Source organism: Paraburkholderia bannensis NBRC 103871 (assembly GCF_000685015.1).
Taxonomy (GTDB): domain Bacteria; phylum Pseudomonadota; class Gammaproteobacteria; order Burkholderiales; family Burkholderiaceae; genus Paraburkholderia; species Paraburkholderia bannensis.
In genome coordinates, this window is the sequence record NZ_BAYA01000002.1 from 1 (window position 1) to 57671 (window position 57671).

The 57671-nt window shown below is 65.8% G+C and carries 50 protein-coding genes (1 of these 50 running past the window's edge); 29 read left to right on the forward strand and 21 right to left on the reverse strand.

Annotated features, from left to right (window positions below):
• A partial coding sequence (locus tag BBA01S_RS02740; RefSeq protein WP_027815085.1) for an electron transfer flavoprotein-ubiquinone oxidoreductase occupies positions 1–1021 on the forward strand: 1021 nt, incomplete at its 5' end.
• Positions 1022–1083: 62 nt separating this feature from the next.
• On the opposite strand, the gene BBA01S_RS39820 is transcribed toward BBA01S_RS02740, so the two are convergent.
• From BBA01S_RS39820 to BBA01S_RS02760, 4 genes are all read right to left on the reverse strand, one after another.
• On the reverse strand, positions 1084–2811 hold the full coding sequence (locus tag BBA01S_RS39820) for a tetratricopeptide repeat protein (RefSeq protein WP_042295794.1): 1728 nt from the start codon (positions 2809–2811) through the stop codon (positions 1084–1086).
• 146 nt (positions 2812–2957) lie between these two features.
• Positions 2958–4058: a chorismate synthase gene (gene aroC / locus BBA01S_RS02750; protein WP_027815086.1), complete on the reverse strand. Its 1101-nt coding sequence runs from the start codon at positions 4056–4058 to the stop codon at positions 2958–2960.
• Positions 4059–4216: 158 nt separating this feature from the next.
• On the reverse strand, positions 4217–6190 hold the full coding sequence (locus BBA01S_RS02755) for an MFS transporter (protein ID WP_027815087.1): 1974 nt from the start codon (positions 6188–6190) through the stop codon (positions 4217–4219).
• 128 nt (positions 6191–6318) lie between these two features.
• Positions 6319–6774 carry a CBS domain-containing protein gene (locus BBA01S_RS02760; protein WP_027815088.1) on the reverse strand — a complete coding sequence of 152 codons (456 nt, stop codon included), beginning with the start codon at positions 6772–6774 and terminating at the stop codon, positions 6319–6321.
• Positions 6775–7148: 374 nt separating this feature from the next.
• Here BBA01S_RS02760 and BBA01S_RS02765 point away from each other — a divergent pair, with 374 nt between their 5' ends.
• From BBA01S_RS02765 to BBA01S_RS02775, 3 genes are all read left to right on the forward strand, one after another.
• Positions 7149–8483: an O-acetylhomoserine aminocarboxypropyltransferase gene (locus tag BBA01S_RS02765; protein ID WP_027815089.1), complete on the forward strand. Its 1335-nt coding sequence runs from the start codon at positions 7149–7151 to the stop codon at positions 8481–8483.
• The gene (locus BBA01S_RS02770; RefSeq protein ID WP_027815090.1) at positions 8480–9316 is read left to right on the forward strand and encodes an alpha/beta fold hydrolase; all 837 of its coding nucleotides are present in this window, start codon (positions 8480–8482) and stop codon (positions 9314–9316) included. The genes BBA01S_RS02765 and BBA01S_RS02770 overlap by 4 nt, the downstream gene beginning before the upstream one ends.
• A gap of 163 nt (positions 9317–9479) precedes the next feature.
• Positions 9480–9806: a DUF962 domain-containing protein gene (locus tag BBA01S_RS02775; protein WP_027815091.1), complete on the forward strand. Its 327-nt coding sequence runs from the start codon at positions 9480–9482 to the stop codon at positions 9804–9806.
• Positions 9807–9845: 39 nt separating this feature from the next.
• Here BBA01S_RS02775 and BBA01S_RS02780 read toward each other — a convergent pair whose 3' ends face one another.
• On the reverse strand, positions 9846–11153 hold the full coding sequence (locus BBA01S_RS02780) for a YihY family inner membrane protein (RefSeq protein WP_174479155.1): 1308 nt from the start codon (positions 11151–11153) through the stop codon (positions 9846–9848).
• 133 nt (positions 11154–11286) lie between these two features.
• Here BBA01S_RS02780 and wrbA point away from each other — a divergent pair, with 133 nt between their 5' ends.
• The 4 genes from wrbA to BBA01S_RS02800 all read left to right on the forward strand — a co-directional run bounded on the left by wrbA (position 11287) and on the right by BBA01S_RS02800 (position 14827).
• Positions 11287–11895 carry an NAD(P)H:quinone oxidoreductase gene (gene wrbA / locus BBA01S_RS02785; RefSeq protein WP_027815093.1) on the forward strand — a complete coding sequence of 203 codons (609 nt, stop codon included), beginning with the start codon at positions 11287–11289 and terminating at the stop codon, positions 11893–11895.
• 110 nt (positions 11896–12005) lie between these two features.
• Complete coding sequence (locus BBA01S_RS02790) at positions 12006–12398, forward strand: DUF2069 domain-containing protein (protein WP_027815094.1); 393 nt, start codon at positions 12006–12008, stop codon at positions 12396–12398.
• Positions 12399–12559: 161 nt separating this feature from the next.
• On the forward strand, positions 12560–13987 hold the full coding sequence (locus tag BBA01S_RS02795; RefSeq protein WP_027815095.1) for an FAD-binding oxidoreductase: 1428 nt from the start codon (positions 12560–12562) through the stop codon (positions 13985–13987).
• Positions 13988–14020: 33 nt separating this feature from the next.
• Positions 14021–14827, forward strand: coding sequence for a metallophosphoesterase (locus tag BBA01S_RS02800; protein ID WP_027815096.1), 807 nt, complete (start codon positions 14021–14023; stop codon positions 14825–14827).
• 53 nt (positions 14828–14880) lie between these two features.
• Here BBA01S_RS02800 and BBA01S_RS47475 read toward each other — a convergent pair whose 3' ends face one another.
• Both BBA01S_RS47475 and BBA01S_RS02810 read right to left on the reverse strand, forming a co-directional pair.
• Positions 14881–15033 carry a hypothetical protein gene (locus BBA01S_RS47475; protein ID WP_167335995.1) on the reverse strand — a complete coding sequence of 51 codons (153 nt, stop codon included), beginning with the start codon at positions 15031–15033 and terminating at the stop codon, positions 14881–14883.
• 144 nt (positions 15034–15177) lie between these two features.
• Positions 15178–16116, reverse strand: a complete 939-nt coding sequence (locus BBA01S_RS02810) for a LysR family transcriptional regulator (protein ID WP_027815097.1) — start codon at positions 16114–16116, stop codon at positions 15178–15180.
• A gap of 155 nt (positions 16117–16271) precedes the next feature.
• Between BBA01S_RS02810 and BBA01S_RS02815 the strand changes: the two genes are divergently transcribed.
• The 6 genes from BBA01S_RS02815 to BBA01S_RS02840 all read left to right on the forward strand — a co-directional run bounded on the left by BBA01S_RS02815 (position 16272) and on the right by BBA01S_RS02840 (position 24262).
• The gene (locus BBA01S_RS02815; protein ID WP_027815098.1) at positions 16272–17879 is read left to right on the forward strand and encodes an efflux transporter outer membrane subunit; all 1608 of its coding nucleotides are present in this window, start codon (positions 16272–16274) and stop codon (positions 17877–17879) included.
• 11 nt (positions 17880–17890) lie between these two features.
• Complete coding sequence (locus BBA01S_RS39825; RefSeq protein WP_042295797.1) at positions 17891–20224, forward strand: FUSC family protein; 2334 nt, start codon at positions 17891–17893, stop codon at positions 20222–20224.
• On the forward strand, positions 20214–20414 hold the full coding sequence (locus tag BBA01S_RS02825; RefSeq protein WP_027815099.1) for a DUF1656 domain-containing protein: 201 nt from the start codon (positions 20214–20216) through the stop codon (positions 20412–20414). Before BBA01S_RS39825 ends, BBA01S_RS02825 begins: the two co-directional genes overlap by 11 nt.
• Positions 20415–20454: 40 nt before the next feature.
• A complete protein-coding gene (locus tag BBA01S_RS02830; RefSeq protein WP_027815100.1) occupies positions 20455–21318 on the forward strand; it encodes an efflux RND transporter periplasmic adaptor subunit in 864 nt (287 codons plus the stop codon).
• 291 nt (positions 21319–21609) lie between these two features.
• A complete protein-coding gene (locus BBA01S_RS39830; protein ID WP_052391657.1) occupies positions 21610–22212 on the forward strand; it encodes a hydrogenase maturation protease in 603 nt (200 codons plus the stop codon).
• A 106-nt stretch (positions 22213–22318) separates the two neighbouring features.
• On the forward strand, positions 22319–24262 hold the full coding sequence (locus BBA01S_RS02840) for a propionate--CoA ligase (RefSeq protein ID WP_281176929.1): 1944 nt from the start codon (positions 22319–22321) through the stop codon (positions 24260–24262).
• Positions 24263–24292: 30 nt separating this feature from the next.
• On the opposite strand, the gene BBA01S_RS02845 is transcribed toward BBA01S_RS02840, so the two are convergent.
• Both BBA01S_RS02845 and BBA01S_RS02850 read right to left on the reverse strand, forming a co-directional pair.
• The gene (locus BBA01S_RS02845; protein ID WP_042295799.1) at positions 24293–25087 is read right to left on the reverse strand and encodes a 5'-methylthioadenosine/adenosylhomocysteine nucleosidase; all 795 of its coding nucleotides are present in this window, start codon (positions 25085–25087) and stop codon (positions 24293–24295) included.
• Positions 25088–25129: 42 nt separating this feature from the next.
• Positions 25130–27526, reverse strand: coding sequence for a UvrD-helicase domain-containing protein (locus tag BBA01S_RS02850; protein ID WP_027815103.1), 2397 nt, complete (start codon positions 27524–27526; stop codon positions 25130–25132).
• A 217-nt stretch (positions 27527–27743) separates the two neighbouring features.
• On the opposite strand from BBA01S_RS02850, the gene BBA01S_RS02855 reads away from it, so the two are divergent.
• Both BBA01S_RS02855 and galU read left to right on the forward strand, forming a co-directional pair.
• Positions 27744–30611 (forward strand): valine--tRNA ligase, encoded by a 2868-nt coding sequence (locus BBA01S_RS02855; RefSeq protein WP_027815104.1) that lies wholly within the window; start codon positions 27744–27746, stop codon positions 30609–30611.
• A 62-nt stretch (positions 30612–30673) separates the two neighbouring features.
• Positions 30674–31555, forward strand: a complete 882-nt coding sequence (galU, locus tag BBA01S_RS02860; protein ID WP_027815105.1) for a UTP--glucose-1-phosphate uridylyltransferase GalU — start codon at positions 30674–30676, stop codon at positions 31553–31555.
• Positions 31556–31639: 84 nt separating this feature from the next.
• Here the strand turns inward: galU and BBA01S_RS02865 are convergent, their stop codons facing one another.
• The 4 genes from BBA01S_RS02865 to BBA01S_RS02880 form a co-directional block, all read right to left on the reverse strand.
• The gene (locus BBA01S_RS02865) at positions 31640–31867 is read right to left on the reverse strand and encodes a sulfurtransferase TusA family protein (protein WP_027815106.1); all 228 of its coding nucleotides are present in this window, start codon (positions 31865–31867) and stop codon (positions 31640–31642) included.
• A 160-nt stretch (positions 31868–32027) separates the two neighbouring features.
• A complete protein-coding gene (locus BBA01S_RS02870) occupies positions 32028–33083 on the reverse strand; it encodes a Gfo/Idh/MocA family oxidoreductase (RefSeq protein ID WP_027815107.1) in 1056 nt (351 codons plus the stop codon).
• A gap of 93 nt (positions 33084–33176) precedes the next feature.
• Entirely contained in the window at positions 33177–34184 is a 1008-nt protein-coding gene (iolG, locus tag BBA01S_RS02875; protein WP_027815108.1) for an inositol 2-dehydrogenase, read from the reverse strand.
• Positions 34177–35067, reverse strand: a complete 891-nt coding sequence (locus tag BBA01S_RS02880) for a MurR/RpiR family transcriptional regulator (protein WP_027815109.1) — start codon at positions 35065–35067, stop codon at positions 34177–34179. The genes iolG and BBA01S_RS02880 overlap by 8 nt, the downstream gene beginning before the upstream one ends.
• A 267-nt stretch (positions 35068–35334) precedes the next feature.
• On the opposite strand from BBA01S_RS02880, the gene BBA01S_RS02885 reads away from it, so the two are divergent.
• The 8 genes from BBA01S_RS02885 to BBA01S_RS02920 all read left to right on the forward strand — a co-directional run bounded on the left by BBA01S_RS02885 (position 35335) and on the right by BBA01S_RS02920 (position 45086).
• A complete protein-coding gene (locus BBA01S_RS02885) occupies positions 35335–36396 on the forward strand; it encodes a sugar ABC transporter substrate-binding protein (protein ID WP_027815110.1) in 1062 nt (353 codons plus the stop codon).
• 137 nt (positions 36397–36533) lie between these two features.
• Complete coding sequence (locus BBA01S_RS02890; protein WP_027815111.1) at positions 36534–37703, forward strand: ABC transporter permease; 1170 nt, start codon at positions 36534–36536, stop codon at positions 37701–37703.
• 16 nt (positions 37704–37719) lie between these two features.
• The gene (locus tag BBA01S_RS02895) at positions 37720–38550 is read left to right on the forward strand and encodes an ATP-binding cassette domain-containing protein (protein ID WP_042295802.1); all 831 of its coding nucleotides are present in this window, start codon (positions 37720–37722) and stop codon (positions 38548–38550) included.
• 23 nt (positions 38551–38573) lie between these two features.
• On the forward strand, positions 38574–40589 hold the full coding sequence (locus BBA01S_RS02900) for a bifunctional 5-dehydro-2-deoxygluconokinase/5-dehydro-2-deoxyphosphogluconate aldolase (RefSeq protein ID WP_245641405.1): 2016 nt from the start codon (positions 38574–38576) through the stop codon (positions 40587–40589).
• Entirely contained in the window at positions 40586–42577 is a 1992-nt protein-coding gene (gene iolD, locus BBA01S_RS02905) for a 3D-(3,5/4)-trihydroxycyclohexane-1,2-dione acylhydrolase (decyclizing) (RefSeq protein ID WP_027815114.1), read from the forward strand. Before BBA01S_RS02900 ends, iolD begins: the two co-directional genes overlap by 4 nt.
• A 33-nt stretch (positions 42578–42610) precedes the next feature.
• Complete coding sequence (gene iolE, locus BBA01S_RS02910) at positions 42611–43525, forward strand: myo-inosose-2 dehydratase (protein ID WP_027815115.1); 915 nt, start codon at positions 42611–42613, stop codon at positions 43523–43525.
• A complete protein-coding gene (gene iolB, locus BBA01S_RS02915) occupies positions 43522–44325 on the forward strand; it encodes a 5-deoxy-glucuronate isomerase (protein WP_027815116.1) in 804 nt (267 codons plus the stop codon). The genes iolE and iolB overlap by 4 nt, the downstream gene beginning before the upstream one ends.
• A 176-nt stretch (positions 44326–44501) precedes the next feature.
• On the forward strand, positions 44502–45086 hold the full coding sequence (locus BBA01S_RS02920; protein ID WP_027815117.1) for a hypothetical protein: 585 nt from the start codon (positions 44502–44504) through the stop codon (positions 45084–45086).
• A gap of 217 nt (positions 45087–45303) precedes the next feature.
• Here the strand turns inward: BBA01S_RS02920 and BBA01S_RS02925 are convergent, their stop codons facing one another.
• Positions 45304–46848 (reverse strand): methyl-accepting chemotaxis protein, encoded by a 1545-nt coding sequence (locus BBA01S_RS02925; RefSeq protein WP_407668284.1) that lies wholly within the window; start codon positions 46846–46848, stop codon positions 45304–45306.
• Between the two features lie 707 nt (positions 46849–47555).
• Here BBA01S_RS02925 and BBA01S_RS02930 point away from each other — a divergent pair.
• The 3 genes from BBA01S_RS02930 to BBA01S_RS02940 all read left to right on the forward strand — a co-directional run bounded on the left by BBA01S_RS02930 (position 47556) and on the right by BBA01S_RS02940 (position 50330).
• Positions 47556–48809, forward strand: a complete 1254-nt coding sequence (locus BBA01S_RS02930) for an MFS transporter (RefSeq protein ID WP_027815119.1) — start codon at positions 47556–47558, stop codon at positions 48807–48809.
• A gap of 126 nt (positions 48810–48935) precedes the next feature.
• Positions 48936–49421, forward strand: a complete 486-nt coding sequence (locus BBA01S_RS02935) for an adenosine-specific kinase (protein ID WP_027815120.1) — start codon at positions 48936–48938, stop codon at positions 49419–49421.
• A gap of 6 nt (positions 49422–49427) precedes the next feature.
• Complete coding sequence (locus tag BBA01S_RS02940) at positions 49428–50330, forward strand: ATP adenylyltransferase family protein (protein WP_027815121.1); 903 nt, start codon at positions 49428–49430, stop codon at positions 50328–50330.
• Positions 50331–50335: 5 nt separating this feature from the next.
• On the opposite strand, the gene BBA01S_RS02945 is transcribed toward BBA01S_RS02940, so the two are convergent.
• The 6 genes from BBA01S_RS02945 to BBA01S_RS02970 all read right to left on the reverse strand — a co-directional run bounded on the left by BBA01S_RS02945 (position 50336) and on the right by BBA01S_RS02970 (position 55122).
• Positions 50336–51055: an ABC transporter ATP-binding protein gene (locus tag BBA01S_RS02945; RefSeq protein WP_027815122.1), complete on the reverse strand. Its 720-nt coding sequence runs from the start codon at positions 51053–51055 to the stop codon at positions 50336–50338.
• 10 nt (positions 51056–51065) lie between these two features.
• The gene (locus tag BBA01S_RS02950; RefSeq protein ID WP_027815123.1) at positions 51066–51818 is read right to left on the reverse strand and encodes an ABC transporter ATP-binding protein; all 753 of its coding nucleotides are present in this window, start codon (positions 51816–51818) and stop codon (positions 51066–51068) included.
• On the reverse strand, positions 51815–53065 hold the full coding sequence (locus BBA01S_RS39835) for a branched-chain amino acid ABC transporter permease (protein ID WP_042295805.1): 1251 nt from the start codon (positions 53063–53065) through the stop codon (positions 51815–51817). Before BBA01S_RS39835 ends, BBA01S_RS02950 begins: the two co-directional genes overlap by 4 nt.
• A 2-nt stretch (positions 53066–53067) precedes the next feature.
• On the reverse strand, positions 53068–54006 hold the full coding sequence (locus BBA01S_RS02960; protein ID WP_027815124.1) for a branched-chain amino acid ABC transporter permease: 939 nt from the start codon (positions 54004–54006) through the stop codon (positions 53068–53070).
• Positions 54007–54028: 22 nt separating this feature from the next.
• Complete coding sequence (locus BBA01S_RS02965) at positions 54029–54511, reverse strand: acyl-CoA thioesterase (RefSeq protein WP_027815125.1); 483 nt, start codon at positions 54509–54511, stop codon at positions 54029–54031.
• An 80-nt stretch (positions 54512–54591) separates the two neighbouring features.
• A complete protein-coding gene (locus BBA01S_RS02970) occupies positions 54592–55122 on the reverse strand; it encodes an NUDIX domain-containing protein (RefSeq protein ID WP_027815126.1) in 531 nt (176 codons plus the stop codon).
• A gap of 237 nt (positions 55123–55359) precedes the next feature.
• Between BBA01S_RS02970 and BBA01S_RS02975 the strand changes: the two genes are divergently transcribed.
• Positions 55360–55926 (forward strand): porin family protein, encoded by a 567-nt coding sequence (locus BBA01S_RS02975; protein ID WP_245641406.1) that lies wholly within the window; start codon positions 55360–55362, stop codon positions 55924–55926.
• A 55-nt stretch (positions 55927–55981) separates the two neighbouring features.
• Here BBA01S_RS02975 and BBA01S_RS39840 read toward each other — a convergent pair whose 3' ends face one another.
• The gene (locus tag BBA01S_RS39840; protein ID WP_042295808.1) at positions 55982–57235 is read right to left on the reverse strand and encodes a YbfB/YjiJ family MFS transporter; all 1254 of its coding nucleotides are present in this window, start codon (positions 57233–57235) and stop codon (positions 55982–55984) included.
• Between the two features lie 133 nt (positions 57236–57368).
• On the opposite strand from BBA01S_RS39840, the gene BBA01S_RS02985 reads away from it, so the two are divergent.
• Positions 57369–57671, forward strand: partial view of a LysR substrate-binding domain-containing protein gene (locus BBA01S_RS02985; protein ID WP_027815128.1) — the beginning only. 606 nt of this gene lie beyond the right edge of the window; the window shows 303 of its 909 coding nt (coding positions 1–303); it begins with the start codon at positions 57369–57371; the stop codon falls past the right edge of the window.

Below are 57671 nucleotides of genomic sequence, written 5' to 3' on the forward strand. Positions count from 1 at the left end.
GCAGGTCTACGGCATCGGCATCAAGGAACTCTGGGAGATCGATCCGGCCAGGCACAAGCCGGGCCTCGTGATCCACACCGCAGGCTGGCCGCTGGAGAACGATACGTACGGCGGCTCGTTCCTGTACCACATCGACAACAACCAGGTGATGGTGGGGTTTGTCGTCGGTCTCGCGTACACGAATCCGTATCTCTCGCCGTTCGAGGAATTCCAGCGCTACAAGACGCACCCGGAAATCCGCAAGTACCTGGAAGGCGGCAAGCGCGTCTCGTATGGCGCACGCGCGATCACGGCAGGCGGCCTGATGTCGCTGCCCAAGCTCGTGTTCCCGGGCGGCGCGCTGGTCGGCGACGATGCGGGCTTCCTGAACGCCTCGCGCATCAAGGGCAGCCACGCGGCGATCAAGACCGGCATGCTGGCTGCAGACGCGGCATTCGAGGCCGTGCAGGCGGGCCGTCAGGGCGACGAACTCGCGGCGTATCCGGAAGGCTTCAAGCAGTCGTGGCTGCACGAAGAACTGTACAAGGCGCGCAACTTCAAGCAGTGGATGAGCAAGGGCCTGTACCTGGGCACGCTGATGGTCGGCATCGAGCAGAAGCTGCTGGGCGGCAACGTGCCGTGGACGCTGCACCACCAGCATCGCGACAACGAGATGCTCAAGCCCGCGTCGCAGTGCAAGCCGATTGAGTATCCGAAACCTGACGGCAAGCTCACGTTCGACCGGCTGTCTTCGGTGTTCATCTCGAACACGAATCACGAAGAGAACCAGCCCGCGCATTTGACGCTGAAAGACGCCAGCGTGCCCGTCGACGTGAACCTGCGCACCTATGCAGGCCCGGAAGCGCGCTTCTGCCCTGCCGCGGTGTACGAGTTCGTGAAGAACGACGACGGCAGCGACCGCCTGCAGATCAACGCGCAGAACTGCGTGCACTGCAAGACCTGCGACATCAAGGATCCGACGCAAAACATCGTCTGGGTCACGCCGGAAGGTGGTGGCGGCCCGAACTATCCGAACATGTAAAGCAGCAATCAGTCACCGAAAGGGCCGCTCGCGCGGCCCTTTTTGCATTTCTGGCGTCGCCGTCACACGGCAGCGCGCAACGCGGCCAGCTCCACCAGCGCCTGTTGCACGCGCCGCAGCACATCGTCCCACGCATCGGGCCGCGTCTGGCGAAACACGCGCGCGCCGGGATACCACGGCGAATCTTCGCGATCCTTGAACCAGCGCCAGCACGCGCCGTAACGCGACAGCACCCACACCGGCCTGCCGAGCGCCCCGGCCAGGTGCGCCATCGACGTATCGACGGTAATCACCAGGTCGAGATTCGCGACGATCGCGGCCGTATCGGCGAAATCGCGCACGTCGCTCATCGGATCGAACGGCCGCAGCGCGGCCGGAAGATTCGCGATCTGCGGGCGCGTCGCGTCGCCCATCTGCAAGCTGACGAACGTCACGCCAGGCGTGCCCAGCAAAGGCACGAACGACTGCGCATCCAGCGAACGGCGCTGGTCGATCGCGTTCGAGCTCGCCTGATCCGCGCGCGGATTGCCCGCCCACACAAGCCCGACCTTCAGCGCCCCCTTCGGCAACCGTGCTTGCCATTGCTCGACTTCTCCCGGTTGCGCATGCAGGTACGGCACGCGGGCGGGAATCGTCGCGACCGTCGTGCCGAAGCGCAACGGCAGGCTCATCATCAGGCACCAGTAGTCATGCCGCTCGATCCGCCCCTGGCCGTTCAGCGCAATCACCCGATCGGCGCCCGCCAGCGTTTCGAACAGTCGCTGCTGCGTCGGCGCGCACGCCACGCTCACCTGCGCCGCCCCCAGGGCCTTGAGCATCGGCACGTAGCGGCAGAATTGCAGGCTGTCGCCCAGACCTTGCTCCGGCCACACCAGGATCGATTTGCCGGCGAGCGACTCGCCCTGCCATTGCGGATACGGCACCGGCGCTCGCGCGACTCCCCCCACGCCCATCGACGGATCGTGCCGCGACTCGTATAGCGGCCATCCTTCTTCGTAGTTGCCGAGCCGCAGCAGCGGCAACGCCAGGTTCGTGCGGGCGGCCGTGTAGTCCGGACGCAGCGCGAGCGCGTGTCGATAGGCGTCGATCGACTCCTCGACGCGGCCCAGTTGCCACAGTGCGTTGCCGAGGTTGTTGTGCACCTCGGCGAGATTGGCATCGAGCGCCAGCGCGCGCCGACACGCCGCTTCGGATTCGTGCAGCCGGTTCATGTCCTTGAGCAGCAAGCCGAGATTGTTCCAGGCGAGCACGTTGCTCGCATCGCGCTCAAGCGCCGCGCGATACGCGGCCTCCGATTCGGCGAGTCGGCCGAGCCGCCACATCAACAGTCCCTGATGAAGCAAGGCGACGACGTGGTTCGGATCGATCTTCAGCGCGCGCGACAGCGTGGTTTCCGCTTCGTCCATGCGCGCTTCGTGCATCAGCACGACGCCGACGTTCGCGAGCGCATCGGCGTCATCCGGGCGCAGCGACAACACGCGCGCGTACGCGGCTGCGGCAGCAGCCATACGGCCACGCCGATACAGCCACGCGCCTAACGCGAAGTGGGCATCGGCACGCGCACGGCGCGTAGCCGGCGGCTGGGCCACGCCTGGCCGGCCAAGGCCAGCCAGCGCGCACGCCGCCAGTTCGAGTGCTTCGGGATCAGCCGGATGGGCTTCCAGCACGCGTGCGAGCGCCTCAAGCGCGGCGTCGTTTGCGCCCGCAGCAAGCAGCGACCGTGCGCTCTGGCGGATATCGGAGGGAGATGCAGGAGGAACAGGAGGAACAGGAGGAAGTGCAGCGTTCATGAAAACAACCTGGTGACGGCGCGAACCACGCCAATCCAGGCAATTTATGAGACTGCACTGCGCCAGTACATTGGCGAAGTCTTAAAAAGATGCGTGCAGGGCCCGCAATGCGACACCCTGCCGCGCACCTTCCTGATGACTGACGTTCAGACGTCGCTGGCCGCGATCTTCGGCGTCGATACAACCACATCGCCGTTCTGCGCGCGATGGCGCATCGCATGGTCGATCAGCACGAGCGCGAGCATGGCTTCGGCGATCGGCGTGGCGCGAATGCCCACGCACGGATCGTGGCGGCCAAAGGTCTCGACCACGGCAGGCTCGCCCGCCTTGTCGATCGAGCGGCGCGGCGTGCGGATGCTCGATGTGGGCTTGATCGCGACGGACACAGTGATGTCCTGCCCCGTCGAAATGCCGCCCAGGATGCCGCCCGCGTGATTGCCGTGGAAGCCATTGGGCGTGAGCTCGTCGCCGTGCGTCGAGCCGCGTTGCGCCACGCTCGCGAAGCCCGCGCCGATTTCCACGCCCTTGACCGCGTTGATGCCCATCATGGCGTGCGCGATATCGGCGTCGAGGCGGTCGAACAGCGGCTCGCCCCAGCCCACCGGCACGCCGCTCGCGACCACGTTGATGCGCGCGCCGATCGAGTCGCCGTCCTTGCGCAGGGCGTCCATGTAGTCTTCGAGCTGCGGCACCACATCGGCGTTAGGCGCGAAGAACGGGTTTTCATGCACGTGTTCCCACGCGACGAACGGCACGTCGATCTCGCCAAGCGCGCTCATGTAGCCGCGCACTTCCACGCCGAAACGCTCGCGCAACCACTTCTTCGCGACCGCGCCCGCCGCCACCGTGGGCGCCGTCAGGCGCGCCGACGAACGGCCACCGCCGCGATAGTCGCGGATACCGTACTTCTGCCAGTAGGTGTAGTCGGCGTGGCCGGGGCGGAAGGTCTCGACGATGTTGCCGTAGTCCTTGCTGCGCTGGTCGGTGTTGCGGATCAGGAGCGCGATGGGCGTGCCGGTCGTGACGCCCTCGAACACGCCCGAGAGGATTTCGACCTGGTCGGCTTCCTGGCGCTGCGTGACGTGGCGCGACGTGCCGGGACGGCGGCGATCGAGGTCGATCTGGATGTCGGCTTCGGTGAGCGCCATGCCGGGCGGGCAGCCGTCGATGACACAGCCGATAGCCGGGCCATGGGATTCGCCGAAGGTGGTGACGGTGAAAAGCGTACCGAGCGTGTTGCCGGACATGGCAGTCGTCCAAAGTGATTCGGGGAATCCAGCATTATGCCAGCCCGTGCGGCAGCGCGCCCGGGTGGCCTGTCAGCGGGCGCCGCGGCGTCTGTCATTCCTCGTCACTCTTCCTCGCGCTTTGTCGCCATTTGTCGCTACCTGTCGCTACGTTTCGCCTAGCGCCGCACGCCGCGCAGATCCGACACCGCACGCTGAAGTCCCTCGACCGTGACGTCAGCAGGCGCCACCGGCTCTCCCACCGCCAGCGTGAGCCGGCTCGTCAGGCCGCGCCGTGTGGGCCGCTCCTGCCCCGACGCCGCATGGCGCGAAAACATGCTTCCCCACAGCCCACGCAGCGCCATCGGCACGACCGGCGCGGGATGGCGCTTGAGGATCTCCGTCACGCCGTGGCGGAACGGGTTCATTTCGCCGTCGCGCGTGATCTTGCCTTCGGGAAAGATGCAGACGAGTTCGCCCTCGGCGAGCGCGGCAGCGCAGGCATCGTAGGCCGCCGCCAGCAGCGCCGCATCCTGGTGTGCGGGCGCAATCGGAATCGCCTTCGCATGGCGGAACATCCAGCCGAGAAACGGCGAACGGAAAATCTGGTGATCCATCACGAAGCGGATCGGCCGCGGGCTTTCGGCCATGATGACCACTGCGTCGACAAAGCTCACGTGGTTGCAGACCAGCACCGCGGGGCCTTCGGCGGGAATACGGTCGGTGTTCACGAGGCGCACGCGATAGACCGTGTGCACCAGCACCCACGCCACGAAGCGCAGCAGGAATTCGGGCACGAGTGTGTAGATGTAGGCCGCCACGACGATGTTGAGCAGCGCGGTCGTCAGAAAAATGCCCGGCACGCCGACGCCAGCCGCCGACAGCCCCATCGCCATGAGCGCGGAGGCAATCATGAACAGCGAGTTGAGGATGTTATTGGCGGCAATGATGCGCGCGCGATGACTCGGCGCGCTACGGCTCTGGATCAGCGCATAGAGCGGCACGCTGTAAAAACCGCCGAACATCGCAAGCAGGAACAGATCGGCCAGCACGCGCCAATGCGCGAGCGTGCCCACGAACTCGCCCACCGACAGCAGATGCGGCGCGGCCGGCAGCGCGTGACTCGCGAAGAACAGGTCGATGCCGAACACGCTCATGCCGATCGAGCCGAGCGGCACGAGGCCGATCTCGATACGGCGGCGCGAGAGCTTTTCGCACATCAGCGAACCGAAGCCGATGCCCAGCGAGAACATCGCGAGCAACAGCGTCACGACATCGGGGTCGGCGGACAGGACGTCCTTCGCGAAATTAAAGAACGACGCCAGAAAGGTCGCGCCGACGAACCACAGCCACGAAATCCCCAGCAGGCTCAGGAACACAGTGCGGTTCTCGCGCGCGAGGCCCAGATTGCGCCAGGTCTCGGAAAACGGGTTCCAGTTGATGCGCAGGTTGGGCTGCAAGGACGCGCACGGCGGCACGAAACTGCTGGCCACGCGACCGATCAGCGCGATGACGATGCACAGGCCGCCGAGCCACCATGCGCCAACTGGCGTTCCCGTTGCGGCGTTCGTCGCCGCATCGCTCGCGCCGATGCCCGCCGCGATCCCGCCCATGATCGTGCCGATCAGGATGGCGACGAACGTGCCCATTTCCACGAGCCCATTGCCGCCCACGAGTTCATCGTCCGAGAGCTTTTGCGGCAGATACGCGTACTTGATCGGCCCGAACACCGTCGAATGCACGCCCATCAGGAACGTGCACAGATAGAGCAGCGGCGCGCTGTGCATCCAGAAACCCGCCGCGCCGACCAGCATCACCGCGATCTCGAAGGTCTTGACCCAGCGCGTGAGCACGGCCTTGTCGTACTTGTCCGCAACCTGCCCCGACGTCGCGGAGAGCAGCACGAACGGCACGATGAAGATGGCGGAAATCAGGAACGCCACGGTCTTAGGGTCGACGCCCGAAAAGCGCGAAGCCTGATAGGTCACAAGCGACGTAAAACCGATCTTGAACACGTTGTCGTTCATCGCGCCGAGGAACTGCGTCCAGAAGAACGGCGCAAAACGTCGCTGGCGCAGCAGCGCGAACTGCGAGCCGTGGGCGTGTTCTTCGGCGGGCGCCGACTGCGCGGCGTGCATCGGTCTATCGTTCATCGCGTTGTTTTTATGCGGTCGGAATCAGTCGTCAGACGTGAAAAAGCGCGCCTGACGCGCGCTTTTCATGCGGGTACTTCGAGGGCATGGCGAAACCCGTTCGCCCTTTTACCCGGCGATCAGGCCGATCACGTCGCCGAGTGACGCTCTTCTTCGGGCCAGTCGCGGATATAAGCCTTCAGCAGCTTGTTTTCGAAACCCTGTGCCTCGACCACGGCCTTGGCGACGTCGTAGAACGAAATCACGCCCATCAGCGAGCGGCTTTCCATCACGGGCAGGTAGCGCACGTGATGTTCGAGCATCATGCGGCGCACTTCGTCCACTTCGGTTTCGGGCGTGCAGGTGATGGGATGGTCGTCCATGACCTTGCGGATCGTCGTGGTGCCAACGCTGCCGCCGTTGGTGCGCAACGTCATGATGATCTCGCGGAACGTGAGCATGCCGACGAGATCGCCGTACTCCATGACCACGAGCGAGCCGATGTCGTGCTCGGCCATAGTGTTGACGGCGTCGTGCAGCGCCGTGTCCGGCGTGACGGTGTAGAGCGTATTGCCCTTGACCTTGAGAATATCGCTCACACGCATGATGTGTCTCCGGGGAAATGCTGGTCGATTGGGGGGAGATGCTGAAAAGATACCTACCTGTTTTCGATCCTAGCGGAAAGGCCGTCAAAAGAAAAGCCGCAGGAAAGCGGGCCGAAATGCGAATTCGGGCCCTGAAAAGCGCGGCTGGCGCGGCGCAAGGCAAACCCCTGTGCGTGTTGCGCGATCGAGCGTAGGCCATTCGGGTTATACCGTACGGTCAGGGGGCAACCTTCTGCGAGCCCCGCCCCACAAGGGTTTCAGGCGCTCCCCCGGTAGTGCGGCGGGCTTCGCGACGCGTTTGCTGACCGCACGGTCGGTGATACGATGCGAGCACCTTTCACCCGTCGCCGGTTCGCGCCGGCTGTGCTGCCAGAATGTCCGATCCCCGCTTCGACACGCTCGCGCTGCATGCTGGCGCCGCGCCCGACCCCGTCACCGGCGCCCGCGCGACGCCGATCTATCAGACCACGTCGTTCGCGTTCCGCGACACCGATCACGCCGCCGCGCTCTTCAATATGGAACGCGCGGGTCAAGTCTATTCGCGTATCTCGAACCCCACGGTGGCGGTGTTCGAGGAGCGCGTCGCCGCGCTCGAAGGCGGCGCGGGTGCGATCGGCACCGCCAGCGGCCAGGCCGCGCTGCACCTGGCGATCGCCACGCTGATGGGCGCGGGCGCGCACATTGTCGCGTCGGCGGCGCTCTATGGCGGCTCGCACAACCTGCTCGACTACACGTTGCGCCGCTTCGGCATCGAGACAACCTTCGTGAAGCCCGGCGACCTCGACGCCTGGCGCGCGGCGCTGCGACCCAATACGCGCCTGCTGTTCGGCGAAACGCTCGGCAATCCGGGGCTCGACGTGCTGGATATCGCCGCAGTTGCGCAGATCGCGCATGAGCATCGCGTGCCCCTGCTCGTCGACTCGACGTTCACGACGCCCTATCTGCTGCGCCCCTTCGAACATGGCGCGGACTTCGTCTATCACTCGGCGACCAAATTCCTCGGTGGCCACGGCACGACTATCGGCGGCGTGCTGGTCGATGGCGGCACGTTCGATTTCGAGGCTTCGGGACAATTCCCCGAATTCACGCAGCCCTACGCGGGCTTTCACGGCATGGTGTTCAGCGAGGAAAGCAGCGTCGCACCGTTCCTGTTGCGCGCGCGTCGCGAAGGCTTGCGCGACTTCGGCGCCTGCCTGCATCCGCAGGCCGCATGGCAGTTGCTGCAAGGGATCGAAACGCTGCCGCTACGCATGGAGCGCCATGTCGCGAACACGCGTCGCATCGTGCCATTTCTCGCAGCGCACGACGCCGTGGAAGCGGTCGCCTATCCGGAACTCGAAAGTCATCGCGACTACGCGCTCGCCCAGCGCCTGCTGCCGCGCGGCGCGGGCGCCGTGTTCAGCTTCGACCTCAAGGGCGGCCGCGAGGCGGGCAAGCGCTTCATCGAATCGCTCGCGCTCTTTTCGCACCTCGCCAACGTTGGCGACGCGCGTTCGCTCGTGATCCATCCCGCTTCCACCACGCATTTCCGCATGGACGAAGCGGCGCTGAAAAACGCGGGCATCGGCGCGGGCACAATCCGGCTGTCGATCGGCCTGGAAGATCCCGACGATCTGATCGACGATCTCAAACGCGCGCTCAAGGCCTCGCAGAAAAGCAGCAGCCCCGCCAAGGGCGCCTCGGGCGCTTCCGGCAAGGAGGCGTCATGATCGTCGAAGTGAGAGGTCAAAGCGTCTACGCCTACACCGGCGGCCGGACGTTCGATCCGGCGCTGCCCGTGATCGTGTTCGTGCACGGCGCACAGCACGATCACAGCGTCTGGGGCCTGCAATCGCGCTATTTCGCACATCACGGTTTCAGCGTGCTGGCCGTCGATCTACCCGGCCATATGCGCAGTGCCGGCCCCGCGCTCACCAGTATCGACGCGATCGCCGACTGGCTCGATGCGCTGCTCGCCGCGCTGAAGGTGGACAAAGCGATCGTCGCAGGCCACAGCATGGGCTCGCTCGTCGCGCTGGAGTTCGCGGCGCGCCATCCCGCGCGCGCCAGAGCCATCGCCCTGCTCGCCACAGCGTTTCCGATGGCGGTTTCTCCCGCGTTGCTCGAAGCCGCGCGCGAACGCGAACCCGAAGCTATCGCGCTCGTGAACGCCTGGTCGCATTCGACGCTCGCGGCCAAGCCGTCAAGCCCAGGCCCGGGATTCTGGCTGCGCGGCATGAATCAGCGCCTGATGGAACGCGTCTCGGCCAAAGGCGAGCCGCAGCTGTTCCATGCCGATTTCGCCGCCTGCAACGCCTATGCCGACGGCCTGACAAGCGCGGCGAAAGTGGTGTGTCCGGTGCGCCTGATCGTCGGCAAGCGCGACATGATGACCCCGCCGCGCGCGACAAATGAAATTACGAGGACGTTCAAGGATGCGGGCGTGCGCTTCGATACGGTATCGCTCGATGCGGGCCACGCGCTGATGACCGAGCAACCCGACGCCACGCTCGATGCGCTTTACGATTTTGCGGTGAATGCGCCACGCATCGGAAACGGCTGAGCGAGCGCGGCGGCAATGGGAAAACGCCTCGGAAAACGGCGATGCAGGACACGCTACAACCGAGGCTTTCCCCGACTTGCACGGTCGTTCGATTAGCAAGAAAATGTGGCACAGGCGCATCCCTTGCGCACCCGTCCGAGTCCCCCACGCGCCAGGAGGAGACATGACACACGCCACCCACAGCGAGCATCAGCACTTCGCGAACTTTGCGGAGTTTTACCCGTTCTACCTGAGCGAACACAGCAACCTCATGTCGCGGCGGCTGCATTTCATCGGCTCGCTGGGCGTGATCGGCTGCATAGCCATGGCCATCGCCACCGGCATCTGGCTCTGGTTACCCGCCGCCGTGATCTGCGGCTACGGCTTTGCCTGGATCGGCCACTTCATGTTCGAGAAGAACCGCCCCGCCACCTTCCGCCATCCGTTCTACAGCCTGATGGGCGATTGGGTCATGTTCTCGGATATCTGTCGCGGGAAGATCTCGCTTTAGCCCGTCTGCCCCAACGCCCGGACACCCCGGCGCAAGGCTTCACGCCGCCGGGTGCGGCAGTCCGGGCGGGTGACCGTTCGCTTCGGCCAGGCGCGCCAGTTCGCGGCGCGCCGCCAGCAACGAGGCCAGTGAAACCGACAGCTTGTCGTTTTCCAGCGCGCTCAGCAGCATCCCGGCATCGATATCGCTCGACTTCAGTTGATACGCCAGTTCCTTGCGATCGATGACAAAGCGCGCGTAGATGCGCTCCACCGAAATACGCGCCGGGTTGGCGATCAGCACGTAATGCGGCTGCGCGCCGTCCCGCTCCAGCTGCGCGATCAATTCGTCTTCTTCGAGGATATTCACCAGCCGCGTCACGGTGGCCAGGTCTCGGCGCAATAGCTGGGCAATCTGCTCGCTGTTCAGGCCGGGACTGCCGGCATCGCGCGTTTCGGCGAGACCGCCGAGCAATTCGAGCGCGTCCAGCAGGTCGCTGCCAGGAAAGCGCGGCCGGTTGAAACGGCCCGTACGGATCTCCGGCAACGCCGACGTAATCATCGCGCCCACCAGCGTGATGAACCAGCTCAGGTACATCCAGAGCAGGAACATCGGTGCCGCCGCGAACGCGCCATACACCGCCGTGTAAGTTGGAATCCGCCGCACGTAATAGCCGAAGCCGCGCTTGGCCAGTTCGAACGCCACGGCCGCCGCAATCCCGCCGATCACCGCATCGCGCCATGCCACGCGGCAGTTCGGCATATAGACGTAGAGCATCGTGAAAGCCAGCGCCGTAAGCGGCAGCGACGCGCCGATCAGCATCCAGTCGAACACCATCGAAACATGCTGTTCGGTGGCCAGCGCCAGCGAGCGCGTAAACAAATACGACGAAATCGACAGACTCACGCCGATCAAGATCGGCCCGAGCGTAAGAATCGCCCAGTACACCAGCACGCGCTGCGCGAAAGGCCGCGCCTTGCGCACGCGCCAGATGAGATTGAAGGCCGATTCGACCGTCATCATCGTCATGACGGACGTGACGAACAGCACGATCATGCCCATCGTCGTGAGGCCCTTGGCCTTGGACGCGAACTGGTTCAGGTAGAGGAAGATCTGGCTGTTGATCTGCGCCGGCATCAGGTGATCGGCGAGAAAACCCTGTAGCGAATTCTGGAACGACGCGAAGATGGGGAACGCCGTGAAGAGCGCGAAGGCGACCGTCGCCAGCGGCACGATGGCCAGCATGGTCGTAAACGTCAGGCTGCCCGCCACCTGCGCAATGCGATCCTCACGGCTGCGCCGCGCCGCGAAGCGCGCCAGCCGCTTCACGATATCCAGATCGATCCTTACTCTCGACAACACGTCCATTGTCCAGCCTTCTCCAGACGGTGCGGCACGCCCCTGGCCTGTTGCCCGGCACGCCGCTGGAAACCCCGTGGGCACGCTGCGAAAACCGCGCCGAACCCAGACCCTATAATATCCCGTCCACCGACGAGGCCCGATGAAACCGATTCTTGTGCTTTACTACAGCCGCCATGGCGCCACCCGCGAACTCGCGCGCGCCATCGCCCAGGGCATCGACAGCGTGCCGGGCGCCGAAGCGCGCGTGCGCACGGTGCCGCCTGTATCCACGGTCTGCGAAGCCACCGCACCCGATATTCCCGACGACGGCCCGCCCTACGCGGAGTTGCGCGACCTCGAAGAATGCGCGGGCCTCGCGCTCGGCTCGCCCACGCGCTTCGGCAATATGGCCGCGCCGCTCAAGTACTTTCTCGACGGCACTACGCCGCAGTGGCTCGCAGGCGCGCTCGCCGGCAAGCCTGGCTGTGTGTTCACGTCCACCGGCAGCCTGCACGGCGGCCAGGAAAGCACGCTGCTGTCGATGATGCTGCCGCTGCTGCACCACGGCATGCTGCTCGTCGGCATTCCGTACACCGAAAGCGCGCTGTCTTCGACGGACGGTGGCGGCACGCCTTACGGCGCGTCGCATCACGCGCGTTCGGACGGACGCGGCCACGGTCTGAGCGCCGATGAAAAAGCGCTGGCCGTGGCGCTGGGCGTGCGGCTCGCGCGCGCCTCGCTCTCGCTCGCACAAGGCGAACGGCCATGAGCGGCGGGCCGCCCGACGTCACTGAAACGACCGGCGGGCGGTCTCCTGCCGATCACGCGCAGCCGCGCACTTTACCGTCATCGCAAAACTCGCGGCGCGAGCGCGTCCCGATGACAACCTCACCCGCGCCTGTTGCCAAGCGAAGCTTCGCTGCGATGGGCGCATTCGTCGTGCTCGCCGCACTCACTGCACTATGCCTCGCCTGGGAGTGGCGCATCGCGCCGCTGCGGCCCGGAGGCAGCGCACTCGTGCTCAAGACGCTGCCGCTTGCAGCCGCGCTGCCCGGCGTATTCCGGCGCCGCCTCTACACCTTCCAGTGGGCATCGATGCTGGTGCTGCTCTACTTCGCCGAAGGCATCGTGCGCGGCATGACCGATCCGGCGCCCGGCGACATGCTCGGCTGGATCGAGGTCGGGCTGTCGCTGGCGTTCTTCGGCTGCGCGCTCGCTTACGTCTCGCCGTTCAAACGCGCGGCGCGACGCGCCAAACGCGACGCCGGATAAAAACGCGAAGGTCGATGCAAGGCTCGCGCGAGGCGTGTCACACTAGGCTTTTCGCCAGCTATTGCGTGTAGTCGCGACAAGTCCGGCCGCATTCCCATGCCAGAGCGTGGCCTACGACCACCGATACGCAACACCGACACGCGCCGACACCCCACCGAGTCATGACCCAATCCGTTCCGCAAGCCTTCCTTGACGCCTGCGCCGCCGCGGTCGGCGCGCAGCACGTGCTGACCGACGCCCACGACACCGCGCCCTACGTCGCCGACTGGCGCAAGCGCTATCAGGGCGCGACCTGCGCCGTGCTCTGCCCGTCCAGCGCCGAAGAAACCGCCGCCATCGTTAAGCTCGCGCACACGCACCGCGTCGCGCTTGTGCCGCAGGGCGGCAACACCGGCCTTGCGGGCGGCGCGACGCCCGACGCGAGCGGCCAGCAAGCCGTACTGAGCCTGCGCCGCCTGAACCGCGTGCGCGAAATCGACGCGCACAACAACACGATCACCGTCGAAGCCGGCGTGATCCTCGCCGAGGTGCAGGCGCGCGCCGCCGACGCCGGCCGCCTGTTCCCGCTTTCGCTCGCCGCCGAAGGCAGTTGCACGATCGGCGGCAATCTTTCGACCAATGCGGGCGGCACCGGCGTGCTGCGCTACGGCAACACGCGCGAGCTGTGCCTGGGGCTCGAAGTCGTGACGCCGCAAGGCGAGCTGTGGGACGGCCTGCGCGGGCTGCGCAAGGACAACACCGGCTACGATCTGCGCGATCTGTTTATCGGCGCGGAAGGCACGCTCGGCGTCATCACCGCAGCGGTCATGAAGCTGCACCCGCAGCCGGCGGCCAGCGTGACGGCGCTCGCGGCGCTTGGCTCGGCGCATGCGGCGCTCGATTTCCTCGCGCTCGCCCAGCGCTACGCGGGGCCGCTGCTCACCGGCTTCGAGCTGATGTCGGACTTCTGCATGCAACTCGTGGGCCGCCATTTCCCGCAACTGCGCTATCCGTTCGCCGAGCGCCACGCGCAGGTCGTGCTGCTCGAACTGTCCGACAACGAAAGCGAAGAACATGGCCGCGCCCTGTTCGAGCGCCTCATGGAAGCGGCGCTCGAACAGGGTGTCGTGGAAGACGCCGTGGTCGCAGAAAGCCTCGCGCAATCGCAGGCATTCTGGAATATCCGCGAGCACATTCCGCTCGCGCAGGCGCAGGAAGGCCTGAACGTGAAGCACGATATCGGCGTGCCGATTTCACGCATCGGCCATTTCATCGAGGAAACTGGCGCCGAGATCGCACGCGCGGTGCCAGGCGCGCGCATGGTGACGTTCGGCCATCTGGGCGACGGCAATCTGCACTACAACGTGCAGGCGCCTGAAGGCGGCGACCCGAAGCAGTTCCTCGCGGAGAACGAAAAGCTGCTCAACCGCATCGTCTACGACAGCGTCGCGCGTCATCGCGGCACGATCAGCGCGGAACACGGCCTCGGCCAGTTGAAGGTCGAAGAGAACGCACACTACAAGAGCGAAGTCGAGCTTGGCATGATGCGCGCGATCAAGACGGCGCTCGATCCGCTCAACCTGATGAATCCGGGCAAGGTGATTCGCTGACGCGAATCCCGCCCACCGCGAGGAGGCGACGACGTGAAGATCCGCGTGCTGTCCGACCTGCATCTGGAGCATGACGAACCCGAGCTGATCCCGCACGCCGACGCCGACCTCGTCGTGCTCGCGGGCGACATCCACAATCACGGGCTCGGCCTGCGCTGGGCCGCCGAAACCTTCGATCCCCAGGTGCCCGTGATCTACGTGCCGGGCAATCACGAGTACTACGACGGCGAACTCGGTGCGCTGGAGACGGCGATGCGCGACGCCGCCGCCTCGCTCGACAACGTGCACTTCCTGAACAACACGACGTATCTCGATCCGGCGGGGCGCTTTCGCGTGCTGGGCACGACCTTGTGGGCCGACTTCGCGCTGTTCGGCGCCGACGACGCCGCGCGCGAAACCGCCATCGCGGCGGCGCTGCGCGTGATGCTCGACTTCAAGGGGTTGATTCAGGTTTCGTGGCCCGCGAGCCCCGAGGCGGGCGCGCGCGACTTCACGCCGGCGGATTCGCTGGCGTTGCACGCACAGGCGCGCGCATGGCTGGAGGCGGAACTGGCGAAGCCCTTCGCGGGCAAGACGATCGTGGTGACGCACCACGCGCCGCATCGGCTAAGCCTGGCGGCGCGTTATGCGAGCGATCCGGTATCGGCGGGATTCGTGAGCGACCTGGGCGCGCTGGTGGGCCCGCCCGCTGCGCTCTGGATCCATGGCCACACGCATACCTGCTTCGATTACACCGTGGCTGGCACGCGCGTCGTGTGCAATCCGCGCGGCTATCGCGACCGGCGCAGCGGTCTGCCGGAGAATCCGGCGTTTGCGTGGGACAAGGTCGTGGAGATTTGAGCGGCGCAGCAGTGCATGCGCACACGCTCAAACAGGTCGATCATTCAGGTCGATCAGCGCAGGCCGCGCGGTGCATCGACCGGGCGCTGCACGCGCAGCGTGACGGGCTGAAGCTGCGCGCGGCGCATACGCAGCAGGTCGCGCGACGCGGCAATGCCGATCAGGCCCATCATCACGGCAATGCCGATCATCAAATGCGTATCCATGGAAATCCTCGGGGTTCTGGCGAATTGGCGTTTCAGTGGCGCTACCTTATCAAGCCGCCGCGCGGCTGTGCGTAAGGAAGTGTTGCCAGAAGGCGAAGCTGTAACAGCCTGTCACAGCACGCCCTCCCCGAGTATTAACGATGCTTACGTGCGCGCGAAACGGCGCAGTTCGGTCTGGTCTTTCGCGAGCGTCGCGGGCAGCGTCTCGCGCAGCATCTCGACCCACGTGCGGATCTTCGCGTCCAGATACTGACGCGACGGATACATCGCGAACACCGTCATCTCCTGCGAGCGGTACTCGGGCAGGATCCACACAAGTTCGCCGCTGCGCAGCCCGCTGATCGCCGAATAGATCGGCAGCAGCCCCACACCCATGCCTTCGCGCACGCCCACGGCCATCGCTTCGGCGACATTCACCTGGAAGGTCGCCGGGCCAAGGTCGATCGTTTCGGCGCCCTGCGGCCCGGTGAACTGCCATTGCGACGCAGGGAAGACCGGCGTCACCAGTTGCAGGCAGCGGTGATTCGCGAGGTCGTGCGGCGTCTGCGGCACGCCGTAGCGCTCCAGATAGGCGGGCGACGCGCAGGCGATGCTGAACGCGCTCGTCAGGCGCTGCGACACGAAGCCCGAATCCGGCAGGTCGGTGGCCAGCACCAGCGCCACGTCATACCCCTCGTCGAGCAGGTCGGGCATGCGCTGGGCGAGCGTCAATTCGATATGGACGTCGGGGTATTGCGCCTGATACTGCCCCACCGCCGGCACCACATAGTGCTGGCCGAAGCTCGTCATGGCGTGAACCTTGAGCTTGCCCGACGGGCGTGCATGCGCGTCGCCGGCTTCGGCTTCCGCCTGGTCCACGTAGGCCAGGATCTGCTCGCAGCGCTGCAGATAACGCTCGCCGGCCTCGGTGAGCGCGATGCGGCGCGTCGTGCGGTTCAGAAGGCGCGTGCGCAGGTGCGCCTCCAGGTCGGAGACCGCGCGCGACGCATAAGCCGTCGTCGTATTCAGGTGCTGGGCGGCGCCGGTAAAGCTGCCCGCCTCGACCACCCGGACGAATACACGCATGTTTTGAAGCGTATCCATACCAATCCTCTTTCTGACGGACGAATTGTTGCACGTTTTGCAAAATCAATTATCTCATAACCGGTAAGAATGCCTTGCATCCTTACCGGTTATTCGCCAATCGAGCAAAAAATATAATGACGCACATCAATCTATAGCCGTTAAGGGAGTAAATCGTGCAGTCTCCGGTACCGAAAGGACTAGCCGTAGCCGCGGTTCTTACGTTCTCGTTGATAATCGCGGGATGCGCCAGTACCGGGGGGATCGCTCCTCAAGCAAAGCACGTCGAGGCGAGTGAACTGGACGTGGGCTCGGCGATCCGCGCCGCCAACACCGACGCCAAGTGGCCCGCCAGCGACTGGTGGCGCGGCTACAACGACCCGCAGCTCAATACCTGGATCGAGGATTCGATCTCGGGCAATCCGTCGCTCGCGGCTGCGCAGGCGCGCGTGCGCGAAGCGCGCTCGATGGCGGGCGTGGCCGAAGCCGGCCTGCTGCCGCAGATCAACGGCAGCATGTCCGTGCAGCGCCAGCACTGGTCGGACAACATCTATTACGGGCCGGGCTCGCTTGCGAACTCGAACTCGTGGAACAACACCGCCACGCTCGGCCTCTCGTATCACCTCGACCTCTGGGGCCAGGACAAGAACAACGCCGAGCGCGCCCTCGACGTCGCGCACGCCACGGCCGCCGACGCGCGCGCCGCGCAGCTCGAACTCGAAGTCAACGTGACGCGCGCGTACATCGATATGTCGATGAACTACGCGCTGCTCGACATCGCGAAGCAGACGCTCGCCGAACAGCAGAAGGTGCTCGCCCTCGCGCAGCGCCGCCTGAAGGGCGGCATCGGCACGCAACTCGAAGTGAGCCAGGCCGAAACGCCGCTGCCCGAATACGAACGCCAGATCGACTCGCTCGAAGAAGCGATCGCGCTGGGCAAGAACCAGCTCGCCGCGCTCGCGGGCAAGGGCCCCGGCGCGGGCGAAGCAATCCAGCGCCCGGCGCTCTCGCTTGGCGCACCGGCGGGCCTGCCTTCGGCGCTGCCCGCCGAACTCATCGGCCATCGCCCCGATATCGTGGCGGCGCGCTGGACGGTCGCCGCCCAGGCGCGCGGCATCGACGTCGCCCGTGCCGACTTCTATCCGAACATCAACCTGCTCATGTCGATGGGCGGCTATGCGGCTGCCGGCCCGATGTTCCAGTTCCTGAAGTCGATCAGCGGCAGCTATGCGGGCGGCCCCGCGCTGTCGCTGCCGATCTTCGACGGCGGCCGCCTGCGCTCGCAGCTCGGCGCGCAGTCGGCGGCTTACGACATCGCCGTCGACCAGTACAACCAGACGATCGTCACCGCGCTCAAGGAAATCGCCGATCAGGTGGTGCGCATGCGCTCGCTTGCGACCCAGGAAGACGACGCGCATCGCTCGGTCGCCGCCGCGCAGCGCAATTACGACCTGTCGCAGGAAGGCTATCGTCGCGGCCTGACCGACTACCTCAACGTGCTGATCGCGCAAACGCAGTTGCTGCGCGCGCAGGAAGGCGTCGCGCGCATCCAGGCCGAGCGCCTGACCGCGCACGCCACGCTCGTCGCAGCGCTGGGCGGCGGCGCGATCGATGCTGGAGCCGATCCCGCAGCCGCACCCGCCATCGCCAGCCCGACGGCCGCCGAGCAATTGCCCGCGCACGGCAAAAAGACCCGCGCCGTGCCGCTCGCGCCTGCCGCGCTGCTGACGCCGCGTTCGTCGGCTGACGACGCCAGCGGTAGCAACGCGGCTGCCAGCCACTGAGGCGCGCGACGATGCAAGCCTCCTCCTCCACTTCGCAAGCGGACGGCCAAGGGTTCCTGAAAGCCTTCGCCGACTGGGCGCGCACCGACGGCCTCGTCTGGCTGTATCTGTTCAAGACCATCGCGGCCGCGCTCATCGCGCTGGGCATTGCGATGAAGCTTGAGCTGCCCTCGCCGCGCACGGCCATGACGACGGTGTTCATCGTGATGCAGCCGCAAAGCGGCCCGGTGTTCGCCAAGAGCTTCTACCGTCTGTGCGGCACGCTCGTCGGTCTGGTCGTGATGCTTGCGCTGATCGGCCTGTTCGCGCAGCAACCCGAACTCTTCATCGCCACCACGGCGATCTGGGTCGGCGTCTGCACGGCGGGCGCGGCGCGCAACCGCAACTTCCGCTCGTACGGCTTCGTGCTCGCCGGTTATACGGCGGCGCTGATCGGCATTCCGGCTTCGCAGCATCCCGATGGCGCGTTCATGTCCGCGATGACCCGGGTGGCCGAAATCTCGATCGGCATCCTGGTGTCGGGCGCCGTGAGCGCGATCGTGTTTCCGCAATATACGGGCGAGCTGCTGCGCTCGACGGTGCGCCGCCGCTTTTCGTCGTTCGTCGACTATGTGTCGGCGTCGCTGGCCGGGCGCATCGACCGTTCGCAGATCGAAGCGACCAACGCGCGCTTTGTGGCCGATATCGTCGGCTTCGAGGCGAGCCGCAGCAACGCCGTGTTCGAGTCGCCCGATTCGCGCATGCGCTCGGGGCGTCTTGCGCGCCTGAACACCGAGTTCATGGCGGCGTCGACGCGCTTTCACGCGCTGCACCAGCTGATGAACCGTCTGCGCAACGAAGGCTCGACGGCCACGGTCGCGGCGCTGGAGCCGTATTTCCACGAGATCGCCCCGCTCTTCGACAAGGCCGGCGAGCGCGTGCTCACGGCCGCCGATGCGACGCATGCCTCGGCGCAGCTTTCGCAGTACCGCGCGGCGCTGCCCAAACGCGTGCGCGAAACCCGCCTGCAGCTGGAAACGGCGCTGGAAACTGAGCTGAAAACCGCGCCGCAAGCAACGCTTGCCGACGCCGATAAGGCCGCCGCCCTGCTCGACTTCGACACCGCGACCGAACTGTTCTACCGCTTCGTGCACGAGATGAACGAGTACACGGCGACCTACGCTTCGCTCGCCGTCGATACGCATTCGCGCGAAAAGTGGATCGCCCGCTACGTGCCGAAGACCAACATGGTCGCGGCCAGTGTGCATGGCGTGCGCGCCGCCATCGTCATGGGCCTGCTGGGCGCGTTCTGGATCGCCACGGCCTGGCCGAGCGGCACGAACCTCGTGCTCAACGCCGCCGCGACCTGCGCGCTCGCGTCGGCGTCGCCACAGCCTACGCGCATGGCGAGCCAGATGGCGGTCGGCACGATCATCGCGTCGATCGTCGGCATGATCCTCACGTTCGGCGTGTTTCCGCACATCGACGGCTTTCCGATGCTGTGCGTCGCGCTCGCACCGGCGCTCGCCTTCGGCACCTTCCTGACGACGCGTCCGGCCTACGCGGGCTACGGCGTGGGCTACTGCATCTTCCTGTGCTTCCTCGCGGGGCCGGACAACGTCGTGCAGTACAACCCGAGCGGCTATATCAACGATGCGTTCGCGCTGGTGATTTCGCAGATCGTCTCGGCGGCCGCGTTTGCCGTCTTGCTGCCGCCTTCGACGCCGTGGCTGCGCAACCGCCTGCTCGCCAATCTGCGCGGCCAGGCCGTGCATGCCTGCCGTGCGCGCCTGCAGGCGCTGCCGGGCATTGCCGGCGTGGCGGGCCTGCGCAACCGCTTCGAAAGCGGCGCGCGCGACCTGATGTTCCAGCTCAACGCGCTCGCGGGCAAGGATGAAGCGTTCCGCCAGGACACGCTGCGCTGGATGTTCTCGACGCTCGAAATCGGCAACGCCGCAATCGATCTGCGCGAGGAACTGGCGGCGGTAACGGCGCAACACGGCACGCATCCCCGCTTTGCGAAGGGCGCACCGTGGCGCGCGCAAACGGCCGCGGCGCTCAAGAGCGTGGCCGCGCTGTTCGAGCGCCCGCACGCGCGCCGCCATGCCGCCGCGCTCGCCGCGACCACGGCCGCCATCGGCGCGGCGCAGGCGGTGCTCGAAGACGTGCTGCGCGAGGCCGCGCCGCGCGAAGAGCGCCACCCGATGCAGCGCTGCCTGAGCCATCTGCATTTCATCCGTACCGCGCTGATCGATCCGCAGTCGCCGTTCGCGGCCTATGCCCCGGACGCATCGGCCGGTACCGATACGAACAACCCGTCGGGCAAGCGCCCCGGCGATACACAAGGAGCGAACCATGCCTCGTGACGTGGCGTTTCTGGACGCCTACATTCCGGCGATCGTGCTGCTCTTCATTCTGGGCGCGGCGCTCACCTGGGTGCTCGATTCCGTGCTGGCCCGCACCGGCCTGTATCGCATCGTGTGGCACCCGTCCCTGTTCCGCGTGAGCCTGCTCGTGGTCGTGTGCTGCGCGATCGGGCTTGCCGTCTATCGTTGAAAACCGTGTTGAACCGGCGTTGAACCGGTTTGGAACAATCATGACTATCCGAAACATCATTGGCTTTATCGCGACGGCGATCATCTTCGTCGTCGCCATCCTGGTCGGCCGCGCGCTGTGGGTGCACTACATGGACGAGCCGTGGACGCGCGATGGCCGCGTGCGCGCCGAAGTCGTCAACATCGCCCCCGACGTCTCCGGCGCCGTGGTCGAGCTGCCCGTGAAGGACAACCAGATGGTGCACAAGGGCGACCTGCTCATGCAGATCGATCCGTCGCACTACCAGATCGCCGTCGAGCAGGCCGAAGCCGCCGTCGCCGCACGCAAGGCCGAGCTGACCATGAAGCTCGACGACGCCCGCCGCCGCGCCGACATGGACAGCCTCGTGGTCTCGCAGGAAAACCGCGAAAACGCCTCGCACACCGCGAATTCGGCGCAGGCGCAATACCAGCAGGCCATCGCCGCGCTCGACGCCGCCAGGCTCAACCTCGAACGCACGCGGGTGATCTCGCCGGTCGACGGCTACATCACCAACCTGCAGGTGTTCAAGGGCGACTACGCGATTGCTGGCCAGGCGAAGCTTGCCGTCGTGGACAGCCACTCGTTCTGGGTCTACGGCTACTTCGAAGAAACCAAACTGCCGCACGTACAGGTGGGCAACAAGGCCGACATCAAGCTGATGAGCGGCGGCACGCTCGAAGGCCACGTGGAAAGCATCTCGCGCGGCATCTACGACCGCGACAATCCGCAAAGCCGCGAACTGCTCGCCGACGTGAACCCGACCTTCAACTGGGTGCGACTCGCGCAGCGCGTGCCGGTGCGCATCCACATCGACAAAGTGCCGGACGGCATGATCCTGTCGGCGGGCACGACCTGCACGGTGGTGGTCAAGCCGGGCGCTTAAAGCCGCCCGACGTCCCGTTCACCGACGACAGATGGACTACAAGGAGCGCCTGCGAGCGCTCCTTTTTTATGCGTATTGTCTGACGCGCTCCGGGGCAGGATTGCATCAGGCCTGGCATTGCCTTGACGCTTTGCGGCACATTCCAGGCATGCACCGACAGACAAATTCTCAGGCCTGCAAAATATCGTCAGCCATTCAGCTAAACGGGTCTATAGCTTGACAGGCGTCAACACAAAAACCGCTCACACCTAAGACTATTCTGACTTTACTGTCCTTCGCCAAGTGAGCCGCGTGAGTTTTCTCTACGAGCATGTTCCTCAACTCTTCGCCCGCTATGTAGGCACGCCGTCAGACACCGGCGCGCGCCTGCATGCATCGCCGCGCATCGTCGTGCTCGGTATCGGCAACGAGCAATGGGGCGACGCAGGCTTCGGCATGCGCGCGATCGAGCGCATGAAGGCCCACTGGCAATGCGCGCCGCACGTCGAGTTCGTGGCGGGCGGCATCGAGGGGCGCGCGCTGCTGCCGCTGGTGGAAGCGGCCCAGCGCATGATCGTCTTCAACGCGGCCGATTTCGGCCATGCACCAGGCACGCTGTGCGTGCGCGAAGGCGACGCCGCCATCCGCCATCTGGGCACGCGCCCGTTCAACCTGCACCAGATGGATTTCGCCGATACCTTCGCGTGCGCGCAGCTCAAGGGCCGCTATCCGCGCGAACTGGTGCTGGTCGGCGTGCAGCCGCTCGCCCTCGACGACTATGGCCGGGGCCTGCGCCCCGCCGTGAGCGCGCAGCTCGATCCGGCCATCGCCGTTGCCTGCCGCTGGCTGCGGCGCTGGCATGCCCAGCCGCGAGCGCGCTTGAGCGCCGTGGACGGGCCGCCCGCTGCGGGCTGAGGCCGTCGCTGCGGCAATCCCGCAGCAAACCAGCGGCATTAAAAGCAGCATAGCGGCGGGACTTACGCGGGTTCGCCCGCGTTGCCCGCCGCCGTTGCGCTGCACTATCCTCGACTCTCCAGACAGCAAGCACGCGAGGATGGACGTCATGCGCTACCGCGATTTTCACCGCGAGTCGATCGAACACCCCGAGGAGTTCTGGCGCCGCGAAGCCGCGCGCATCCATTGGGAAACGCCGTTCGACAGTGTGCTCGACCGCTCGAATCCGCCGTTTGCGCGCTGGTTCACGGGCGGGCGCACCAATCTCTGCTTCAACGCCGTCGACCGCCACCTGGCCACGCGCGCGCAGCAGAACGCCCTCGTCTACGTCTCGACCGAAACCGGCATCGAGCGCCGCTACACCTACGCCGACCTGCACGCCGAAGTGAACCGCATGGCCGCCGTGATGCGCTCGCTGGGCGTCAAGCGCGGCGAGCGCGTGCTGATCTACCTGCCGATGATCCCCGAAGCCGTGTTCGCCATGCTCGCCTGCGCGCGCCTGGGGGCGATCCATTCGGTGGTGTTCGGCGGCTTCGCGGCGCCGAGCCTCGCCGCGCGCATCGACGATGCAAAGCCCGTGCTGCTCGTGAGCGCCGACGCAGGCGCGCGTGGCGGCAAGGTGATCGACTACACGCCGCTCGTCGACGAAGCGATGGCGCGCGCCGAATTCGCGCCGCCCCGCGTGCTGCTGATCGACCGCCAGCTCGCCCCAGAGCGGCTGTCCGCGCCCTATCTGGTGGACTACGAACCGTTGCGCGAGCAGTTCCACGACGCGCATGTGCCCTGCGAATGGCTCGAATCGAACGAGCCGTCCTACATCCTCTACACCTCGGGGACGACCGGCAAGCCGAAGGGCGTGCAGCGCGACGTGGGCGGTTATGCGGTGGCGCTCGCGACCTCGATGGAAACGATCTTCGAAGGCCGCGCGGGCGACACGATGTTCACGGCGTCCGATATCGGCTGGGTGGTCGGCCATAGCTACATTATTTACGCGCCGCTGCTCGCGGGCATGACGACCGTCATGTACGAAGGCACGCCGATCCGCCCCGACGGCGGCATCTGGTGGCGTCTGGTCGAGCAGCACAGGATCAACCTGATGTTTACCGCGCCCACGGCGATCCGCGTGCTCAAGAAGCAGGATCCCGCCCTGCTGCATGCCGCCGATCTGTCGAGCCTGCGCACGCTGTTCCTTGCGGGCGAGCCGCTCGACGAGCCGACCGCTACGTGGATTTCCGACGCGCTCGGCAAGCCCGTCGTCGATAACTACTGGCAGACCGAGACCGGCTGGCCGATGCTCGCCATTCAGGGCGGCGTGGAAAAGCTGCCGCAGAAGCTCGGCTCGCCGGGCGTGCCCTGCTATGGCTACGACCTCGTGCTGCGCGACGAACACACCGGCGAGCCGTGCGCGAGTGGCACGAAAGGCGTGATTACATTGAGCTATCCGCTGCCGCCAGGCTGCATGCAGACGGTCTGGGGCGACGATGCGCGCTTCGTGAAAACGTACTGGGAAAGCGTGCCGGGCCAGCAGGTCTATTCGACCTTCGACTGGGGCGTGCAGGATGAAAACGGCTACGTGACGATCCTCGGGCGTACCGACGATGTGATCAACGTGGCGGGCCATCGGCTGGGCACGCGCGAAATCGAGGAAGCGATTTCCTCGCACGCGGCGGTCGCGGAAGCGGCCGTCGTGGGCGTGAGCGATGCGGTGAAGGGCCAGGCCGCGCTGGCCTTCGTGGTGCTGCGCGACGCCGCGGCGGCCGCCGATCCGAAGCCTGCCGGCAAACTGGCCGCCGCGATTGCGGCGACGGTGGATCGGCAGCTTGGCGCAATCGGCCGTCCGGCGCACGTGCATTTCGTGCCGATGCTGCCGAAGACGCGCTCCGGCAAGCTGCTGCGCCGTGCGATTGCGGCGCTCGCCGAAGGCCGCGAGCCCGGCGAGCTGCCGACCATCGAGGACGCCAGCGCCCTGCAAGCGATCCGCGAGGCCGTGGAGGCCGCGCGCAAGGCCTAGCGCAAGAGTTGACGCAGTCTTGCGCGTCCCTTAGGCGCGCGCGCCGTAAGCGGCCAGGAACTGCCGCAGGATGCCGGTGGAATACGTCCCGGCGATGTCGGTGAGGAACGACGAGAACGACACGCTCGCGTGTTCGTCGGCGGTATCGGAGATCGTGCGCACGACGGCGCACGGCACGCCGTACTCGTAACAGACCTGGGCAATCGCCGCGCCTTCCATCTCCACGGCCAGCGCGTCGGGCAAGGCGGCGCGCAGCTCGCTGACCGCCGCCGCGCTCGCGACGAACTGGTCGCCGCTGATCACGAGACCGCGATGCACGCGCGGCAGCGCATGTTCCAGACGCGGCAACGCGCCCTTGAAGCGTGCCGCCAGCGCCACGCCCTCTTCTTCGACAAAGCGTTCGCACGCGGCCGCAAGCCCAGCCGCCAGCGCACGGTCGGCGTCGAAACGCGCGCGGCCCAGCAGCGGAATCTCATGACGCGGAAACAGCGGCTCGGCGTTCATGTCGTGCTGGAGCAGCGTCTCGCCCACCACCACGTCGCCGACGTGCACGTCCGCGCCCACGCCGCCCGCGACGCCCGTAAAGACGATCGCTTCGACGTCGAAGGCGTGAATCAGCGCACTGGCCGTCGCGGCGGCCGCGACCTTGCCGACGCGTGCGAGCGTCACGACGCAGGGCACGCCATGCACCGTGCCGAGGTGGTAGTCGCGCTGGCCGAAGGTGCGCGTCTGCACGCCCGATTCGGCCTGCATCGCGGCGATCAGGTCGCCGAGTTCCTGCGGCAGCGCCGCGAGCACGCCAAGCGGGCGCGTATTGCTAATCATCGTCTGGATTCCCCGATTTGGCGCTGGTAGAGCGCGGGTCGCTTAATCAACCGCCTGCAGCTTCGCCACCGCCAGCGCGAGCCACTTTTCGCCGTGACGCTTGAAGCGCACCTGCGCCTTGGCGTCGGTGCCGCTGCCTTCGAGCGCCGTGATCTTGCCTTCGCCGAACTTGGTGTGGAACACGTCCTGGCCGACGCGGAAACCCGCTTCGGCGGCGCGCTGCTCATTGGCGAAATTCGGCAGCGGCGTCTTGTCGGCGACATAGGCGTCGCGCTCGCGCGAACCGCCGCCGCTCTTGCCGCCGCCACTTCCACCATTGCCACCATTGCCGCCGCGCGAGAACCAGTCGCGGCCCCAACCGGCGTTGTCCGAGCGGCCGCCCCAACGCGCGCCCGCCTCGACCTTCGCCGTGAGCCACTTGAGCGACTCCTCCGGCAACTCGTCGAAGAAGCGCGAGCGCACGTTGTAGCGCGTCTGGCCGTGCAGCAGCCGACTCTGCGCGAACGAGATATAGAGCCGCTCCTTCGCGCGCGTGATCGCCACGTACATCAGGCGGCGCTCTTCTTCCAGGCCGTCGGCTTCCATCGCACTGTTCTCGTGCGGGAACAGGCCTTCTTCGAGACCGGTGATGAACACCGCCGAAAACTCCAACCCCTTCGCCGCGTGCACCGTCATCAGCTGCACGGCGTCCTGGCCCGCCTGCGCCTGGTTGTCGCCCGCTTCGAGCGACGCGTGCGAGAGGAAACCGGCGAGCGGCGTCATGACGTCGGGATTCTGCGCGGGATCGATGAGCGTGGGGGCGTCGAGCACTTCGATCTCGCCGTCCTGCGAAACGATTTCCGGCGCCTTCGACGCGCCCGGACGCAGCGGAATCGAGCGCGCCGGCGTATCCATGCCGTAGCCCTCTTCGCTCACGAACGCCGTGGCCGCGGTCACGAGTTCCTGCAAGTTCTCCAGCCGGTCCTGGCCTTCGCGCTCGCCCTGATAGAACTCGGCGAGACCGCTCATGCGCACCGTGTATTCGACGGTTTCCGGCAGGCTCATCTGCGCGGTTTCGGCGCGCATCTTCGCGACCAGATTGGCGAACGAGCCGAGCGTCGTGCCCGCCTTGCCCGTCACGTAGGGAATCGCCGCCGCCATCGAACAGTTGTAGAGGCGCGCCGCGTCTGCCAGCTGCTCGATCGAGCGCGCGCCGATGCCGCGCGCCGGGAAGTTCACCACGCGCGAGAACGCCGTATCGTCGTTCGGGTTGTCGATCAGGCGCAGATACGCGAGCGCGTGCTTGATTTCCTGACGCTCGAAGAAGCGCAGGCCGCCATACACCTTGTACGGAATGCCGCCGTTGACGAGCGTGTGCTCGATCGTGCGCGACTGCGCGTTGCTGCGATACAGAATGGCGATCTCGTGGCGCGCCAGGCCCTGCGCGATCAGCGCGCGGATTTCCTCGACGATGAAACCCGCTTCCTGCGAATCGGTCGCCGCCTCGTAGACGCGCACCGGTTCGCCGTGGCCCGCGTCGGTGCGCAGGTTCTTGCCCAGACGCCGCGAGTTATGCGAAATGAGGTGATTCGCGGTGTCCAGGATATGACCGTGCGAGCGGTAGTTCTGCTCCAGCTTGATCATGTGCTTCACGCGGAATTCGTTTTCGAAGTCGCGCATGTTGCCGACGTTCGCGCCGCGGAACGCATAGATCGACTGGTCGTCGTCGCCCACCGCGAAGATCGCGTTGCCCGGGCCCGCCAGCAGCTTGAGCCACGCGTACTGGAGCTTGTTGGTGTCCTGGAACTCGTCCACGAGGATGTCGCGAAAGCGCGCCTGGTAGTGCGCGCGCAGCGGCGCGTTGTAGGCGAGCAGCTCATAGCAGCGCAGCAGCAGTTCGGCGAAATCGACCACGCCTTCGCGGTGGCACTGCTGGTCGTAGGCGTCGTAAAGCTCGACGAACTTGCGGTTGAAGTCGTCGGTCACGTCGACGTCCTTCGGACGCAGGCCCTGTTCCTTTGCGTTGTTGATGAAGTACTGGAGGTTCTTCGGCGGATATTTTTCGTCGTCGACGTTCAGGCCCTTCATCAGACGCTTGATCGCCGAAAGCTGGTCGGCGGTATCGAGAATCTGGAAGGTCTGCGGCAGGCCCGCGTCGCGGTAATGCGCGCGCAGCATGCGGTTGCACAGCCCGTGGAAGGTGCCGATCCACATGCCGCGCGTGTCGATGGGCATCATCGCCTGAAGACGGGCGGTCATTTCGCGCGCGGCCTTGTTCGTGAAGGTCACGGCGAGAATCGTCATCGGCGAGGCGAGGCCCTGCTGGATCAGCCACGCGATGCGCGTGATCAGCACGCGCGTCTTGCCGCTGCCGGCCCCGGCCAGAATGAGTGCCGGTTCGTTGGGCAACGTGACGGCGGCGTGTTGTTCGGGGTTCAGATTGGCGAGCAGTTCTGGCATGGGGCGGCGGGATCCAGCGGAATTCGGGGGCGTACTTCGGATTAGACCGTCATTATAAATGGCGATCGCGCCCGGGCCGGCAAGCCGTCATGCGGGCCGCCCGAGCGCCTGCGCAGCGCCCCCCAGGCGCCCCTATACCGGGCCGCGCGCCGCGACAGCCCTCGCTACCCCTTATAATCGATCGTTTTACGCATCCTTTTTTCGGCAGATTCCACCCATGAGCGACAGCACGCTAGCGAAAAGCTTCGAGCCCCAGACCATCGAGGCCCACTGGGGCCCGGAATGGGAGCGTCGAGGCTACGCCGCCGCGACCTTCGAGCCCGGCCGCAAGAACTTCTCGATCCAGTTGCCGCCGCCCAACGTCACCGGCACGCTGCACATGGGGCACGCGTTCAACCAGACGATCATGGACGGCCTCACGCGCTATCACCGCATGCTCGGCGAGAACACGCTGTGGGTGCCCGGCACCGACCACGCGGGCATCGCCACGCAGATCGTCGTGGAGCGCCAGCTCGACGCGCAGAAGGTGTCGCGCCATGACCTCGGCCGCGAAAAGTTCGTCGAACGCGTGTGGGAATGGAAGCAGCAGTCGGGCTCGACCATCACGGGCCAGGTGCGCCGTCTGGGTGCGTCGATCGACTGGTCGCGCGAGTACTTCACGATGGACGACAAGATGTCGACCGCCGTGCGCGACGTGTTCGTGCGCCTTTACGAACAGGGCCTGATCTACCGCGGCAAGCGCCTCGTGAACTGGGATCCGGTGCTGGGCACCGCCGTCTCCGACCTCGAAGTCGCGAGCGAAGAAGAAGCCGGCAGCCTCTGGCACCTGCGCTACCCGCTCGCGGACGGCTCGGGCCACCTGACGGTGGCGACCACGCGTCCCGAAACCATGCTCGGCGACACGGCCGTGATGGTGCATCCGGAAGACGAGCGCTATGCGCACCTGATCGGCAAGATGGTCGCGCTGCCGCTGACCGACCGCCAGATCCCCATCATCGCCGACGAATACGTCGACCGCGAGTTCGGCACGGGCGTCGTGAAGGTCACGCCCGCGCACGACTTCAACGACTACGCGGTGGGCCAGCGCCACGGCCTGCCGATGATCGAGATCCTGACGCTCGACGCGAAGATCAACGACAACGCGCCTGAAAAGTACCGCGGCCTCGACCGTTTCGAGGCGCGCAAGCAGGTGGTCGCCGATTTCGAGGCGCTGGGTCTGCTGGATTCGGTGCAGCCGCACAAGCTGATGGTGCCGCGCGGCGACCGCACGGGCGTCGTAATCGAGCCGATGCTGACCGACCAGTGGTTCGTGGCGATGAGCAAGCCGGCGCCGGAAGGCACCTTCAATCCGGGCAAGTCGATCACCGAAACCGCGCTCGACGTGGTGCGCAACGGCCAGATCAAGTTCGTGCCGGAAAACTGGAACACCACCTACAACCAGTGGCTGGAGAACATCCAGGACTGGTGCATCTCGCGTCAGCTCTGGTGGGGCCACCAGATCCCGGCGTGGTACGGCGAAAACGGCGAAATCTTCGTCGCGAAGACCGAAGAAGAAGCGCGTGCGAAAGCCGACGCCGCGGGCTACACCGGCGCACTCAAGCGCGACGAAGACGTGCTCGACACGTGGTTCTCGTCGGCGCTCGTGCCGTTCTCGTCGCTCGGCTGGCCTGCTCAAACGCCGGAACTGGAGGCGTTCCTGCCCTCTTCCGTGCTGGTGACGGGCTTCGACATCATTTTCTTCTGGGTGGCGCGCATGGTCATGATGACCACGCACTTCACCGGCCAGGTGCCGTTCGAGACGGTCTACGTGCACGGTCTCGTGCGCGACGCCGAAGGCCAGAAGATGTCCAAGAGCAAGGGCAACACGCTCGACCCGATCGACATCGTCGACGGCATCGACCTGGAAACGCTGGTCGCCAAGCGCACCACGGGCCTCATGAACCCGAAGCAGGCCGCCACCATCGAGAAAAAGACCCGCAAGGAATTCCCGGACGGCATCCCTGCCTTCGGCACCGATGCGCTGCGCTTCACGATGGCGTCGACGGCTACGCTCGGCCGCAACGTCAACTTCGACCTCGCGCGCTGCGAAGGCTATCGCAACTTCTGCAACAAGCTCTGGAACGCCACGCGTTTCGTGCTGATGAACTGCGAAGGCCACGACTGCGGCTTCAGCAAGCCGGGTGACTGCCAGCCGGGCGATTGCGGCCCGGGCGGCTACACCGACTTCTCGCAGGCCGACCGCTGGATCGTGTCGCTGCTGCAGCGCGTGGAAGCCGACGTCGCCAAGGGTTTTGCCGACTATCGCTTCGACAATGTGGCCAATGCCATTTACAAGTTCGTCTGGGATGAATACTGTGACTGGTATCTGGAACTGGCGAAGGTACAGATCCAGACCGGCACGCCGGAGCAGCAACGCGCCACGCGCCGCACGCTGCTGCGCGTGCTGGAAACGGTTCTGCGCCTCGCGCATCCGGTGATCCCGTTCATCACCGAAGCGCTGTGGCAAAAGGTGGCGCCGCTGACCGACGCTTACCCGCAGGGCAAGACCGAGGGCGAAGCATCGATCATGGTGCAGCCGTACCCGGTCGCCGAACAGAAGAAGATCGACGAAGCCGCCGAACAGTGGGCCAACGACCTGAAGGCCGTGATCGACGCATGCCGCAACCTGCGCGGCGAGATGAACCTCTCGCCTGCAACGAAGGTGCCGCTGCTGGTCACGGGCAATGCAGAGCGCCTGGAATCGTTCGCGCCCTATGCAAAGGCGCTGGCGAAGCTCTCGGAAGTTCAGGTGATCGCCGACGAAGCGGCGCTCGACGCGGCCTCGGCAGGCGCGCCGGTTGCTATCGTAGGGACGGACAAGCTCGTGCTGAAGGTCGAAATCGACGTGGCAGCCGAGCGCGAACGCCTCTCGAAGGAAATCGCCCGACTGTCGAACGAAGTGACGAAGTGCAATGCAAAGCTGGGAAATGACAGTTTTGTAGCAAAAGCGCCGCCTGCTGTGGTTGAACAAGAGCAGAAACGACTGGCAGAATTCCAGGCAACGCTGGGCAAGCTGACTGCGCAACTCGCGCGGCTGCCTGCCTGAATCGGCTAAGGTGAGGTCTGGCGGCGCGCGCGGCGCCGGACCCCAGGACCAGGACAACAGACATGCTAAAAGTTACTAAAGCGGTATTCCCGGTGGCGGGCCTCGGCACGCGCTTCCTTCCGGCAACGAAGGCCAGCCCGAAGGAAATGCTGCCGGTCGTCGACAAGCCGCTGATCCAGTACGCGGTTGAAGAGGCCGTCGCGGCAGGCATCACGGAGATGATTTTCGTGACCGGCCGCAGCAAGCGCGCGATCGAAGACCATTTCGACAAGTCCTATGAGATCGAGGCGGAGCTCGAAGCGCGCGGCAAGGCCAAGCTGCTTGAGCTGGTGCGTAGCATCAAGCCGAACAACGTGGACTGCTTCTACGTGCGCCAGCCGGAAGCGCTCGGTCTCGGCCACGCCGTCCTGTGCGCGGAAAAGCTGGTCGGCGACAACCCGTTCGCCGTCATCCTCGCGGACGACCTGCTGTACGGCACGCCGCCCGTGATGAAGCAGATGGTCGAAGTGTTCGACCACTACCACAGCTCGGTGCTGGGCGTGGAAGAGATCCCCCCCTCGGAAACGCGCTCGTACGGCATCGTCGACGGCAAGGAGTGGGAAGACTCAATCGTCAAGCTGTCGGGCATCGTCGAAAAGCCGGCGCCCGAAGTCGCGCCGTCGAACCTGGGCGTGGTCGGCCGTTACGTGCTCAAGCCGCGTATTTTCGACCACCTGCGCGCGCTCAAGCCGGGCGCGGGCGGCGAACTGCAGCTCACGGATGCGATCCAGTCGCTGCTCGCCGACGAACAGGTGCTCGCGTACAAGTATCACGGTACGCGTTTCGACTGCGGCAGCAAGCTCGGCTACCTGAAAGCGACCGTGGAATTCGCGCTGCGTCACCCGGAAGTCGCCGCAGACTTCGAGGAATACCTGCGCACGCGCAACCCGGTGCTGGAAGGCTAAGCTTTCCTTCCTGCGCCAACAAAAAAGCCCGCGATCTTGCGATTGCGGGCTTTTTTTATGCCTGAAACACGGCATTGGAGCGCTTTAGCGGCGGCGCATCAAAAACACGAACGTCTTGTCCTGCTGCGTGCTTTCGACGATCTCGTTGCCGGTCTGCTTCGCAAACGCGGCGAAATCGCGCTGCGAGCCGGGATCGGTGGCGAGAACCTTGAGAATCTGGCCGCTTTCCATGTCGGCCAGCGCCTTCTTGGCGCGCAGGATCGGCAGCGGGCAGTTCAGCCCGCGCGCATCCACTTCCTTGTGAACCTGAATCTGCATCGGGGTTGGATCCTTCGGTGGCGCGCCGTGACGTGCGGTTGAGTTCCGTCACGTTTGGTGGCGCTGTGCGTCTGCTCGGTGCGTCAGATAACTGCGATTTTACCGCAGCCGCACCATGCCACGCTCGGCTCGCCGCCGAAACCCCGTGCAGGGCTCAAAGCGTGACCGCCTGACCAGTCTGCAGCGATTGCCGCAGCGCGTAGCCGATGCGCGTCGCCTCCAGCGCATCCTCCAGGCTCGCGCCCTGCCCCGCGTCCGCCGCCGCGCCGTTCAGGCGCGCACGCACCGCCGCCACGAATGCCTGCGCCTCGATCAGGAAGGCTTCCTCGAAACGCTCGAAGAAGGTCGGCGTGCATTCGCTGCGCGCGCCATGCGCGTCGAAGATCTCCACGCGATTCGTGCGCGGCACCCGGCCGATGGCGAGCGCGCCCGCCGTGCCGATCACCTCGCTCGACGTGTCGTTGCCGTGCGCCATGGTGCGCGAGGCGTAGAACATGGCCAGCTTGCCGCCTTCGAACTCGCAGATCGCCACGCCGTTATCGACATCGCCGAATTCGCGCAGGCCCTCGTGCAGCGCGACCGCGCCAGCCGCGAAGACGCGCGTGGCGCGCGGCTTGCCGAGCAGCCAGCGCGCAACGTCGATATCGTGCACGGTGCAGTCGAGGAAAATGCCGCCCGAGGTCGGCGCGAACCGCACAAAGAAGCCATCGGGATCATTGAGGTCGCAGTTTTGCGAGCGCACCAGGAACGGCCGGCCGATCCTGCCTTCGCGCACTTTCTCGAAGGCGTCGTGATAGCTCGGGTCGAAACGGCGCATGAAGCCGATCGTCACCTGCTGGCCCGGAAAGCGGCGCGACTCTTCGACAACGCGCTCGCACTCGGCCACGTCGAGCGAAAGCGGTTTCTCGCAGAACACGTGCTTGCCCGCCTTCAGGGCCTCGACAATCTGTTGCGCGTGCAACGATGATGGCGTCACCAGCCAGACGGCGTCGATGGAATCGTCGGCGAGCAGTTGCGCGTAGTCGTTGTACAGATGCGTTTCGGGCAGCGCCGAACGCGCCCACGCCAGGTCGTCTTCCAGCGGGCTGCACGCCGCCGCGAGCGTGGCGCCCGGCACGCGGTACGCGAGATTCTGCGCATGGCGCCGCCCCAGCCGCCCGAGTCCCGCCACACCCACGCGCAATGGCCGGGCACGATCGCTTGATTGCATGGTTCGTCTCCTTCCTGGTTCGCCAACGATCTTGATTCGGAATCCTGCCTATAAAAGCAGCGCCACTTCCCAGGAAGCGACGCTCTTCGCCTATCAACCGCCCAGCTTCACCACGCGCCCTTCGCGCCACGACAACGCCGCGGCTTCAGCCAGTTCGAGCGCCTTCAGGCCATCGGCGACGCTCGTGCGCACCGGCACGCCCTGCGTCACCGCTTCGTAAAAGTGCGCCATTTCGCGCGCATAGGCCGCGCGATAACGTTCGAGAAAGAACGCTTCCGGCACGTCCTGCGCCACCGACGTCTTCGACCACGCCACCACTTCGGTCGGCTTCATGTTGCCGGCCTGCAGCATGCCTTCGCTGCCGAGAATCTCGAAGCGCTGGTCATAGCCATACGCCGCGCGCCGCGCCGTGTTGATCTGGCAAAGACGGCCGCGCTTCGTGCGGATCGTCACAGCCGTCGAATCGATATCGCCCGCATCGGCGATCGCCGGATCGGACAGGCAACTGCCCGTCGCGTGCACGCTGTCGGCTTCGTCGTCCAGGATCCAGCGGAAGATGTCGAAGTCGTGAATCAGCATGTCCTTGAAGATGCCGCCGGAATGCTTGATGTACTCGACGGGCGGCGCGCCCGGATCGCGGCTCGTGACGATCAGCATTTCCGGCGTGCCGATTTCGCCCGCATCCAGACGCGTCTTGAGCGAGGCGAACGTCGGGTCGTAGCGGCGCTGAAAGCCGATCATCGCGACCACGCCCGCGCGCTCGACCGCTTCCGCGCATTCGCGCGCGCGTCCGATGGCGAGATCGACGGGCTTCTCGCAGAAGATATGCTTGCCCGCCGCCGCCGACTTCAAGATCAGTTCGGAATGCGTATCGGTTGACGAGCAGATCACCGTCGCGTCGATTTCCTTGTCGCCGAATGCACTGTCGATGTCGCTCACCTGCGCGCCGTGTTGCGCGGCGAGCGCGGCGGCGGCCTCGCGGTTCACGTCGATCACGTACTTCAGACGCACGCCGGGCTGGCGCGCGAGATTCGCCGCATGAATGCGGCCAATGCGGCCCGCGCCGAAAACCGCGACGTTCAGCGTCTTTCCATCAGTCATCGTATCCTCCAGGGTCGGTCGATTCTTCTACGTTGAGTTCGAGCCGGTACGCGAGCGCCACGAACAGCGCCTGGCACAGACAGAACGTGCTGGTCAGCGAGCGGAACGCAAACGCGCTCCCCTCCTTCACATAGAGTTGCGCATCGGCGTGACGCGCGAGTGGCGAAAGCTGGCTGTCGGTGATGACGAGCGTCTTCGCCTGGTGCTGCTGCGCCGCGCGCAGGCAGTACTGCGTCTCCTTGCCATAGGGCGCGAAGCTGATGGCGACCACCACGTCGCCCTTCCTCACGCTGCGGATCTGCTCGTGATACATGCCGCCCAGCCCCGAGATCAGATGCACGCGTTTGCGTGTGTGCTGCAGCGCATAGACGATGTAGCTCGCCACCGGAAACGAGCGGCGCACGCCGATCACATAGATGTTGTCGGCGTGTTCGAGCATCTGCACGGCGGCGTCGAACTGCGCGTCGTCGAGGCCCGCCTCCAGCTCGTCCAGCCCGCTGCGGCACGCGCCGATGAATTCGCGCGCCACCGTGCCGCCCAGTTCCGGGCTGGCCTCGCCGTCCTTGGCGTCGATCAACTGGCGGATGCGCTGCTGATAGCTCGTCGCCGATACGCCCTGCCCCGCATACGCCTGGCGGAACACCGCCTGCAAATCGGAGAAGCCCGAAAAGCCGAAGCGCTGCGCAAAGCGCACCACCGCCGAGGGATGCACGCCGCAACTCGCGGCGATGTCGCTGGTGCGATCCATCATCACGCTCGCGCGGTTCTGCTCGATATACGTCGCGATGCTTTTGAGCTGCCGCGGCAGCGCCTCGTACTCGTGTGCGATGCGCTGCATCAATTCGTCCACGCCTGCTACAGCGTCGCTGGTTTCGTCCGCCATGATCGTTTTCCTGCGCTTTTGCCACTTTTATCTTCGCCATTTGCCGCACTGCCGCAAACCCTTGCTGGGCGGGCGATCGGCGCCTGGCTAACGGAGCCGATTATAGGCAGCGCCCGCCCGGAATGGAACAGATTTTCCATTTTTATTTGCAATGAAATTTCTGTTGCAAGCCTTCGGACGATCGCCTAATCTTGTCGGTGAGCGCCGGAGAATTCGCTCGCGGGGCTCACCCCAAAAACGAACGACAGACCGAGAAAGGTGGAGACAATGACGCAACGCAAGGGCAAGACCATGCTCCGAAGGCTGGCTGCGGCGCTCGCGCTGGCAGCGGGTTTGACCGGCTTGAGCGTAATGGCTGCACAAACGGCGCAGGCCGCCGACGCGCACTTCGTCCTCATCAGCCACGCGCCGGATTCGGACTCGTGGTGGAACGTGATCAAGAACGCCATCAAGCAGGCCGACGAAGACTTCAACGTCGAAACCGACTACCGCAATCCGCCCAACGGCGACATCGCCGACATGGCGCGCCTGATAGAACAGGCCGCTGCGCGCAACTACGACGGCGTCATCACCACCATCGCCGACTTCGACGTGCTCAAGAGCTCGATCGGCAAGGTCACGGCCAAGAAGATCCCGCTCGTCACGATCAACTCCGGCACCGAGGAACAAAGCGAGCAACTGGGCGCGATCATGCACGTGGGCCAGCCCGAATACGTGGCAGGCCACGCTGCCGGCGAAAAGGCCAAGGCCGCAGGCGTGAAGTCGTTCCTGTGCGTGAACCACATCGCCACCAACACGGTGTCGTTCGATCGCTGCCGGGGTTTCGCCGATGCAATCGGCGTCGATTACAAGACCTCGACGATCGACTCGGGCCAGGATCCGACCGAAATCCAGTCGAAGGTCAGCGCCTATCTGCGCAACCATCCGAACACGGGCGCGATCCTCACGCTCGGCCCGGTGCCGGCGGCAGCCACGCTCAAGGCCGTCCAGCAGATGGGCCTCGCAAACAAGATCTACTTCTGCACCTTCGACTTCTCGGATGAGATCGCCAAGGCAATCCGCGCGGGCACGATCCAGTTTGCCATCGACCAGCAGCCGTACCTCCAGGGCTATATCCCGGTGGCCGTGCTGGCGATCGTGAAGAAAGACCACACCACCGATCCCGCGAAGATCCGCCAGATCCTCGAAGCAAACCCGAAGTTCAAGCAGCGCCTCGATACCTATGGCCTGCAACCGTCCTACGGCCCGAAGAATATCCGCTCGGGCCCGGGCTTTATCACGAAGGAGAATCTGGACAAGGTCGTGAAGTACGCAGGTCAGTACCGCTGATCTATCGGTTCATTTCGTCAGTCACGCGCGGCGGCGGCACGCTTGAAGCAAACCTGCCCCGCCTCACGCATGCAACGCCGCGCGTCTAATTACCGGGCTGAGTCAATCAGGCACGAGTCCGGAAGACAGGAGACATCATGGGTGTAGCCGGCAAACACTTTCCCTCGCACGCACCGGACGGCAGCGACGCCGCCACGCCGCCCGCCGCCAATGCCGCGGCCGCCAGCGACGAACGCGTGCGCCACGAATCGTGGTTCGGCCATCTGCTCGGCCGTCCCGAGTTCGCCGCGATTTCGGGAACCGTGCTCGTGTTCGCCGTATTCGCGATTGGCGCAGGCGGCTCCGGGATGTTCGACCTCGACGGCGTGATGAACTGGTCTCAAGTGGCCGCTTATTTAGGCATCCTTGCCGTTGGCGCGTGTCTCTTGATGATCGCCGGCGAGTTCGACTTGTCCATCGGCTCGATGATCGGCTTCGCGGGCATGATGGTCGCGATCCCGACGATGTATTTCCACTGGCCGATCCTGCTCTCGATCCTGTTTGCGTTCGCGGGCTGCACGGCGCTGGGCGCGCTCAACGGCTACCTCGTGGTGCGCACGCGACTGCCCTCGTTCATCGTCACGCTCGCGTTCCTGTTCATCCTGCGCGGCCTGACGCTCGCGCTCTCGATCATGTTCGCCGATCGCACCATCGTCTCGGGCGTGGGCGACGTCGCCAAAGCGGACTTTGTGACCAACCTGCTCTTCCACGGCACGGCGTTCAAGGGCCTGTTCGTGGCGCTCGCGCATGTCGGCATCGGCAAGATGCTCGATAACGGCCAGCCGCTCGTGCCCGGTATTCCGAAGGTGATTCTGTGGTGGATCGCGCTCGTCATCATCGGCGCGTTCACGCTGGCCCGCACCCGCTACGGCAACTGGATCTTCGCCGTGGGCGGCGATTCGAACGCCGCCAAGAACGTCGGCGTGCCGGTCAAGCGCGTCAAGATCTCGCTGTTCATGCTGACGGCGTTCTGCTCGTGCCTGTTCGCGGTGCTGCAGGTGTGCGATATCGGCTCGGCGGCTGCCGATCGTGGCTTGCAGAAGGAATTCGAAGCGATCATTGCCGCGGTGATCGGCGGCTCGCTGCTCACGGGCGGTTACGGCTCGGTGATTGGCGCGGCGTTCGGTGCGCTCATCTTCGGTGTGGTGCAAATCGGCATCACCTACACGAACATCGATTCGGACTGGTTCCGCGTGTTCCTCGGCGGCATGTTGCTGGTCGCCGTGCTCTTTAACCACTATGTGCGCCGCCGCGTCGCGCAATCGTAAGACGGAGGCCACAATCATGTCGGACACGAATCAAACGACTGCGAATGGCGCGAATGGCGCAAATGGCGACTACATCCTCGCGCTCGACAACGTCAGCAAGCACTTCGGCAAGGTCATCGCGCTCAACGGCGTCACGCTGCGCCTGAAGCGCGGTGAGGTGCACTGCCTGCTCGGCGACAACGGCGCGGGCAAGTCCACGCTCATCAAGACGCTCGCCGGCGTGCACGCGCCCACCACGGGCCAGTATTTCGTGGATGGCAAGCCCGTGCACTTCGAGTCGCCCAAGGATGCGCTCGATCTTGGCATCGCGACGGTGTACCAGGATCTCGCGCTGGTGCCGCTGCTGTCCGTCGCGCGCAACTTCTTCATGGGCCGCGAGCCGCAGAAGAAACTGTTTGGCTTCATCAACGTGATGGATCTCGATGCGAGCGCAACCATTGCCAAAGACCGGCTCGCAGAAATGGGCATTCACGTGCGCGACCCGCACCAGGCCATCGGCACGATGTCGGGCGGCGAGCGCCAGTGTCTCGCGATTGCGCGGGCGATTCACTTCGGCGCCCGCGTGCTGATTCTCGACGAACCGACCGCGGCGCTGGGCGTCAAGCAGAGCTTCAACGTGCTCAAGCTGATTCATGCGGCGCGCGCCAAGGGCATTTCGGTCATCTTCATTACCCACAATGTCCACCACGCCTACCCCATCGGCGATTCGTTCACGCTGCTCAATCGTGGCCGCTCGCTCGGCACCTATACGAAGGACACGATCACCAAGAACGAAGTCCTCGACATGATGGCCGGGGGCGCCGAAATGCAGAAGATGATCGCCGAACTCGACGGCGCCACGATCTGATACAGAATTCATCAGGAATGCTCATGACCAGTCATGAAAACACCGCATCGCGTTTCGCGTCCGGGCGCAGCCGCGATATCGTCTGCCTTGGCCGCCTCGGCGTCGATCTCTACGCGCAGCAAGTCGGTGCGCGGCTCGAAGATGTCTCCACGTTCTCGAAGTACCTGGGCGGCTCGTCGGCGAACATCGCATTCGGCTGCGCGCGCCTCGGCCTGAAATCGGCGATGCTCACGCGCGTGGGCGACGACCACATGGGCCGCTTTCTCACCGAGACGCTCGCGAAGGAAGGCTGCGACACGAGCCATATCCGTATCGATCCGGAACGTCTCACCGCGCTCGTGTTGCTCGGCATCAAGGATCGCGACACGTTCCCGCTGATCTTCTATCGCGAGAACTGCGCGGACATGGCCGTCGATCCCGCCGATTTCGACGAAGCATTCATCGCTTCCTCGAAGGCGCTGCTCATCACCGGCACGCACTTCTCCACCGAACAGGTCAACCGCACGAGCCTCACGGCGCTCGACTACGCGCGCCGCAACAACGTGCGCACCGTGCTCGACATCGACTATCGCCCGGTGCTCTGGGGCCTCACGGGCAAGGCCGATGGCGAGACGCGCTTCGTCGCCAGCGCCGGCGTGAGCGAGCACTTGCAAGGCATCCTGCCGCAGTTCGATCTCGTGATCGGCACGGAGGAAGAGTTCCGCATCGCGGGCGGCCAGGACGATCTCGTCGCGGCGCTCAAGCGCGTGCGCGAAGTCACGTCCGCGACGCTGCTGGTCAAGCGCGGGCCGCTGGGCTGCCAGATCGTCGAAGGCGCGGTGCCCGCCTCGCTCGACGACCTGCCGATGCAGCGCGGCGTCGAAGTCGAAGTGCTCAACGTGCTGGGCGCGGGCGATGCGTTCGCGTCGGGCTTCCTGTCGGGCTGGCTGCGTGACGCGTCGCTGGAAGACAGCGCGCGTTCGGCCAACGCGAGCGGCGCACTGGTGGTCTCGCGCCACGGTTGCGCGCCCGCCATGCCGACGCCCGCAGAACTCGACTACTTCCTGCGCGAAGCGAAGGCCGACCCGGCGCGCATGCGTCGCCCCGACCGCGACGCGACGCTCGCGCGCCTGCATCGCGTCACGCCCGCGCGCAAGCAATACGACGAGGTGCTGGGCTTCGCCTTCGATCATCGCAACCAGTTCTTCGATCTTGCGCAGCAGACGGGCGCGAGCGAGACGCGCATTTCCTACCTCAAGAACCTGTTCGTGGAAGCCGTGGCCCAAACCGAAAGCGCGCTGGGCCTGCAAGGCAGGGTCGGCGTGCTGATCGACGACCGTTACGGCCAGGATGCGCTCAATGCGGCGACCGGGCGCGACTGGTGGATCGGCCGTCCGGTCGAACTGCCGGGATCGGTGCCGCTGGTGTTCGATCATGGCCGCTCGATCGGCACGACGCTCGCTGCGTGGCCGATCCAGCACACGGTCAAGTGTCTCGTGCAATTCCATCCCGACGAGCCGATCGAGCAGCGCCTCGAACAGGAAGCGCAATTGCGCGCGCTCTACGACGCCGTGCAGGCGAGCGGCCACGAACTGCTGCTGGAAGTGATCCCGCCCAAACTCAACGGCAAGCCGAACGCGCCCGACACGATCTATCGCGCGCTCAAGCGGCTCTACAACATCGGCCTCTATCCCGAGTGGTGGAAGCTCGAACCGGTAGACGCGGCGCAGTGGCGCGACATCGATGCGCTGATCGCCGAGCGCGACCCGCATTGCCGCGGCGTGGTGCTACTGGGGCTTTCCGCGCCGATGGATCAGCTGATGGGCGGCTTCGCGGCGGCGGCGGCATCGGAGACCTGCCGGGGCTTCACCGTCGGCCGCACGATCTTCTACGAGCCGAGCTTCGCATGGCTCAAGGGCGAGATCGACGACAAGGAAGTCATCGCCCGCGTGCGGCGCGCATTCGAAACGCTGATCGCGGCCTGGCGCGCGGCGCGCAACGAAGCACAAGGCCACACGAACCCGCAGCAGCACATCGCGCATGAGGAGAAAGCGGCATGAACCAACGCATCGCTCCCATCGCCGGTGCGGCGCAGGAACAGGCGCAACAAGCACCGGGCGGCACTGTGCGTCTTACGGCGGCGCAGGCGCTGGTGCGCTATCTCGCGGCCCAGCGCGTCGCCTGCGAGGACGGCTCGGGCCGCACCGAGCCGCTGTTCGGCGGCGTGTTCGCGATCTTCGGCCACGGCAACGTGGCGGGCCTGGGCGAGGCGCTCTATCAGTATCGGCATGAGTTGCCGACGCTGCGCGCACACAACGAACAGGCCATGGCGCATAGCGCGATCGCTTATGCGAAGGCGCATTTTCGCCGCCGCATGATGGCGGTCACGACGTCGATTGGCCCCGGTGCGACCAACCTCGTCACCGCCGCTGCGCTTGCGCACGTGAACCGCCTGCCGGTGCTGCTGCTGCCCGGCGATATCTTCGTGTCGCGCGAGCCCGATCCCGTGCTCCAGCAAATCGAGGATCTTCAGGATGGCGGACTATCGGCGAACGACGCGCTCAAGCCGGTATCGCGCTACTTCGACCGCATCGTGCATCCGGCGCAGTTGCTCAACGCCCTGCCGCGCGCGCTGCGCGTGCTCACCGACGCCGCGCTGTGCGGCCCCGTCACGCTCGCGCTGCCGCAGGACGTACAGGCGATGGCGTGGGACTATCCGGCAAGCTTCTTCACGCCGCGCCTCGTCACCTTCCACGCGCCCGCGCCGGTGCAAACCGAAATCGACGCCGCCGTCGCGCAGTTGCATCGCGCGAAACGGCCGCTGATCGTCGCGGGCGGCGGCGTGCTCTACTCGCGCGCTGCGCCGCAATTGCAGGCTTTCGCGGCGGCGCACGGCATTCCCGTGGTGGAGACGCAGGCGGGCAAAGGCGCGCTTGCATGGGACGATCCGCTCAACGCGGGCGCGATCGGCGTGACGGGTTCGCCCGCCGCCAACGCGCTCGCCAGTGAAGCCGATTGCGTGCTGGCCGTGGGCACGCGCCTGCAGGACTTCACGACCGGCTCGAACTCGTTGTTCGCGAATGCGCGCGTGGTCAGCGTCAACGCCAACGGCTTCGACACGCTCAAGCTCAACAGCGTGGCCGTGCAGGCCGATGCGAAGCTCGCGCTCGCCGCGCTTGACGAAGCGCTCGTCCACTGGCGCGCCGAGGCCGACTGGAGCGCCAACGCCGTGCATTGGGCCAACGACTGGCGCGCAAGCGTAGACAAGCTCACGCACGCGCCGCAGGAACGCAACAGCCTGCCGTATGACGCCGATGTGATCGGCGCCGTGCAGCGCTCGTCGAGCCGTTCGTACACCGACGATATCGTCGTGTGCGCAGCCGGCACGCTGCCCGCCGAATTGCACAAGCTCTGGCGCGCGGGCCAGCCCGGCGCCTATCACGTCGAATACGGCTACTCGTGCATGGGCTACGAAATCGCCGGAGGATTAGGGGCGAAGCTCGCGCGGCCCGATCGCGAAGTGATCGTGATGGTCGGCGACGGCAGCTACCTGATGATGAACAGCGAGATCGCCACCTCGGTGATGCTGGGCGCGAAGCTCATTATCGTCGTGCTCGACAATCGCGGTTATGGCTGCATCAACCGTCTGCAGCAGGCCGTCGGCAGTGCGCCGTTCAACAACCTGTTCGAGGATTGCGCGCAAGGGCCGCTGGGCGCGCCGCGCATCGACTTCGCTTCGCATGCGCGCTCGCTGGGCGCACAGGCCGAACACGTCGCCAGCGTCGCGGAACTCGAAGCCGCGCTGCAACGCGCCCGCGCGGCCTCGCGCACCTACCTCATCAGCATCGATACCGACCCGGCGCGCACGACCGAGGACGGCGGCTGGTGGTGGGAAGTCGCGGTGCCCGAAGTCTCGCCGCGCGCAGCGGTGCGCGAAGCGCGCGAGCGTTACGACGACAAGCTCGCGCAGCGCGGCGGACGCGCGACGCATGCCGAGGCGAAGCCCGCGCAGGACGCCGCCGACGGCGACACCCCTTCCAACGCATGACGAGATTCACGATCTCCAGATCGAGGCACGCACATGAGCGCATTTGAAGTACGCATCGGCATCAATCCGCTGTCGTGGATGAACGACGACTTGCCCTCGCTCGGCGGCGAAACGCCGCTGTCGACGGCGCTCACCGAAGGACGCGAGATCGGCTACGAAGGCTTCGAACTCGGCAACAAGTTTCCGCGCGAACCGCAGGCGCTCAAGGCGCTGCTCGCGCAATACGATCTTTCGCTGGTGTCGGGCTGGTATTCGGGCATGCTCGCGAAGCGCAGCGTCGAGGAGGAAATCGCCGCCGTCGACAGGCATCTCGACCTGCTCGCGCAGAACGGCGCGACCGTGATGGTCTATGGCGAAGTCGCGGATTCGATCCAGGGCTCGCCGCGTCCGCTCTACCAGCGCCCGCGCTTTTTCAGCGAGCAGCAGTGGGACGAGTACGCGGCGCGCGTCGACCGGTTCGCGCAGCACACGCTCTCGCGCGGCGTGCGGCTTGCGTATCACCATCACATGGGCGCCTATGTCGAAACGCCCGCCGACGTCGACAAGCTGATGGCGCGCACGAGCGACGCCGTGGGCCTGCTGTTCGACGCGGGGCATATCACCTTCGCGGGCGGCGATCCCGTGAAGGAACTCGACAAGCACATTGCGCGCGTCTGCCACGTTCATTGCAAGGACGTGCGTCCTGCCGTGGTGAAGCTCGCGCGCAATCGCAACTGGAGTTTTCTCGACGCGGTGCTCGCGGGCGCGTTTTCCGTGCCGGGCGACGGCACGGTGGATTTTCCGGCCATCATCGCGCGGCTCAAGCGGCACGGTTATCGCGGCTGGCTGGTCGTCGAAGCCGAGCAGGATCCCGTGATCGCGCCTTCGTATGAATACGCGCAGAAGGGTTATCGCACGCTGCGCACGCTCGTCGATGCTCCGGACACCGAATCGAAGGAGGCAGCATGAGCTTGCTGGTCAAGGCCGATCGCGAAGGCCAGACAATCGCGCGCGTCACGCCCGCTACGGCGGGCTGGCGCTATGTCGGCTTCGCGGCGTACCGTCTGGGCGCGGAAGAAGTCGTGCACATCTATGAGACGAACCGCGAAAGCTGCATCGTCGTGCTCGCGGGCGCGGTGGATATCGAGGTGAACGGGCAGCGATATTCGGGCCTGGGCTCGCGCGACAGCGTATTCGAGGATGCCGCGCCGACCGCGCTCTATATACCGCCCGGCGTGAAGGCGACCGTGCGTGCGTTGCGCGATGCCGAAGTGGGCGTAGCAAGTGCGCCCGCGCAAGGCACGCTGCCGGTGCGATTGATCGAGCCTTCGCAGATGAAGCGCTCCACGCGCGGCAAGGGCGCGAATACGCGTTACGTCTGCGATATTCTTCCGCAAACCGAGGCGGCTGAATCGCTGCTCGTGGTGGAGGTGCGCACGCCTTCGGGCCATTCGTCGAGCTATCCGCCGCACAAGCACGACGCCGACCGTCTGCCGCAGGAAAGTGCGCTGGAAGAGACGTACTACCATCGGCTCAATCCGAAGCAGGGTTTTGCGTTTCAGCGCGTGTATACCGATGCGCGCGATCTCGACGAAACCATGGCGGTGGAAGATCACGATGTCGTGATGGTGCCGCGCGGCTATCATCCGGTTGTCGTGCCGTATGGCTATGACTCGTACTATCTGAACGTGATGGCCGGCCCCACGCGCGAATGGCATTTTCATAACGATCCCGCGCACGAGTGGATCATCGAGCGGGATGCGAAGTGAGGTGCTTGCTTCAGGCGCTGCAATGGGAAACGCCGCTTGGGAGAGCGGCGTTTTTTTATGTATGCAAGGTCGGCTAAAAATATTAGAGGAGTACGAGCCAAGTCAAATCCATCGGCGATTAGTGCAGCGAGGTCACCCTAGAATGCGTGATCCCATTCTGCAACTAGCCTCTCGAAATGTCGCAGCTCGCCATAGAAGTCGAAGAAGGTCTACCGGAAGCGACTTGCTGCTTTGGGTCCGTCACCTATCACGGCGTTCAGTGGGACTTAAGCCATCTTGATCCGTTTGCGTTCAGAATCGATCCGGGTCTCGGCACTATGCTTACGGTGGTAGTCGTGTTCTCCTGCCACTGCTTTTCTCACAGCATTCGACACGATACGCGTGCGCTTTCAGAAATACCGGGCAACGAGTTCTACGACGATGGCCGGGAGCGACGCGTACTCGACCAGCGCTTCGCATTGTCGCGCCGCTTTCTTCGCGCCATCGTAAAGAGCCTTCACGCGCGCCGCATCACCATCGCCGATAGAAGGCAGCCGAACTTCGTGACGCTCGATACGGTGAACGCCGACGGGACAATTTCCCAATACGCTGTTTTCTTCGAAATCGAAAGGGATAGACAGCGCAAACGCCGCTTGTTTCTGCGCATTCAGTCTGCCTATCTGCTGCACGGCGGCTTGACCAGGCGGCAGGCGTCGGCTGGAAAAGTGAGATTCGATACGCTTTTACGCAATGCGTACCAAGGCAAGAAGTTTGGCGGATAAGGGCCAGAAAGACCAACGGCCACCTATTGGTGGCCGTCGTTTGCGGGGCTCTCTATCCGCCTTTCAGCAGACTTCCCACTCCAGGTGGGACCCGGTTGCCCGGGCGGCGCTACGTTTTTCACACCCGCTCGTACGTAGTTTTGAAGCCTGATAGTACTGTTTCTTACCCGGCAGGGTCAAGCTCACGCGCGGAGCCAGTTTGACTTCGCGCAGTCACTCAAGCCAACTGAAACTTCCCCACCAGCCGCTTCAGCACCTTCGCCTGATCGTCGAGCGACTGCGCCGCCGCCGTCGCTTCCTCGACCAGCGCCGCATTCTGCTGCGTGCCCGAATCCATCTGCGAGACCGCGCGGCTGATTTCCTCGATGCCCGCGCGCTGCTCGCTCGACGCCGCCGAAATCTCGCCGATGATGTCGTTCACGCGCCGCACGGCCTTCACCACTTCTTCCATCGTGTGGCCCGCGTCCGTCGCGAGTGTCGAGCCGTTCTCCACGCGCTCGACCGACGCCGTAATCAGCGTCTTGATCTCCTTGGCCGCCGCCGCGCTGCGCTGCGCGAGGTTGCGCACTTCGCCCGCGACCACCGAGAACCCGCGCCCCTCTTCGCCCGCGCGCGCCGCTTCGACAGCCGCGTTGAGCGCCAGAATATTGGTCTGGAACGCGATGCCCTCGATCACGCCGATGATGTCGGCGATGCTCTTCGCGCTTTCGTTGATCTGGTTCATCGTCGCGACCACGCGGCCCACCACGGCGCCGCCCTTCTCGGCGATCTGCGAGGCGTTACCCGCCAGCGTGCTCGCCTGCTGCGCGTTTTCCGCGTTCAGGCGCACCGTGGACGTCAGTTGCTCCATGCTGCTCGCCGTGCGTTCGAGTGCGACGGCCTGCTCTTCGGTGCGATGCGAAAGATCGAGATTGCCGGTCGAGATTTCGCTCGATGCGGAGGCGATGGCCTCGGCGCTCGCGGCGATTTCGGAGACCGTGACCGAGAGGCCGTTCTGCATGTCGCGCAGCGCGCCAAGCATGCTGGAGGCGTCGCGCGCATGCACGTTCACCGGCTGCGCGAGGTCGCCCGAGGCAATGCGCGCGGCGATGGCCTTGGCATGCGCCGGCTCGCCGCCAAGCTGGTGCGCAAGACGCCGCACGACCCACTCGCTCACCACGAACGCGAGCACGAGAAGGCCGAGCGTCGCCACGGCGATCATCACGAACGACGACTTGAAGATGAACGCCGATGCCGCGATGGTCGCCTTGGCCGCCGCGCCGCGCTGGGCAACGATCTGGTCGACGAGGGTTTCGAGCTTGCCGGTCTCCACCAGCAGCGACACGTCCTGGGTGCCGACCTGCCAGCTCATCTGCGACAGGTCGAGCGGCTGCGCCTTCACGAGCGTGACGAAGTCGCGCAGGTGGCCGCTCCACGTTTGCGCGGCCGCAGCGAACTGCTTCTGCTGCGCGATGGCGTCCGCACCCGATTGCGCCGCGTACTGTCCAAGCGCCTGAATCTCCGTGCCCAGCGTGCCGAGATCCTTTTCAATGTCCGCGCCGAGTTCGTCGCGCTCCTTGGCCGTCGTGGCCGTGAGCAGCATCTTTTGCGCGCGGCTCGCCCGCAGCACGTGGCCGCGCGCTTCCTCGGCGGCGCGGCTCGCGACGTGGCCCTGTTCGTAGATCGACTGCGTGGAATCGTTCAGGCGGCTGATCTGCGTAAGCGAAAATCCGCCGATCGCGAGCGTCCCGACCAGCACCACCGCAAACGCGGTGCGCAGCATCGCCTTGACCGACAGCTTGCTGTTTTGCGCCGGTGGCCGACGCTTAGGCTGCTTTCCCCGTGGCGCGCCGCCAGGCGCCGCACCCGCCCCACTCTCCACTTCCGGCACGAAACCCGCGTGCAGGCCCGCTTCCTTGATTGCTCTCATCGTCCTTCGGTCTCCATGCCAAGGCAGCCGGAGTTGGCGCTTGTGGCGCGTCGTCCGGTTCACTGCAAAGCGCTGTTTGTTGTCGGCGCCAGCCCGCATCGTTCCGATGACTAACGATGCGCATCGCTTGACGCCTCAACTCCGGTCAACGGCATCGCGCTGCGCAATCTTTAGTCGCGCGACGTCGCTCTGCGTATTCCGGCCCCGTAGCTTCTGCGCGTGCCGGGCGGTTGCCTTTCACGCGCATGGGCCGGGTTATAACCGGCCAAAATCCGCGATCAAAATAGCTCGGCATATTCGCGACACCGGGCGAGATATTCCTCGACAGCACGCTGCGACAGGGCGTCGCGGCAAAGGGTGCCCATCCGATGCTCATCCGGCGTTGATCGGGCCACCCGACGATGTCCGATTCGCGACAAAGGTTGTCCGGACGATTCGAGCGAGACACATTACACTGCGCTTCATAACTCCTATACATGACAACGTCACGCCATCGCCCTGTGCGCTCAAGCTGTTGCGCGACAAGGCGCCCGCGTGCGGCTCCTCTGCCTATCGACACCATGGAAACCAGCCTCGACAAGCGCGCCGTGTCCGGCGTCGCTCCCGCTTCTGCTCAAGGCGCTGCCGCCTCCGGCGCGCAGCGCACCGTCTACTCCGTGCTCGGCGCGATCAGCTTTTCGCACCTGCTCAACGACATGATCCAGTCGCTGATCCTGGCCATCTATCCGATGCTCAAGGACAACTTCGCGCTGTCGTTCACGCAGATCGGCCTGATCACGCTCACGTACCAGATCACGGCGTCGATGCTCCAGCCGCTGGTCGGCGTCTACACCGACAAGAAGCCGATGCCGTATTCGCTGCCCGTCGGCATGGGCTTCACGCTCTGCGGCCTGCTGCTGATGTCGGTCGCGCCGAGCTTCGGCGTGCTGCTGGTGGCCGCCGCGCTGGTCGGCTGCGGCTCGTCGGTGTTCCACCCGGAATCGTCGCGCGTCGCGCGCATGGCGTCGGGCGGCAAGCACGGTCTCGCGCAGTCGCTCTTCCAGGTGGGCGGCAATGCCGGTTCGTCGCTCGGGCCGCTGCTGGCTGCCGCGATCATCATTCCGCACGGCCAGCGCAGCATTGCGTGGTTCTCGGCGGCGGCGCTCGTGGCGATCGTCGTGCTCACGCAGATCGGCCGCTGGTACAAGGCGCATCCGAATCTCAAGAAAAAGCGTGCCGAAGCGCCGCACGTCGCGCTCTCGCGCGGCCGCGTGGCCATGGCGATGAGCGTGCTCGTGCTGCTGGTGTTCTCGAAGTACTTCTACCTCGCCAGCATCAACAGCTACTTCACGTTCTATCTGATCGACCGCTTCCACCTGCCCGTGCAGGCCGCGCAGATCCACCTGTTCGTGTTCCTTGCCGCCGTCGCCGCGGGCACGATCATCGGCGGCCCGGTGGGCGACCGCATCGGCCGCAAGTACGTGATCTGGGGTTCGATCCTGGGCGTCGCACCGTTCACGCTGCTGCTGCCCTACGCCAACCTGTTCTGGACGAGCGTGCTGACCGTGATCATCGGCGTGGTGCTGGCCTCGGCGTTCTCGGCGATCCTCGTCTACGCCCAGGAGCTGATTCCCGGCAAGGTGGGCATGGTCGCGGGCCTGTTCTTCGGCTTCGCGTTCGGTCTGGGCGGCATCGGCGCCGCGGTGCTCGGCCAGCTCGCGGATGCGACCAGCATCAGCTTCGTCTACAAGGTCTGCTCGTTCCTGCCGCTCATCGGCGTGCTCACGGTGCTCCTGCCGGATGTCGAGGGCAAACGGGCGAAGAAGACCGCCTGACGCGTCGACATACGTTGTGCGAAACGGCCGGCTGCCCCTTGGGGCGCCGGCCGTTTTTCATGGCGCGCCGCTTGGACGCATCGCGGCTTCGTACTAGTCTTGAGAGACATCTGCGCGAGGTTCGCCATGCAACTGTCCACGGTAGACATCGTCAAGCCCGAGAACACCAACTTCATTCTCGGCCAGTCGCACTTCATCAAGACTGTCGAAGACCTGCACGAGGCGCTGTTCGGCGCGGTGCCGGGCCTCGCTTTCGGGCTCGCATTCTGCGAAGCGTCGGGCAAGCGGCTCGTGCGCCGCTCGGGCACCCAGGACGCGCTCGTCGAGATGGCCACCGACAACGCGCTGCGCATCGCGGCGGGCCACAGCTTTATCGTGTTTCTCGGCGATGGGGCGTTCCCGGTCAATGTGCTCAACGCGGTGAAGGCCGTGCCCGAGGTGTGCCGCATCTTCTGCGCCACCGCCAATCCGACTCAGGTGCTGATCGCGCAGACCGACCAGGGACGCGGCATCGTCGGCGTGGTGGATGGGCTGCCGCCGCTTGGCGTAGAAGCCGAAGACGATGTGCGCTGGCGCAAGGACTTGCTGCGCGCGATCGGCTACAAGGCCTGATTGCCGATGACCTTGCTGACCGATCGAACGCTCTGGCCCGCGCTGCACACGCAGACGCGGCACGCGCTGGCTTGCGGTGCGTTGCAGCCCATCGAAACCGCGCTTACGCATCTGGAGGAAGGCGGTGTGCGCTTCGCCGTGCGGCAGGTGTCGAGCCTCGCGCGCAAGGAGACCGCGCGCCGCACCGATGCATCGAGCGCCAGCGGCCCCGACGTTGCTCGCCGCAATCCCTTTCTCCCGTATGACGCCGATCTCTATGTCGGCGACATTTCACCGACGCATGTGGCGCTGCTCAACAAGTACAACGTGATCGACGATCATCTGCTGATCGTCACGCGCGAATTCGTGCCGCAGACGGCCCTGCTCGATCTGGCCGATTTCGACGCGCTGCTCGTGGCGCTGCGTGGCGGCGACGTGCTCGGCTTTTACAACGGCGGCGAGGCAGCGGGCGCGAGCCAGTCGCACAAGCATGTGCAGGCGGTGCCCTTGCCGCTCGACGATTCGGGTCTGTCTGCGCCCGTTGAAGCGCTGTTCGATTCGGTGGCCGTGACGAATGAAGGGGCGCGTATTGGCGGCTTGCCGTTCGCGCATGCCTTCGCGCTGATCGACGGCATGGCGAGCGATGCGGCGCAAAGCGCCCTCAAGACTTATCGTGCGCTGCTGCACGCTTGCGGCATCGATGCCGTCGATGTGGCGGGTCTCGCACACCAGAGTGCGCCCTACAATCTGCTCGTCACGCGCCGCTGGATGCTGGTGGTGCCGCGCGCGGCGGAGCGTGCCGAAGGGATCTCGCTCAACTCGCTCGGTTTCGCGGGGTCGTTGTTCGTGCGCGACGCACAGCAACTCGACACGCTCGTCCGCATCGGGCCGATGACAGCGCTCAGCCGCGTCGCGAAGCCGCGCGCTTGATCTGCTTAACCGATCCCCAGCCAGTCGCGCACGATGTCTTCTCGTTGCGCAAGCAACGAAGTCGCACCATCGAACACGATGCGCCCATGCCCCATCACCGCGATCCGGTCGGCCAGTTGCGGCGCAAGCGCAAGCCGCTGCTCGATCAGCAGGATCGCGACGCCGCGCTCGCGCAGCGTGCGCAGGCAGGCGGCCACGCGCGCGGCCATCGGTGTGGACAGCCCTTCGGCGGGTTCATCGACGATCAGCAACGCAGGGTCGCCGAGCAGCGCCCGGGCGAGCGCGAGCATCTGCTGCTCGCCGCCCGAAAGCACGCCCGCGCGCGCAGACCGGCGCTCGCGCAGGATCGGGAACAGCGCGTGAGCGTCGGCGAGCGTGAATCGCGTGAAGCGCGTGAGGCGCGTGCTGCGCGTGTTCATCCCCAGACGCAGGTTGTCCTCGACGCTCAAGGTCGGGAAGATGTCGCGCTGTTCCGCCACATAGCCCAGACCCGTACGCGCGACTTCGAAGGTGCGCAGCGGCGCGAGATCGACGCCCGCGAAGCGCCGTACGCCATCGGCGTTCACCATCGACATCAGCGCCTTCGCAAACGTCGAGCGCCCCGAGCCGTTGCGCCCCGCCAGCGCGACCACCTCGCCCGCGCCGATACGCAGGTCGACGCCATGCAATACCTGACTCTCGCCGTACCACGCGCGCAGCCCGGCGACTTCGAGAAGCGGATTCATCGCACGGGTTTCAGGCATCGGGCGCTCCGAAGTACGCTTCGCGCACGGCGGCATTGGCGCGGATTTCAGCGGGCGTGCCGGTTGCAATAACACGCCCCTGTGCGAGCACCGAAACGCGATCGGCAAGCCCGAATACCACGTCCATGTCGTGCTCGATCAGCAGCACGGTCTTGCCCGCCGTCATCTTGCGGATCAGGTCGAGGACGCGCGCGGCTTCGGCCCGGTTCATGCCCGCCGTGGGCTCGTCGAGCAGCAACGTGTGGGCGCCGCCCGCGAGCGCAAGGCCCAGATCGAGCGCGCGTTGCTGCGCATAGCTGAGCGTCGACGCCGCGTGATCGGCCACGTGAGCGAGATCGAGTGCGTCGAGCAAACCAGTTGCGCGCGCATCGATCTGCTTCGAGCCGAACCAGCGCGCGGCCAGCCCCGCACCGCCGCCGAGCGACGCCAGCCCAGCGCAGCGCAGGTTCTCGCGCACGGACAGTTGCGCGAACACGCTCGTGGCCTGAAAGCTGCGCCCGAGTCCGCGCCGGGCAAGCGCGGGACTGGCGAGGCGCGTGACGTCCTCGCCGCGCAACGCAATGCGGCCCTTGCTCGCGCGGCGCTCGCCCGCGATCAGGCTGAAGAGCGTCGATTTGCCCGCACCGTTCGGGCCGATCAGCGCGTGGCGCTCGCCTTCGTGCACGTCGAGATCGACGCCGCGCAGAATGGGCGTCGCGCCGAAGCGCTTTTCGATACCGCGTAATTCGAGGGCAAGCGCGGTCATGGGCGCGCCTTGCCGGCATCGTGGAGCGCGCCGGCCGCACGCCGCGCGTGTCGGGCAAGCCCCGCCGCGACGAGCAACAACACGACGACCGCCGCCGCCAGCGCGCCCGAGGCACGCGGCGAAAGGGCCACCAGCCACGCACTCGCATCGTCGTCGCCGAAGCGCAGCGCGTAAGCCCATTGCACCGCCAGCACCAGCGCGAGCGTGCCGCAAGCCGTCGCGAGCGCCGCCGTCGTCCAGTACGCACGGCAACGCCGCCAGCCGTGCCGCGTCAGCGCCGCGCGCTGACTGGCTGCGAGCCCGGCGAGACCACCGGGCGCGGCCAGCACGACGGCGATGAAGAACAGTCCGACGTAGAGCATCCACGCGCGCGACACGCTCGCCACGCCCACGCTGAACCCTACCCACACGAGCGCGCCAAGCACCGGGCCGAAGAACGACGCCGTCCCGCCCGTCACCGTCGCGATCAGCACGCCCGCCGAGCGCGTCATGCCCACGCTTTCCGCTGCGGCGAGTTCGACGTTGATGAGCGCGAGCGTGCCGGCAACCCCCGCGAACGCCGATCCCAGCACGATCATCATTGCCCTCACGCGCGCGGGCGATGCGCCGAGCGCGGCGGCGCGCACCGGGTTGTCGCGCACGGCGTTGGCAAGTCGCGCATAGGGCATCCTTGAGACCGCATGGATCGCGATGCTCGCCACGAGACACCAGAGCGCGATCAGGCAGTACGCCTCGCGCTGCGGCCCGAATGTCCAGCCTGCGATGGCTGGGCCGCTCGCACGGTCGATGGCGACGCCCGCCTCGCCGCCGAACCAGTCCGGCAGCGCCCACGCCGCAGCGGCAACCAGTTCGCCGATCCCCAGGGTGATCATCGCGAAGGCCGTGCCCGCCCGGCGCGACGCGATGAGCGCCGTCAACACGCCGACGGCTGCGCCCGCCGCACCGCCCGCTAAAGGCAGCAGCGGCAGCGGCAACGCCGCATGATTGAACACCTGCGCCGCCGCCAATGCGCCAAGGCCCGCAGGCGCGGCATGGCCGAACGAAAGCAGGCCGGTCTCGCCGAGCAGCAGGTTGTAGGAGAGCGCAAAGACGATCATCGTCGCGGCCTGAGCGAGGCCGGCAAGCAGCCAGCCTTGCGGGACGCCCACAGGCGACAGCCACGCCGATACGAGCGGCGGCGCGACCAGCAGCGCCGTCAGTGCCAGCCACGGTGCAACACGCCACGTCGTGCGCACACGAGCGTTCATCGTCAGGCGTCCTCGCCGCGCTGGCCGAGGAGGCCCTGCGGGCGCACGGCGAGCATCGCGACCAGCAGCAGATACGGCAGCATCGGCGCGATCTGCGCGAGCGTCAGCGCGCTCCACGCGGGCGCGAGCGTCACGCCGAGCCTGGTCGCGAGCGAGCCGAACGAGACGTCGCTCGCCACCGCGAAGGTCTGCAGCCACCCCACCGCCAGCGAAGCGGCAAACGCGCCGCCAAGCGAGCCGAGCCCGCCCGTCACCACCACCACGAACACGATCGAGCCGACCGATTCGGCCATCGCGGGTTCGACCACGAAAAGCGGCGCAGCCGCCGCGCCCGCCAGCGCGGCGAGCGCCGTGCCGAGCGCGAACACCAGCGTCTGCACGCGCGGCACGTCATGGCCGAGCGCCTCGACGGCCTGCGGATGCGTGAGCGCGGCGCGCACGATGAGCCCCGTGCGCGAGACGCGCAACGCCGCGAAGATCAGCACGAACATCGCCAGCGCGACAACCATCGTGAAGGCGCGGTAGCGCGAGAACGCCACGCCGCCGTAGGTGAAGAGCGCGCCGTCGAGCCATGCAGGCACGGGCGCCGCGAGCGGCTGGAACCCCCACGCAAGCTTGACCAGTTCGCCGATTGCCCAAGCCGCGCCGAAGGTCAGCAACAGCGCATTGAGCGGGCCGCCCGGACGCGCGCGGCGCAGCAGCGTGGTCTCGAATACCGCACCGGCCGCGCCCGCGATCAACGGCGCGACCACCAGCGCCCAGCCGAACCCAAGCGTCCCCACGAGCGTCACACCCAGATACGCGCCGAGCATGTAGAAGCTCGCATGCGCGAAGTTGAGCACGCCGAGCATGCTGAAGATCAGCGTGAGACCGGCGGACAGCATGAACAGCAGCAAGCCGTAGCTCGCGCCGTTGAGCGTATCGATGACGAAGGACTGCACGGGCGGGCGTGCGCAGCGCGCGTCAGCCCGGCGTGCCGGATTCAGGCACGGATGCGGGCACGGACTCGGGCACGGAGAGCGGCGCGAGTGCGGCGCGCAGCGCCTGCGGCAACGCGCTCACGGGGCGGCGCGTTTCCCGATCGACATAGACGTGCACGAAATGCCCTTGCGCAGCGGGCGTGCTCTCGCCTTCGCGAAAGAGGCCCACTTCGTAACGCACGCTCGACGAACCGAGCCGCGCCACGCGCAAGCCCGCTTCGACGCGCTCGGGAAACACCAGCGGCGCGAAGTAATTGCACTGCGTCTCGACCACGAGGCCGATCGTCTCGCCGTGCTCGACATCGAGCGCGCCGGCGCGGATCAGGTACTCGTTCACGACGGTGTCGAAGTAGCTGTAGTAGACGACGTTGTTGACGTGGCCGTACACGTCGTTGTCCATCCAGCGCGTGGTGATGGACAGGAAGTGGCGGTAGTCGTTGCGGGCAAGGGCGACGGGTCGGTTCATCGTGGTTTTGGGCGCGAGGTTCGGAAGCGGAATCGAAACAAAATCGAAACGGAATCGAAGCGTGGCGGAACGTGTCCGGTTCAGTCGCCCGGGCGCTCGACGAATTCGAACGGCAAGCCGCGCCGGCGCATCCATTCACCGAGCGCCTGCCCCGTGCCCGCGCGCCAGGGACGCAGCTTCGCGGGCTCGACGAGCCGGTATTCGAGCAGTTCGGGCGAGAGCGCCACGGTGCCCGTCGCCTTCACGTGGTAGGCGATGATCAGTTCGTTCTTGCGAATGAATTCATAGACGCCGATCAACTCGACGCTCTGCGCGTGCAGCGAGGTTTCCTCCAGCACTTCGCGCGCAATGCCCTCTTCCGGCGTCTCGCCGTTTTCGAGGAAACCCGTGATCAGCGCGAACATGCCTTCTGGCCACGCGGCGTTGCGCGCCAGCAGGATGCGCCCTTCGTATTCGACGATGGCGGCGACGACCGGCAACGGGTTGTTCCAGTGCACATAGCCGCAGACGGTGTCGGGGCACGCCATGCGAACGCGGCCGCCCTCGTGTTCGGGATCGGCGCGCTCGACGAGACGCGAGGCGCAACGCGGGCAAAACTGATAGTCGCTCATGGATCGATGGAAGCCGCAGGAAGGCGCGAAGCGGCTATTTTAGTGCGCTATCGATGCCGGCGTGCGGGTCGCGCTTATCCGGGGCGGGATAGTCGGCATAACGGCGCAGACAGCGCCAGGTCATGCCACCTCAAGACCTGACAATCGTTTACGTCTCAATTGTGCACGGCCTGGCGACTTGTAGCGTTATCGGGCGAGGCAAATTTCGCCTGCTTTCGTCTATTTAAACATCGCATTATGTTTTCTAAAAAACTGTTAGCCATCCTTATTACTTGCCTGACGTCGGGTATCACGCTTGCGCACGCCGACGACGCATTCACCACGCCGGCACCGGTTGCCGCGCCCCTGGCCGGTGCGAGCTTCGCGTCCAGCGGCAGCCTGTTCTCCGGCCCGTATGCGGGCTTCAAGGTGGGCGCGAACGTCTCGAACGCTTCGGGCGCGTACAGCAAGCCGACGCACACGACGGTTTTCCCGGGCTTCACGCTTGGCTATGGTTTCGATGTCGGTTCGCTGATGATCGGCGCCGAGGCATTCGCCGACCTCCATCACGGCTCGGCGACCTTCAAGGACGGCGGCTTCGACGCGAAGATCGGCATGCCGATCGGCCAGATCATGCCGTACGCACGCATGGGCCTCACGCTCGACTGGCCCGCCGCGCGCCCGCACTGGGGCGTGGGCGTCGAATACGCCGTCACGCGCAACCTGGGCGTGGCCGCGGAATGGACCGGCGACCACTCCAATTCGAAGAACACGAACTGGAACAACAACAGCTTCACGCTTGGCATGCACTACTACTTCCGCTAGGCGTCGGCAGGCATGCTGCGCTTCGTGCCGCCCCGCCAAGGGGCGGCCTGGCGACTTACCGGCCTGAGCGCCGCGTGCGCCACACCAGTCCCGCGGCGCCCGCGACCAGCGTGAGCGCCGCGAGCCACAGCGACGGCGAGAACGACCCGCTCGACGCCGCGAGCGGCGCGGCCACCAGCGGCCCCAGAATCTGGCCGATGCCATAGGCGCCGGTCGCGTAGCCCATCAACGCAGCGGCATGATCGCCGCGCATGAGGCGCGCCTCGCGCATCGCGAATAGCGTGATCGCCGTGAACGGCACGCCGATCAACACGCTGCCCAGCGAAAAGCCCGCCGCGTTCGGCCAGACGATGCCCGACGCGATGCCCAGCGCCTGCAACACGTAGCACGCCGCCAGCAGCAAACGGTTGTCCCAGTGCAGCGGCAGACGCGCCGCGCACAGTGCACCGACGATCAACGCCGCGCCGAACATCGGCCAGAACAGATCCGGCCAGATCGTACCGGGCAACGCATGACGGGCGATCACCGGCAGGAACGTCGCGGTAATGATGTAGCCGAAACCGGGCACGCCGTAGAGCACGACGAGCCAGAAGGCGTCGGCGCGGCTTGCCGCGGGTGCGCTTTGCGCGCTGGCCAGATGCGGCGCGGCAGCCGCCTGATGCGCCGGATGCACCGGATGCGGCGTTTCCACGAACACCGGCCAGACGATCGCCACGATCAACGCGCACACGAGGCCGAAGCCAATCCACCCTGCCCGCGCGCCGAAGCCGCCCGCCGCGCTCACCAGCAATCCCGTCGCGACGATGCCGACGCCCGGCCCGGTGTAGATCACGCCGCTCCACGCCTGCGCGCCCAGTTGCGTGAGGCGCCGCAAGCCCCATTGCGACGCGAACACAAAGGTCGCCGCGCTGACCGCGCCCGCGACGAAACGCACGATCGCCCAGAGCCAGAAGCTTTGTGTGAGGCCCATCACGATGGTCAGCAGCGCGGTGGCCGCCAGCCCGGCCCGCACGACGCGCGCGGGCGCGAATCGCAACGCCGCGCAGCCCATCGCGCCGACGAAGTAGCCTGCATAGTTCAGCGACGCCAGCCAGCTGCCATGACGCAGGTCGAGGCCCCCGCCATGCAGCATCAGCGGCAGCAGCGGCGTGAACGCAAAGCGCCCAATGCCGAGCGCCGCGGCCAGCGCGAGCATGCAGGCGAGCGCTGCGCGGCGAGCTTCGTGGGGATGGTGGGCCGCCGGGGCGAACGACGCGTTGTCTCCGTTCGGGGCGGTCGGTGCATTCGGGCGAGAAGCGGTGTTATTCATGATCGGCGGCTGGCACGGGGATAAACGGGGACAAACCCGGCATCGCGCACGACGCCGTCCCGAGTATCTTAGTCACCGAAAACGTTCACGAAAAATGAATTATCATGAACCAATCCATCCCAAGGAGAGAATCATGGAGCTGGCCGCGCTGGCGATCTTTCGGGCCGTGGTTCGCGAAAACGGCGTGACGCGGGCTGCCGCCAAGCTCAACCGCGTGCAGTCGAACGTCACCACGCGCATCAAGCAGCTCGAAGAGCAGCTTGGCACGGCATTGTTCACGCGCGATGGCCGCCGCCTCGTGCTCACGCCCGCTGGGGAAACGCTACTGCCCTATGCCGAACGCCTGCTCGCGCTCGCCGACGAAGCACGCCACGCGCTCAAGGCGGGGCGTCCGTCCGGGCGGCTGCGCCTGGGCACGATGGAAAGCGTGGCGGCG

Bases quoted from the DNA above. Each gene is read 5' to 3' on its own strand.
- BBA01S_RS39820 (WP_042295794.1), bottom strand. From the start codon at position 2,811: ATGAACGCTGCACTTCCTCCTGTTCCTCCTGTTCCTCCTGCATCTCCC.
- aroC (WP_027815086.1), bottom strand. From the start codon at position 4,058: ATGTCCGGCAACACGCTCGGTACGCTTTTCACCGTCACCACCTTCGGC.
- BBA01S_RS02755 (WP_027815087.1), bottom strand. From the start codon at position 6,190: ATGAACGATAGACCGATGCACGCCGCGCAGTCGGCGCCCGCCGAAGAA.
- BBA01S_RS02760 (WP_027815088.1), bottom strand. From the start codon at position 6,774: ATGCGTGTGAGCGATATTCTCAAGGTCAAGGGCAATACGCTCTACACC.
- BBA01S_RS02765 (WP_027815089.1), top strand. From the start codon at position 7,149: ATGTCCGATCCCCGCTTCGACACGCTCGCGCTGCATGCTGGCGCCGCG.
- BBA01S_RS02770 (WP_027815090.1), top strand. From the start codon at position 8,480: ATGATCGTCGAAGTGAGAGGTCAAAGCGTCTACGCCTACACCGGCGGC.
- BBA01S_RS02775 (WP_027815091.1), top strand. From the start codon at position 9,480: ATGACACACGCCACCCACAGCGAGCATCAGCACTTCGCGAACTTTGCG.
- BBA01S_RS02780 (WP_174479155.1), bottom strand. From the start codon at position 11,153: ATGGACGTGTTGTCGAGAGTAAGGATCGATCTGGATATCGTGAAGCGG.
- wrbA (WP_027815093.1), top strand. From the start codon at position 11,287: ATGAAACCGATTCTTGTGCTTTACTACAGCCGCCATGGCGCCACCCGC.
- BBA01S_RS02790 (WP_027815094.1), top strand. From the start codon at position 12,006: ATGACAACCTCACCCGCGCCTGTTGCCAAGCGAAGCTTCGCTGCGATG.
- BBA01S_RS02795 (WP_027815095.1), top strand. From the start codon at position 12,560: ATGACCCAATCCGTTCCGCAAGCCTTCCTTGACGCCTGCGCCGCCGCG.
- BBA01S_RS47475 (WP_167335995.1), bottom strand. From the start codon at position 15,033: ATGGATACGCATTTGATGATCGGCATTGCCGTGATGATGGGCCTGATC.
- BBA01S_RS02810 (WP_027815097.1), bottom strand. From the start codon at position 16,116: ATGGATACGCTTCAAAACATGCGTGTATTCGTCCGGGTGGTCGAGGCG.
- BBA01S_RS39825 (WP_042295797.1), top strand. From the start codon at position 17,891: ATGCAAGCCTCCTCCTCCACTTCGCAAGCGGACGGCCAAGGGTTCCTG.
- BBA01S_RS02825 (WP_027815099.1), top strand. From the start codon at position 20,214: ATGCCTCGTGACGTGGCGTTTCTGGACGCCTACATTCCGGCGATCGTG.
- BBA01S_RS02830 (WP_027815100.1), top strand. From the start codon at position 20,455: ATGACTATCCGAAACATCATTGGCTTTATCGCGACGGCGATCATCTTC.
- BBA01S_RS02845 (WP_042295799.1), bottom strand. From the start codon at position 25,087: ATGATTAGCAATACGCGCCCGCTTGGCGTGCTCGCGGCGCTGCCGCAG.
- BBA01S_RS02850 (WP_027815103.1), bottom strand. From the start codon at position 27,526: ATGCCAGAACTGCTCGCCAATCTGAACCCCGAACAACACGCCGCCGTC.
- BBA01S_RS02855 (WP_027815104.1), top strand. From the start codon at position 27,744: ATGAGCGACAGCACGCTAGCGAAAAGCTTCGAGCCCCAGACCATCGAG.
- galU (WP_027815105.1), top strand. From the start codon at position 30,674: ATGCTAAAAGTTACTAAAGCGGTATTCCCGGTGGCGGGCCTCGGCACG.
- BBA01S_RS02870 (WP_027815107.1), bottom strand. From the start codon at position 33,083: ATGCAATCAAGCGATCGTGCCCGGCCATTGCGCGTGGGTGTGGCGGGA.
- iolG (WP_027815108.1), bottom strand. From the start codon at position 34,184: ATGACTGATGGAAAGACGCTGAACGTCGCGGTTTTCGGCGCGGGCCGC.
- BBA01S_RS02880 (WP_027815109.1), bottom strand. From the start codon at position 35,067: ATGGCGGACGAAACCAGCGACGCTGTAGCAGGCGTGGACGAATTGATG.
- BBA01S_RS02885 (WP_027815110.1), top strand. From the start codon at position 35,335: ATGACGCAACGCAAGGGCAAGACCATGCTCCGAAGGCTGGCTGCGGCG.
- BBA01S_RS02890 (WP_027815111.1), top strand. From the start codon at position 36,534: ATGGGTGTAGCCGGCAAACACTTTCCCTCGCACGCACCGGACGGCAGC.
- BBA01S_RS02895 (WP_042295802.1), top strand. From the start codon at position 37,720: ATGTCGGACACGAATCAAACGACTGCGAATGGCGCGAATGGCGCAAAT.
- BBA01S_RS02900 (WP_245641405.1), top strand. From the start codon at position 38,574: ATGACCAGTCATGAAAACACCGCATCGCGTTTCGCGTCCGGGCGCAGC.
- iolD (WP_027815114.1), top strand. From the start codon at position 40,586: ATGAACCAACGCATCGCTCCCATCGCCGGTGCGGCGCAGGAACAGGCG.
- iolE (WP_027815115.1), top strand. From the start codon at position 42,611: ATGAGCGCATTTGAAGTACGCATCGGCATCAATCCGCTGTCGTGGATG.
- iolB (WP_027815116.1), top strand. From the start codon at position 43,522: ATGAGCTTGCTGGTCAAGGCCGATCGCGAAGGCCAGACAATCGCGCGC.
- BBA01S_RS02920 (WP_027815117.1), top strand. From the start codon at position 44,502: ATGTCGCAGCTCGCCATAGAAGTCGAAGAAGGTCTACCGGAAGCGACT.
- BBA01S_RS02925 (WP_407668284.1), bottom strand. From the start codon at position 46,848: ATGCTGCGCACCGCGTTTGCGGTGGTGCTGGTCGGGACGCTCGCGATC.
- BBA01S_RS02930 (WP_027815119.1), top strand. From the start codon at position 47,556: ATGGAAACCAGCCTCGACAAGCGCGCCGTGTCCGGCGTCGCTCCCGCT.
- BBA01S_RS02935 (WP_027815120.1), top strand. From the start codon at position 48,936: ATGCAACTGTCCACGGTAGACATCGTCAAGCCCGAGAACACCAACTTC.
- BBA01S_RS02940 (WP_027815121.1), top strand. From the start codon at position 49,428: ATGACCTTGCTGACCGATCGAACGCTCTGGCCCGCGCTGCACACGCAG.
- BBA01S_RS02945 (WP_027815122.1), bottom strand. From the start codon at position 51,055: ATGAATCCGCTTCTCGAAGTCGCCGGGCTGCGCGCGTGGTACGGCGAG.
- BBA01S_RS02950 (WP_027815123.1), bottom strand. From the start codon at position 51,818: ATGACCGCGCTTGCCCTCGAATTACGCGGTATCGAAAAGCGCTTCGGC.
- BBA01S_RS39835 (WP_042295805.1), bottom strand. From the start codon at position 53,065: ATGAACGCTCGTGTGCGCACGACGTGGCGTGTTGCACCGTGGCTGGCA.
- BBA01S_RS02965 (WP_027815125.1), bottom strand. From the start codon at position 54,511: ATGAACCGACCCGTCGCCCTTGCCCGCAACGACTACCGCCACTTCCTG.
- BBA01S_RS02970 (WP_027815126.1), bottom strand. From the start codon at position 55,122: ATGAGCGACTATCAGTTTTGCCCGCGTTGCGCCTCGCGTCTCGTCGAG.
- BBA01S_RS02975 (WP_245641406.1), top strand. From the start codon at position 55,360: ATGTTTTCTAAAAAACTGTTAGCCATCCTTATTACTTGCCTGACGTCG.
- BBA01S_RS39840 (WP_042295808.1), bottom strand. From the start codon at position 57,235: ATGAATAACACCGCTTCTCGCCCGAATGCACCGACCGCCCCGAACGGA.